The 57,671-nt window shown below is 35.1% G+C and carries 44 protein-coding genes and 2 tRNA genes (2 of these 46 only partly in view); 21 read left to right on the plus strand and 25 right to left on the minus strand.

The features are described 5' to 3' along the window. The 5 genes from AC07UM_RS08245 to AC07UM_RS08265 all read right to left on the minus strand — a co-directional run. A protein-coding gene (locus tag AC07UM_RS08245) for a chloride channel protein (protein ID WP_494682021.1) crosses the window boundary here: on the minus strand, window positions 1–539 show its 5' end (the start). Its footprint begins 739 nt before the window's first position; 539 of the gene's 1,278 nt are visible here — the first part of the coding sequence; its start codon is at window positions 537–539; the stop codon falls past the left edge of the window. Window positions 540–618: 79 nt separating this feature from the next. Then, window positions 619–1,239: a hypothetical protein gene (locus AC07UM_RS08250; RefSeq protein WP_494682022.1), complete on the minus strand. Its 621-nt coding sequence runs from the start codon at window positions 1,237–1,239 to the stop codon at window positions 619–621. 131 nt (window positions 1,240–1,370) lie between these two features. Beyond that, window positions 1,371–1,757: a DUF423 domain-containing protein gene (locus tag AC07UM_RS08255; RefSeq protein ID WP_494682023.1), complete on the minus strand. Its 387-nt coding sequence runs from the start codon at window positions 1,755–1,757 to the stop codon at window positions 1,371–1,373. 1 nt (window position 1,758) lies between these two features. After that, complete coding sequence (locus AC07UM_RS08260) at window positions 1,759–2,829, minus strand: hypothetical protein (protein WP_494682024.1); 1,071 nt, start codon at window positions 2,827–2,829, stop codon at window positions 1,759–1,761. A 166-nt stretch (window positions 2,830–2,995) separates the two neighbouring features. After that, on the minus strand, window positions 2,996–4,324 hold the full coding sequence (locus tag AC07UM_RS08265; protein WP_103233114.1) for a hydroxymethylglutaryl-CoA reductase, degradative: 1,329 nt from the start codon (window positions 4,322–4,324) through the stop codon (window positions 2,996–2,998). A gap of 156 nt (window positions 4,325–4,480) precedes the next feature. Between AC07UM_RS08265 and AC07UM_RS08270 the strand changes: the two genes are divergently transcribed. Continuing rightward, on the plus strand, window positions 4,481–5,740 hold the full coding sequence (locus AC07UM_RS08270; RefSeq protein ID WP_494682025.1) for a putative DNA modification/repair radical SAM protein: 1,260 nt from the start codon (window positions 4,481–4,483) through the stop codon (window positions 5,738–5,740). 172 nt (window positions 5,741–5,912) lie between these two features. Continuing rightward, window positions 5,913–6,671, plus strand: a complete 759-nt coding sequence (locus AC07UM_RS08275; RefSeq protein ID WP_494682026.1) for a TIGR03915 family putative DNA repair protein — start codon at window positions 5,913–5,915, stop codon at window positions 6,669–6,671. A 432-nt stretch (window positions 6,672–7,103) separates the two neighbouring features. Here AC07UM_RS08275 and AC07UM_RS08280 read toward each other — a convergent pair whose 3' ends face one another. Then, window positions 7,104–7,904, minus strand: coding sequence for a DNA alkylation repair protein (locus AC07UM_RS08280; RefSeq protein ID WP_494682027.1), 801 nt, complete (start codon window positions 7,902–7,904; stop codon window positions 7,104–7,106). A 95-nt stretch (window positions 7,905–7,999) separates the two neighbouring features. Here AC07UM_RS08280 and AC07UM_RS08285 point away from each other — a divergent pair, with 95 nt between their 5' ends. Continuing rightward, window positions 8,000–8,341, plus strand: a complete 342-nt coding sequence (locus AC07UM_RS08285) for a winged helix-turn-helix transcriptional regulator (RefSeq protein WP_494682028.1) — start codon at window positions 8,000–8,002, stop codon at window positions 8,339–8,341. Window positions 8,342–8,480: 139 nt separating this feature from the next. On the opposite strand, the gene AC07UM_RS08290 is transcribed toward AC07UM_RS08285, so the two are convergent. Beyond that, window positions 8,481–9,716, minus strand: a complete 1,236-nt coding sequence (locus tag AC07UM_RS08290) for a T9SS type A sorting domain-containing protein (RefSeq protein ID WP_494682029.1) — start codon at window positions 9,714–9,716, stop codon at window positions 8,481–8,483. A 175-nt stretch (window positions 9,717–9,891) separates the two neighbouring features. Between AC07UM_RS08290 and AC07UM_RS08295 the strand changes: the two genes are divergently transcribed. The 3 genes from AC07UM_RS08295 (at window position 9,892) to gap (ending at window position 12,877) form a co-directional block, all read left to right on the plus strand. After that, on the plus strand, window positions 9,892–10,770 hold the full coding sequence (locus AC07UM_RS08295) for a DUF4846 domain-containing protein (RefSeq protein WP_494682030.1): 879 nt from the start codon (window positions 9,892–9,894) through the stop codon (window positions 10,768–10,770). An 83-nt stretch (window positions 10,771–10,853) separates the two neighbouring features. Next, window positions 10,854–11,840, plus strand: a complete 987-nt coding sequence (gene pfkA, locus AC07UM_RS08300) for a 6-phosphofructokinase (protein ID WP_124535025.1) — start codon at window positions 10,854–10,856, stop codon at window positions 11,838–11,840. A 32-nt stretch (window positions 11,841–11,872) separates the two neighbouring features. Continuing rightward, complete coding sequence (gene gap / locus AC07UM_RS08305; protein WP_103233591.1) at window positions 11,873–12,877, plus strand: type I glyceraldehyde-3-phosphate dehydrogenase; 1,005 nt, start codon at window positions 11,873–11,875, stop codon at window positions 12,875–12,877. A gap of 54 nt (window positions 12,878–12,931) precedes the next feature. Here the strand turns inward: gap and AC07UM_RS08310 are convergent, their stop codons facing one another. Then, window positions 12,932–14,683 carry a hypothetical protein gene (locus AC07UM_RS08310; protein WP_494682031.1) on the minus strand — a complete coding sequence of 584 codons (1,752 nt, stop codon included), beginning with the start codon at window positions 14,681–14,683 and terminating at the stop codon, window positions 12,932–12,934. Between the two features lie 202 nt (window positions 14,684–14,885). Here AC07UM_RS08310 and AC07UM_RS08315 point away from each other — a divergent pair, with 202 nt between their 5' ends. Both AC07UM_RS08315 and AC07UM_RS08320 read left to right on the plus strand, forming a co-directional pair. Further along, window positions 14,886–15,686: a response regulator transcription factor gene (locus AC07UM_RS08315; RefSeq protein ID WP_494682032.1), complete on the plus strand. Its 801-nt coding sequence runs from the start codon at window positions 14,886–14,888 to the stop codon at window positions 15,684–15,686. Between the two features lie 73 nt (window positions 15,687–15,759). Next, a complete protein-coding gene (locus AC07UM_RS08320) occupies window positions 15,760–16,950 on the plus strand; it encodes an oxygenase MpaB family protein (RefSeq protein ID WP_494682033.1) in 1,191 nt (396 codons plus the stop codon). Window positions 16,951–17,045: 95 nt separating this feature from the next. Here the strand turns inward: AC07UM_RS08320 and AC07UM_RS08325 are convergent, their stop codons facing one another. Then, the gene (locus AC07UM_RS08325; RefSeq protein WP_494682034.1) at window positions 17,046–18,254 is read right to left on the minus strand and encodes a hypothetical protein; all 1,209 of its coding nucleotides are present in this window, start codon (window positions 18,252–18,254) and stop codon (window positions 17,046–17,048) included. A 334-nt stretch (window positions 18,255–18,588) separates the two neighbouring features. Here AC07UM_RS08325 and recA point away from each other — a divergent pair, with 334 nt between their 5' ends. Then, on the plus strand, window positions 18,589–19,590 hold the full coding sequence (gene recA, locus AC07UM_RS08330) for a recombinase RecA (RefSeq protein WP_103233584.1): 1,002 nt from the start codon (window positions 18,589–18,591) through the stop codon (window positions 19,588–19,590). 332 nt (window positions 19,591–19,922) lie between these two features. Here recA and AC07UM_RS08335 read toward each other — a convergent pair whose 3' ends face one another. Continuing rightward, window positions 19,923–21,356, minus strand: coding sequence for a hypothetical protein (locus tag AC07UM_RS08335; RefSeq protein WP_494682035.1), 1,434 nt, complete (start codon window positions 21,354–21,356; stop codon window positions 19,923–19,925). A gap of 152 nt (window positions 21,357–21,508) precedes the next feature. Then, a complete protein-coding gene (locus AC07UM_RS08340; RefSeq protein WP_494682036.1) occupies window positions 21,509–24,409 on the minus strand; it encodes an alpha/beta hydrolase family protein in 2,901 nt (966 codons plus the stop codon). A gap of 155 nt (window positions 24,410–24,564) precedes the next feature. Between AC07UM_RS08340 and htpG the strand changes: the two genes are divergently transcribed. After that, window positions 24,565–26,457 carry a molecular chaperone HtpG gene (htpG, locus tag AC07UM_RS08345; RefSeq protein ID WP_494682291.1) on the plus strand — a complete coding sequence of 631 codons (1,893 nt, stop codon included), beginning with the start codon at window positions 24,565–24,567 and terminating at the stop codon, window positions 26,455–26,457. A 572-nt stretch (window positions 26,458–27,029) separates the two neighbouring features. Continuing rightward, window positions 27,030–27,422 (plus strand): helix-turn-helix transcriptional regulator, encoded by a 393-nt coding sequence (locus AC07UM_RS08350; RefSeq protein ID WP_494682037.1) that lies wholly within the window; start codon window positions 27,030–27,032, stop codon window positions 27,420–27,422. Between the two features lie 268 nt (window positions 27,423–27,690). Here the strand turns inward: AC07UM_RS08350 and AC07UM_RS08355 are convergent, their stop codons facing one another. Then, on the minus strand, window positions 27,691–27,987 hold the full coding sequence (locus AC07UM_RS08355; RefSeq protein WP_124535005.1) for an MGMT family protein: 297 nt from the start codon (window positions 27,985–27,987) through the stop codon (window positions 27,691–27,693). 88 nt (window positions 27,988–28,075) lie between these two features. Between AC07UM_RS08355 and AC07UM_RS08360 the strand changes: the two genes are divergently transcribed. Beyond that, entirely contained in the window at window positions 28,076–28,222 is a 147-nt protein-coding gene (locus AC07UM_RS08360; protein WP_185097866.1) for a hypothetical protein, read from the plus strand. Window positions 28,223–28,671: 449 nt separating this feature from the next. Here the strand turns inward: AC07UM_RS08360 and AC07UM_RS08365 are convergent, their stop codons facing one another. The 5 genes from AC07UM_RS08365 to AC07UM_RS08385 all read right to left on the minus strand — a co-directional run bounded on the left by AC07UM_RS08365 (window position 28,672) and on the right by AC07UM_RS08385 (window position 32,919). After that, window positions 28,672–29,643 (minus strand): deoxyhypusine synthase family protein, encoded by a 972-nt coding sequence (locus AC07UM_RS08365; protein WP_103234154.1) that lies wholly within the window; start codon window positions 29,641–29,643, stop codon window positions 28,672–28,674. A gap of 416 nt (window positions 29,644–30,059) precedes the next feature. Continuing rightward, the gene (locus AC07UM_RS08370; RefSeq protein WP_494682038.1) at window positions 30,060–30,440 is read right to left on the minus strand and encodes a GreA/GreB family elongation factor; all 381 of its coding nucleotides are present in this window, start codon (window positions 30,438–30,440) and stop codon (window positions 30,060–30,062) included. Between the two features lie 301 nt (window positions 30,441–30,741). Beyond that, window positions 30,742–31,383, minus strand: coding sequence for a hypothetical protein (locus AC07UM_RS08375; protein ID WP_494682039.1), 642 nt, complete (start codon window positions 31,381–31,383; stop codon window positions 30,742–30,744). 49 nt (window positions 31,384–31,432) lie between these two features. After that, window positions 31,433–31,825 carry an alternative ribosome rescue aminoacyl-tRNA hydrolase ArfB gene (arfB, locus tag AC07UM_RS08380; protein WP_494682040.1) on the minus strand — a complete coding sequence of 131 codons (393 nt, stop codon included), beginning with the start codon at window positions 31,823–31,825 and terminating at the stop codon, window positions 31,433–31,435. A gap of 65 nt (window positions 31,826–31,890) precedes the next feature. Continuing rightward, window positions 31,891–32,919 carry an AMP-binding protein gene (locus AC07UM_RS08385; protein ID WP_494682041.1) on the minus strand — a complete coding sequence of 343 codons (1,029 nt, stop codon included), beginning with the start codon at window positions 32,917–32,919 and terminating at the stop codon, window positions 31,891–31,893. Window positions 32,920–33,017: 98 nt separating this feature from the next. On the opposite strand from AC07UM_RS08385, the gene AC07UM_RS08390 reads away from it, so the two are divergent. From AC07UM_RS08390 to AC07UM_RS08415, 6 genes are all read left to right on the plus strand, one after another. Beyond that, a tRNA-Gln gene (locus AC07UM_RS08390) sits at window positions 33,018–33,088 on the plus strand. A gap of 1,205 nt (window positions 33,089–34,293) precedes the next feature. Then, window positions 34,294–35,034 (plus strand): hypothetical protein, encoded by a 741-nt coding sequence (locus AC07UM_RS08395; RefSeq protein WP_494682042.1) that lies wholly within the window; start codon window positions 34,294–34,296, stop codon window positions 35,032–35,034. A gap of 1 nt (window position 35,035) precedes the next feature. After that, window positions 35,036–39,874, plus strand: a complete 4,839-nt coding sequence (locus tag AC07UM_RS08400; RefSeq protein WP_494682043.1) for a CotH kinase family protein — start codon at window positions 35,036–35,038, stop codon at window positions 39,872–39,874. Between the two features lie 2 nt (window positions 39,875–39,876). Further along, window positions 39,877–40,077 carry a hypothetical protein gene (locus tag AC07UM_RS08405; RefSeq protein WP_494682044.1) on the plus strand — a complete coding sequence of 67 codons (201 nt, stop codon included), beginning with the start codon at window positions 39,877–39,879 and terminating at the stop codon, window positions 40,075–40,077. Window positions 40,078–40,428: 351 nt separating this feature from the next. Next, window positions 40,429–40,499: transfer RNA gene (locus AC07UM_RS08410), tRNA-Gln, on the plus strand. Window positions 40,500–40,638: 139 nt separating this feature from the next. Then, window positions 40,639–42,045 carry a hypothetical protein gene (locus AC07UM_RS08415; protein WP_494682045.1) on the plus strand — a complete coding sequence of 469 codons (1,407 nt, stop codon included), beginning with the start codon at window positions 40,639–40,641 and terminating at the stop codon, window positions 42,043–42,045. A gap of 50 nt (window positions 42,046–42,095) precedes the next feature. On the opposite strand, the gene AC07UM_RS08420 is transcribed toward AC07UM_RS08415, so the two are convergent. The 8 genes from AC07UM_RS08420 to AC07UM_RS08455 form a co-directional block, all read right to left on the minus strand. Next, window positions 42,096–42,728 (minus strand): HdeD family acid-resistance protein, encoded by a 633-nt coding sequence (locus tag AC07UM_RS08420; protein ID WP_494682046.1) that lies wholly within the window; start codon window positions 42,726–42,728, stop codon window positions 42,096–42,098. A gap of 237 nt (window positions 42,729–42,965) precedes the next feature. Beyond that, entirely contained in the window at window positions 42,966–44,072 is a 1,107-nt protein-coding gene (locus AC07UM_RS08425; RefSeq protein ID WP_494682047.1) for an agmatine deiminase family protein, read from the minus strand. 4 nt (window positions 44,073–44,076) lie between these two features. After that, on the minus strand, window positions 44,077–44,688 hold the full coding sequence (locus tag AC07UM_RS08430; protein ID WP_494682048.1) for a hypothetical protein: 612 nt from the start codon (window positions 44,686–44,688) through the stop codon (window positions 44,077–44,079). A 343-nt stretch (window positions 44,689–45,031) separates the two neighbouring features. Continuing rightward, window positions 45,032–46,450 (minus strand): amino acid permease, encoded by a 1,419-nt coding sequence (locus tag AC07UM_RS08435; RefSeq protein WP_494682049.1) that lies wholly within the window; start codon window positions 46,448–46,450, stop codon window positions 45,032–45,034. A gap of 204 nt (window positions 46,451–46,654) precedes the next feature. Then, window positions 46,655–47,596, minus strand: coding sequence for a hypothetical protein (locus AC07UM_RS08440; protein ID WP_494682050.1), 942 nt, complete (start codon window positions 47,594–47,596; stop codon window positions 46,655–46,657). A gap of 176 nt (window positions 47,597–47,772) precedes the next feature. After that, complete coding sequence (locus AC07UM_RS08445; RefSeq protein WP_494682051.1) at window positions 47,773–48,387, minus strand: response regulator; 615 nt, start codon at window positions 48,385–48,387, stop codon at window positions 47,773–47,775. Further along, window positions 48,384–51,356, minus strand: coding sequence for a sensor histidine kinase (locus tag AC07UM_RS08450; RefSeq protein WP_494682052.1), 2,973 nt, complete (start codon window positions 51,354–51,356; stop codon window positions 48,384–48,386). The genes AC07UM_RS08445 and AC07UM_RS08450 overlap by 4 nt, the downstream gene beginning before the upstream one ends. Window positions 51,357–51,645: 289 nt before the next feature. Further along, window positions 51,646–51,942: a helix-turn-helix domain-containing protein gene (locus tag AC07UM_RS08455; protein WP_494682053.1), complete on the minus strand. Its 297-nt coding sequence runs from the start codon at window positions 51,940–51,942 to the stop codon at window positions 51,646–51,648. 181 nt (window positions 51,943–52,123) lie between these two features. On the opposite strand from AC07UM_RS08455, the gene ccoN reads away from it, so the two are divergent. The 3 genes from ccoN to AC07UM_RS08470 all read left to right on the plus strand — a co-directional run. Continuing rightward, window positions 52,124–54,403 (plus strand): cytochrome-c oxidase, cbb3-type subunit I, encoded by a 2,280-nt coding sequence (ccoN, locus tag AC07UM_RS08460; RefSeq protein ID WP_494682054.1) that lies wholly within the window; start codon window positions 52,124–52,126, stop codon window positions 54,401–54,403. 19 nt (window positions 54,404–54,422) lie between these two features. Then, the gene (locus AC07UM_RS08465) at window positions 54,423–55,310 is read left to right on the plus strand and encodes a cbb3-type cytochrome c oxidase N-terminal domain-containing protein (protein WP_494682055.1); all 888 of its coding nucleotides are present in this window, start codon (window positions 54,423–54,425) and stop codon (window positions 55,308–55,310) included. Window positions 55,311–55,604: 294 nt separating this feature from the next. Continuing rightward, window positions 55,605–57,671: the start of a translocation/assembly module TamB domain-containing protein gene (locus AC07UM_RS08470; RefSeq protein WP_494682056.1), read on the plus strand. Its footprint extends 2,964 nt past the window's final position; the window shows 2,067 of its 5,031 coding nt (coding positions 1–2,067); it begins with the start codon at window positions 55,605–55,607; its stop codon lies beyond the right edge, outside the window.

A 57,671-nucleotide genomic window follows, 5' to 3' on the forward strand; every position in this document is an offset into this window, starting at 1 on the left:
AAAAGACTTCCTCCCAGCGGAGCTCCAAACAACGCTGTAAAGCCTGAAGCCATCCCGGCAATACTCAAAGACCTCAGCTCTTCCCCTTTCAATCTGAAAATTTTCCCCAGCCAGGTTCCGGTGCTTCCAGTGACCTGTACCAACGGAGCTTCCGGCCCTAAGCTTCCTCCTGATGCTACACAAAAAAGAGAAGAAAGAATCATTGAAGGATTATTCTTTGGTTCCAGTTTTCCTTTATTGAATCGGATGTTATTAACAATCAAATGAATTTCTCCGGGATCACCAATAAAATGAATGACCAGCCCAGCCAGCAATCCACAGATTGCCATCGTTGGAATCACCTGCCAGCCTTGGAACTCAGTCAAAAATTCGGTAAAATGCTCCAACACGATCCAATATCCGCCGGCAATAATACCACCTACAAGACCTGTAATCGCCCACATAAAAAAAGTACGGCTGAACACAAACGGGTTAAATCTGATGGGCTGATCCAAAAGATCAAATGTTTTGATTAAGCGTCTTCTTCTATTGATTTTCATTTTAATTTATTTTAAATAGTAAAAGAATATCATTATGTGTCTTTACTGATTATTACCGTTTTGATAATACGTATTTTATTTATTCGAATCTTAATATAATGGGCTGCGCAAAGGTTTGTACGATCGGTTTTTTGTTATAAAGCAAAGGTTTTTCCAAGCCTCCGATTGCATATAGAAACAATGCACTAATAATGCTGAATTCTGTATCAGATGATTCGCTATATTTTACTTTTTTGAACCTGCCATCCACATCAATTGTAAAATTCAGTTTACAACGATAGTTTTCTCCGTAAAAATCTTCTATTAAATAAATGGGAAAATCAAGCGTCAACCGTTTTTTCAACTCTTCAAGCTGTTGGTAGTTTTCAACCTCAGCAATATCAACGGATTTATTTTTCACTTCCTGCGGAGGAGTAATTCCTGCTTGGGATACATTGTTTTCGACCTGTAATCCGCTCGTTGTTTTAAAAGAAATACTTGGATCTGCTTTTCCGATGATCACTTCTTTGTCATAGATGCTTTGATACAGATTTTTTAGATTCTTTAATTTTTCACCGTAAAAGTCTCCATACTTTTGACGATATAAAGCCGCATCTTTTTTGTAATCATAGCGTGTAACACTATCGGAAAAACGCTTTTGTATATTTTTTACTTCTGTTATAATAGTACTATTCTGTAATTTCTTTCCTTGGGCATTCATTTGTTGAACACTTAAAAAAGAAATCATAAACACAACAAAAAGCAGTAAAAAACGATGAGCCATGGCGGAATTCTTCAATAAAGAATCTACATAACATATTGCAGATCTCCTTTTTTGCCTGAATTCCAAGATTAAATTCTATTTTTAATAAAATAAAAAATAAGCATTCCCCAGCTTAAAATCATCATCAATCCTCCAAGCGGTGTAATAGGTCCCAGGAATTTAAGGTTCATTCCTAAATAATCCTGCATGCTCAGGAAATAGATGCTCACTGAGAATAAAAGTGTTCCTGCAATCATTAAAATGGAAGTCCATTTTTCAGCAGAAGTTTCAAATTTTAAGATATATCCGATAATCAGCAAGAAAAAAGCTGCATACATCTGATATCGTACTCCTGTTTCAAAACTTTCCAGTCTTTCCACAGCTAATATTTTCTTTAAAGCATGCGCTCCGAATGCCCCCAGGATCACAGACACCATTCCGTAAACCGCTCCAAAAACTAAAGTAATTGTTTTCATTTTATAACTCTTCTAATTCTAAGGTTAAATATTTTTTTGTTTTATGATCTTGCCAGGTTCCAATGATTTTATTTCCCTTCAAGTCGGCTTCCACCAAAGCTCTTGGGATCCATTCTTTCAGTTCCTCACTATGATAATCATCTTCTGTGATAGAAAAATGGTCATGAACAAATTCTCCTCTCCAATTGATTGGCTTCTTATTCTTATCATACCAATAGGTAGCTGAGAAGGAATCATCCTCATTGATTTCGTTAAATAAAACTGTAACAGGATATTTTCTATCAATTTTTCCTTTGAACAATTTGTTCCCAGGACCTGTTCTATCCACTTTTTCAGAACCGGAAATCAGGTTTTTCGCATAAGGATTCCAATACTTTTCCAGTTCTTTATAAGTAAATTCAAGTTCGTGGCTTCCCAGCTCATCCAATGCCCGCATCGCATGGTTGGAGCATCTGCCTGCCACAAAAGTAATTTTATCCTTTCCAAAAAAATATTTGATGCCATTCAGTGTATAATCCATGAAACAACCTTCATAGATGGCAATCTGATCCTGATTCTCTTCTGAAGGTTTTTTTTCAGATTTCAATGTAACAAGAAAGTCACTCACTCTTTTTTTGATTTTCTTTTGGATCAAACCATTGACTGTTTTAGTGCTTCCTGTTTGAAATAAATCTTCAGCATTGATATAGTTCCCTGTTCTCAGATCGAAATTTTTCCAGTCTGCAAATTCTTCAGGATAGGCTCCCGAAGCTTCTCCATTGATACCTATACTTAAAATATTTTTAGGCGTTTCCAATTTCTTCCAATCATAAAAATAAACATAATTGGAGTATGAATTCGTTGCTGTAGAAGCCAGTTTAAAAGGATTACCACCTGAATTCGGAATATATTCCAGTTCTTTTACCTGCAGAAATGTATTGATCTTACTGGCAACCTCCGGATTTCCTGCATACGTAACAACAGGAAATACAAAGTTTTCAGATTTCGGCTGCAAATCATTTATTTTCACATTTTTCTGCTGCGAAAAACTTAAACCGGAAATCAACAGGAAGAATACAATACTTTTTTTCACTATTTTGATTTTAGGTACATTAAAATGAACTTTGCGACCAAAGTAGAAATTCCCAGAATGATAAACATATTGGCAAATTTCTTGGAGCTTCTGAAACCTACATTATTCGTTTTCTTTAAAAAAAATCCAAAGAGAAGGAACACGATTGGCAAAATGATCTGTAACATTAGTTTCCTCTCATTCTGTTAAACTCATTGATCACCTCATGATGGCTTACCGTTTTATCTTTGAAATAGGTCACAAAGTGCTGTTTTTCTTCTTCGGTAGCTCCCAATTGGTTTAGAATATTCAATAGGTGCATTTTCATATGTCCTTTCTGGATTCCTGTGGTTACCAAAGAACGCAATGCCCCAAAGTTTTGGGCTAGACCTGAAACTGCCAGAATACTCATCAATTCTTGTGCAGAAGGTTTTCCAAGAAGTGCTAAAGAGAATTTTACCAAAGGGTGAAGATTGGTAAGCCCTCCTACTACCCCAACAGAAATAGGAAGATCAATCCAGAATCTGAAAACTCCGTTGTCTGTAGTACAGTGTGTCAGAGATCTGTATTGTCCGTCTCTCGCTGCATAAGCATGCGCACAGGCTTCTGTAGCCCTGAAGTCATTTCCGGTAGCAATCACAACGGCATCTACTCCGTTCATTACTCCTTTATTGTGTGTCGTAGCACGGTAAGGTTCAATTTCTGCAATGGTAACTGCCTGTTTGAATTTAGAAGCAAATTCTTCAGGAGAAATTCCACTGTCATCTTTTAAATCTTCCATTTTACAGGAAACCTCAGCTCTCACGATACAGTCAGGAGTAAAGTTGGAAAGGATATTCATTACGATCTGCAATGAATTCTTTTCGTCCTGAGTAAAATCTTCGCTGGTAGCAACTTCCTGTCTCAATGTTTTCCCAAACTGCTCCAGACAAGAATTGATAAAGTTTGCTCCCATTGAGTCTACGGTATCAAAGCTTGCTTTCAACTGGTAATAATTGGGCATTTCTGCAGTTTTATCAACCAGAGCGATATTAAGAATACCTCCACCACGTTTTCTCATGTTGGCGGTAATATCTTCTGTAATTTCAAATAACTTTTTCTTTAAATTAAAATTAAAGAAATGTAATAGTTTGTGAGGCTCCACATTAAAGATAAAGTGGGTATGTCCCAACTTCTCAGTATTGATAATGGTTGTTTTAAAACCTCCTTTGTCGATCCAGAATTTTGCAGCTTTGGAAGCCGCTGCTACTACAGAACTTTCTTCAACAGCCATTGGAAGTGCCAATAGTTTTCCGTCGATCAAAAAGTTCGGAGCAATTCCGTAGGGCATATAAAAATTGGAGATGGTATTTTCAGAAAATTCTTCGTGAAGTTTCTGAAGATCTGCATCATCGTTCCAATACTGCTTTAATATATTTTGATATTCCTGGTTTCCTTCAAGGTATTCGTTTACGAGCCATTCAATTTTTCCCTGCTTTGGAAGCTTGGAAAAACCTTCGATTGGTTTATGATTCATGATATAAACTTTAATGAGCCGTAAATATAATGATTTTGAGGTTCTTTTTTGTTGATAACTTCTATGAAAAAAGGTTGACATTTATCAATTTTGGAACTAAATTTGAACAAAAATTGAATCACATTTAGATACAATTAATATCAAACATTTAAAAGTATGAATTTTGACCGCCTTAAAGAAAAGCTTGAAATCCTTGCAGATGCAGCGAAATATGATGTTTCCTGTTCATCAAGCGGAGGTACGAGGAAGAATAAAAAAGGAGCTTTAGGGGACAGTTCCGCAAGCGGGATTTGTCATACTTATACAGAAGACGGGAGATGTGTTTCTTTGCTTAAAATTCTATTGACCAATCATTGTATCTACGATTGTGCCTACTGTGTTTCCAGAAGTTCAAATGATATTAAAAGAGCTGCTTTTACAGTAGAAGAAGTCGTAGATCTTACTATCAGCTTTTACCGCAGAAATTATATTGAAGGGTTATTTCTCAGCTCGGGAATTTTCAAAAACGCAGATACAACGATGGAAAGGCTTGTAAGAGTTGCCAAAAAACTTCGCCTGGAAGAAAACTTTAACGGTTATATTCATCTAAAATCTATTCCGGGAGCAAGTGATGAGCTGATGCAGGAAGCAGCTTTGTATGCAGACAGATTATCGGTAAATATTGAAATCCCCACAGAAAGCGGACTAAAGCTGCTGGCACCGGAGAAAAACAGGCAGGATATGATCAGCCCGATGCGCTATATTCAGAAAGGAATCATTCAGTATCAGGATGAAAAAAAGATATTGAGGAAAGTTCCCAAATTTGCTCCGGCAGGACAATCTACACAGATGATTGTGGGAGCAACCAATGAAAATGACCTGCAGATCATCAAAGTTGCCGATCATTTTTATAAAAATTTCAATCTGAAAAGGGTTTATTATTCAGGGTATGTTCCGGTTTTGGAAGATAAAAGGCTGCCATCTTTAACAACGGAGGTTCCCATGCTTCGCGAAAACCGGCTGTATCAATCTGACTGGCTGATGAGATTTTATGGTTTTAAAGCCGAGGAGATTTTAGATCCGAATGTTCCTTTCCTTGATCTGGAGGTAGATCCTAAATTAAGCTGGGCATTACGAAATCTGGATCAGTTCCCGGTAAATCTACAGACCGCAGAGTACCAAACGATTCTAAGAATTCCGGGAATTGGGGTAAAAACAGCTCAGAAAATTGTCAGTGCAAGACGTTTTCAGATCTTAACAATGGATCATTTGAAAAAACTGGGAGCTGCTGTCAACCGGGCAAAATATTTTATTGATTTCAATGCCGGTAATGCATACCTCAGATATTTAACCGATAAAAACTTCAGAAAGATGCTGGTAGGTGGAAGTTCATCTAAGTTTCATAATCAGTTTTCCCAACAGTTGAGTTTGTTTTGATCTTCAACACAAATGACACAAACATTTTCAAGAATGATCACTAATTTATTGCTTCGATACAACAGCACATTTGTCATTCTGACGAAGGAAGAATCTTTTCAATTGACCAGATTCTTCATTTTATTTCATTCAGAATGACAAACCAACTCAATTTTAAATTTTAATTAAATACATGACAACCCTACTCTACGACGGAAGTTTTGACGGTCTTTTCACAGCGATATTTGAAGTTTTCGAATATCGTTACAAAGACGTTGAAATTACAAACAGGGAAAGATTTCATCAGGAAAATATTTTCGCAGAGATTCATGAAGTCATTACCCAGCCAGAAAAATCTGAGAGAGTTGTCAATAAATTGGAACAAAATATCGGAAAATCCGGAATTCATCAGCTTTTAAAAGTTTTTTTATCTGAAGATCCAGCTCTTGAAAACCTCATTTTATCTGCTGTCAGACAATCCATCAAACATCCGGCAATAAATGTTCTTGAAAATTTTGCAGACCCTGATATTTTAAAAATTTCTAAAATCTGTAAATCTGTGGATAGAGAAAGACACCGAATGACTGCTTTTGTCCGTTTTGAAAAAATGAAAGATGATGTTTTTTTCGCTAAAATAGATCCCGACTTCAATGTTCTGCCATTGATCAGAAAACATTTTAATGATCGCTATCAGGATCAGAAATGGATGATTTACGATTTACGGAGAAATTACGGCATCCTTTATGACCTGGAAAGCTGTGATTTCTTCTCTCCTGATGAAAAGCTGGATTTCAATCAGTATCAGCAGAAATTCCATGATGAGGAAAAAAATTACCAGACTCTTTGGCAGCGATATTTTACAAAAACCAACATTGTTGAACGGAAAAATATGAAGCTTCATATTCAGCATGTCCCCAAAAGATACTGGAAGTATCTGACTGAGAAATGGTAAAAAGATCCTCAAAAAATTTAATTGTGTTCTCGTCGATTAAGCTGATCACATAAATTTTCGTAATCAATTTCCTCCTGTATTCTTATTATATCAGTCTAAAATCTGAATCAATAATTCCATATTGTGGATAACTTTATATTTCGACGAAAAAATAAAGCATTTCTAGCTCTTTTATGAAGCATATTATTTAATTGACTCATTTTATGACAGATATAATTCACATTAATCGAAAACTCATATTGTGGATAACTTTTTCCAGTTAACAAATAGTTAACATTGAAACTATTTCAATAATATTCTACATTTAAAAACTGAGCAAATAAAGTCATTCCTTAAGAGAATAAGGAGTACAGAAAGGTTATATAAACGTATGTAAATCTGTAATATATATGATAAAAAGTGAAATCAGCATTTGCTTTTTGTGGATAACTTTTACTTTTTGATGGTTCGCAGGGCTTTCTTGATGATATATTGTGTTTCTTTTGTCGGACTTTCCCGAAGCCATTCATCACAGATTTCTACGACAAACTCGGGTTGTGATTTACTGGCATCATTCAGCCAATTGCCGACACTGTCCTGCACATATCTGGAAGAATCGGATCGTAAGGGTTCTAAAATCTCCTGTCCTAATCCCGGATTTTGTTTTAAAGCATTGATATGCTCACACCAAACTCCTCTTGGTCTGGTAGATTCACTGGCAAAGCGTCTGACGTTTTCATTGTCATGCCGAGTCCATTCTAATAAAATGGATAAACTTTCGTCAAGATTTTTTGAGATATCAGGCCGTACCGTCATCCAGCAGATTTCCCTCACTCCAAAATGAGTATCACAAGCGAATGCCTGGATTCTGTTTAATTTTTCATTAAGTTTCAATGCATCATTTCTTCCAACGGTATAAGCAGCCCAGCAACGTACCAGATCTGCCGGATGGGTTGAGAGTTTCTGTAGAAATTCATCATCGTTATTTTTTGTTGCCAAAGTAAGCAGTCCAACCCCGATAGCTTCATTAAGGGTATTAACAGTTTGCTTTTTCAGTTGGTCAACATTTTCTAAAACCGGCATCAAATATTCTGTACGATTATTCTGTTGAAGTAAATTTTCTAACAATAGCTTCTGATCTACTGCAAGCCACTCTGTAAGATTTGCCGTTTCAATGTCTCCCCGATTCAATTGTTCTAAAATATCCGGAGGGATCTCTTTGATAGAGCGGGCGCCTTTTCGTTTTTCTGTCATAGTACTTTTATGATTAATTTTACAAAAATCTGAAACTAAGTGAATATAAGCAATACCGCATATTTTTCACCCATAGGGATAAAAAAGTCAATTTTATGGAAACTAAGGAAAGAGCTGAAGGAAATAAAATTTGTCCATTAGAAGTAGCCGTGAATACAATTAGTGGAAAATGGAAAATTCCTATTGTATGGCAGATCAATGAAGGAAAAAAACGTCCGAGTGAGTTTCTTCGGGGAATCGCTAAAGTTGATCGAAGAGTTCTGAATCAGCAACTCAACGAAATGGTAGAAGACGGTATTCTGGAAAAGCAATCATTTAATGAGCTGCCGCCACGCGTGGAATATACCCTTACAGAACTTGGACAAAAATTGGTTGGGATTCTTTGGCAGTTAAACGATTGGGGAAAACTTTTAATTCCTATTAATGAAAACAGGTAAATGCGGCCAGTCAATTTATCTCTCTCAAATGTAATATAGGTGTGGTTTTCCACTGACTTCTATAAAATCGGTTACATTTGAGAGAAATAAAAATAGTATCGCGTGAGATTTTCAAACTGACAGCTCTCTTTCCTATCAATTACTCCTTGATGAGCTTATAATGTACCCAGCCTGAATTCTCCAAAAGGATTTTAATAAAATAAATTCCAGAACTGTATGAGGAAACTTCTTCCTGATACACTTTTGATCTGATATTTTTCTTTTTCATTACCATATTTCCTGAAGCTGTGTAAATTTCTATAGCTGAAATAAGTTCTGCACTCTCAATTTTAAAAAATTCTGTTGCAGGATTTGGATATATTTTCAGCTTTTTACTATTCACCTCACTAACAGATAATTGAGATATTGAAATTTGTTTAATTTTAGTTATCTGACAGTTCCCACTAAAAGCAGATAGGCTTACATTATAAGTACCAGGGACTGCAAACTGGTGAACCGGATTCTGTTGTACAGAAGTGGCACCATCTCCAAAATTCCATAAAACATTCGTGAAGTTTACAGATTGGTTCTGAAAATTCACATTCAGACCATTCATATTATAATTAAAATTTGAAAAAAGATTAAAACTTGAAAGATTCCAGTCGTTGATATGGTTAAGAACAACATCATCTGCAATTCCCTGAAAATATCCGGCATCAGCCTGTGAAACTCCGGCAAGATAAGAGCTTTGAGATATATTTTCCTGATAAATTGAAGCATATATAGCAGAAGCGATTAAGTAGCTGCCATTCAAATTTGGATGTACATCTCCATAACTGGAATGTAAACGAAGATCCTGAGTACTCTGATAATGCTTCTTGGCAGCTTCCCCGGCAGGAATCATCGGAATCTGCATCAATCCGGACATCTTGTGTATAGAATCTCTGATCTTCTGCTGGGTGATATAATAGTTCGGATAAGCATTGGCAGAAGCTATTCCATTGCTGATTTCATATAAAAAGATCTGGGCGCATGGACTGTATTTTTTGATAGAATCTTTTATACGGTTTCCTCTTTGCGCTGTAACACTGACAGGAAAACTAGCTCCCCCGGATTCACCTGTACCCGGCTGCATGACCACTTTGTCAAAAACATTGCTTCTGATAATATCATATAATGTGCTGTTGCTTACATGATCTACAAAACCTGTCCCCCCTGGAGTATGCTGAACAGTCTGGATGGTCCTTCCTTTTGACTGGGCAATACCGGAAAATATATCCGGCATATTATTAAAATAGGTCATACTATTTCCAATAAACAATACTTTCTCTGTGGTATTTTGTGAAAAGATATTAACCCAGAAACCCAATAAAAAAACAAATAGATATTTTACCATATTTACATTATTAAAAATAAACGCTTGAAATTACATATTCCTTTCCAATCTATCAGAAAATGAATGATTTATTTTCATTTTCATTAATATTATTATACAATTGATAAACAATGATTTGAATACTTAATTTTAAAGCTGCTTAATGTTAAAAATTTCAACACAAACATTCTTAATAATGAAAAAAATTATATTGAATCTTCTCATTGCTTCGTTAGCTTTGAGCTGTAATAAAGAAAAACCGAATGGCAGACTCTTAAAAAAGTCTGATAAAAACGAAATTTCGACAGCAGAAAATGCTTTATATATCCATAAAGGTAAAAATACCATCCGCGAAAGATTTTCTCCTCCAAAAGGATATACATGGGTGGAAGAAAAACAAGATTCTTTCGGATATTTTATTGAAAATTTCAAACTGAAACCTTATGGAACTCAGATTTTGAAATATGATGGCACTCCTATTTCTACCCAACATCTTCATGAAGCTGTTTTTGATCTTGACACTGGAAATAAGGATCTCCAGCAATGCGCTGATGCTGCCATTCGCATGAGAGCTGAATATCTTTATAAAGCAAAAAAATTTGATGAAATAAAATTTCATTTTACAAGCGGAGACCTGTTTTCCTGGAATGATTATAAAAACGGACTCAGAGCTTTTGTCAGCGGAAATTCCGTAAGTTTCAGAAAAACGGCAGCTTTTGACGATTCTTATCATAGTTTCAGAGACTATCTGGATCTGATTTTCAATTATGCCGGAACGATTTCATTACATAAAGAAACGAAGCCGGTAACGAGATATTCTGATCTGAAAACCGGAGATATTCTGATCACACCAGGCAGTCCGGGGCATATTGTTTTTATTTCCGGTGTCTGCAGAAATCAGGAAGGAAAAAAGTTGTTCTTGCTAAGTGAAGGATTTACGCCGGCTCAGTCTGTTCATGTGCTCTCAAATCCATTTAATCCTTATTTTACACCCTGGTATGACCTTGACATCGATGCTGCAGAAACGAAAACGGCGCGATATATTTTTAAACCTACAAACTTCAGAAGCTTTTAATAATTTATATTCAAAACTATTGGAAAGTTACTACGATAATCTGAACTTGTTTTTGTAAATTTGTGTTCGAAATTTTTTACTTGATGAAAGAGAGTGCTGTAAAAAAGATTGCAGTTCTTACTTCAGGAGGTGACTCTCCGGGTATGAATGCGGCATTAAGAGCCGTGGTAAGAACCGCCAATTACTATAATATCGAATGTTACGGAGTGAGAGAAGGCTACAATGGCCTTATCAATGATGATTTCCTGAAAATGGGAGCACGTTCCGTAAAAAATATAATCAACCAGGGTGGAACAATTCTAAAGTCTGCCAGATCCGCTGAATTCAGAACGAAAGAAGGCCGTCAGAAAGCTTACGACAACTGCGTAAAGCTTGGAATAGACGGATTGGTATGTATTGGGGGAGACGGAACGTTTACCGGTGCCAAAATCTTTAATGAAGAATTCGGGATCAGAGTAATCGGTATTCCGGGAACGATCGACAATGATATTTTCGGAACAGATAACACCATCGGTTACGACACTGCATTGAATACTGCAATGGATGCCATTGATAAAATCCGTGATACGGCAACTTCCCATAACAGAGTTTTCTTTGTGGAAGTAATGGGTCGTGATGCCGGTTTCATTGCTTTAAACAGTGGATTGGCAACAGGTGCTTTAGATATCCTAATTCCTGAGAAAAAGGATAGTATTGATGAGCTTTTTGCGAAATTCAGAAATGCTGAAAAAACAGGAAAGGCATCAAGCATCGTCGTGGTAGCGGAAGGTGAAAAATTAGCCAACGTTTATGAACTTGCAGAAAAAACAAAGCTTACATTCCCTGATTATGACATTCGTGTAGCAATTTTGGGACATATGCAGAGAGGAGGTTCTCCAAGCTGTGCAGACAGAGTTTTAGCAAGCAGACTTGGATATGGTGCCGTAGTAGGATTAATGGATGGACAAAGCAATGTGATGGCAGGAATGCGTTCCAATGATTTGACGTATACGCCTATTGAAGAAGCCATTAAAAAACATAACGAAATCAATAGCGATCTTTTGCTGATTTCAGAAATTTTAGCAATCTAATTATTTTTATAATCTAATAAAAACAAACTATTATGTCAACAATTAAAGTAGGTATCAACGGTTTTGGTAGAATTGGACGTCTTGTTTTCAGAGCAATGACTGAAAGAGACAACATTGAAGTTGTAGGAATCAATGACCTAATCAATGCAGAATACATGGCTTACATGTTAAAATATGACTCTGTACACGGTATTTTCCCAGGTGAAGTTTCTGTAGAAGGAAATGATCTTGTAGTAAACGGGAAAAGAATCAGAGTAACTGCTGAAAGAGATCCTAACAACCTAAAGTGGAACGAAATCGGTGCTGACTATATCGTAGAATCTACAGGTCTTTTCTTATCTAAAGATACTGCTCAGGCTCACATCAATGCAGGTGCAAAGAAAGTGATCCTTTCTGCTCCTTCTAAAGATGATACTCCAATGTTCGTAATGGGTGTAAACCACAAGGAACTTACTGATGATATCAAAATTTTATCAAACGCTTCTTGTACGACAAACTGTTTAGCTCCTTTAGCTAAAGTAATCCACGATAACTTCGGAATCGTAGAAGGTTTAATGACAACTGTACACGCTACAACAGCTACTCAAAAAACTGTTGACGGTCCTTCAGTAAAAGACTGGAGAGGTGGTAGAGCTGCTCTAAACAACATCATCCCTTCTTCTACAGGTGCTGCTAAAGCGGTAGGAAAAGTAATCCCTTCATTAAACGGAAAATTAACAGGTATGTCTTTCAGAGTACCAACTGTTGACGTTTCTGTAGTAGATTTAACAGTGAGAATTGAAAAATCTGCTTCTTATGAAGAAATTTGTTCAGTAATCAAAGCTGCTTCTGAAGGTGAATTGAAAGGGATCCTAGGATATACTGAAGATGCAGTAGTATCTCAGGACTTCGTAGGAGATAAGAGAACTTCTATCTTCGACAAAGATGCTGGTATTATGCTTTCTCCTAACTTCGTGAAACTTGTTTCTTGGTATGACAACGAAATGGGTTACTCTAATAAATTAGTGGATATGCTTGTACACGCTGCTTCTTTATAATACGTAATAAGCGATAAATAATATAAAACCTTCCCGATGGGAAGGTTTTTTGTTTTATTTTTCTTTTTTGCTTTTGATAAATAGCCCGAAAGGAATACCTATACTTACTTTAACCATAAAACTATTTTTCAAAGCTCTTGTATGATATGGCTCATTATCTACACCTGCCATCACCCTAAAAGTTGCTTTGTTCACATCTTCTTCATCGTTTATTCTAAAGATTAGACCTCCTTGGAGAGCGTATTTATTTCTATAATCCATATAATCCATGTTTTGTAAAGCAAACGTATGGTAACCATAAACTGTAAAACCAAAGTAATTCGTAACAAAAGCTGATGCCTGTAAACCAGATTGTAAAGTCCAAAAAGCTTTACTTAAATAAGAATACTTTCCTAACATTCTTTCATTTTTATCTACTATAAATGTTTCAGAATCTATTGTTTTCAGAATCGGCGTATCACTACCAATATTAGCATCTAAAAGATTTCCTAATATAATATTTGAAAAAAGTTGAAGATTTATCCATTTAAACTTTAGCCCTTTAAATATGCGACTATTTTGTTGATTAAGATTATATGATATACTAATATTAGATCGAAGATAATTTTTAATTTGATTCTCAGATGAAACAATTTTTTTAACCTTTGCAGTATCAAATCCTACATTCTGATTATAAACATCAAGAGTTACTTTAATCCAATGTAATCTACCTCCTCTAAGAATATTAATATTCTTCTTATCAAATGCAATAATACTATCGTTAATGTATTTAGCGGGGTCAGCTACTATTTTTTCATAATGCTTCATTTCTCCTTCTAAGGTCTTAATATTTCCTTCAATTTCCTTAATTTTTTTTCTATCTTCTATTGTATAACTAGGCTGATTTTCAATCTTTGTTTTCTCTCCTTTCCAGCGATCTAATTCTTTTTTAAAATCAGCTTTGTATAATTTTTTATACTCATTAATAAGAATATCATTATAATAATTATTTCTTTTTTTATATAAAACATTACAAGAATCTTGATTAAAACTTTTTGATTCCTTAAGAATTACTTTATTAATGGTAAAGGTTCCACCTACGTCTGTCTTCCAAGATTTATCCGAATAGAAGAAGCCACTATTTACGTTTGAAGTATATGCACTAACATTAAAAAACCACCGTTTTCCATTATTGAAATTAGCTCCAATACTTAATTTCGTATCGTTTCCACTTGTAAAAGCAATAGCATTATTATTTGTTACATTATCTGCTGAATTCAATATAATTGCATTTTTAAGTGTTTTCATATCACCTGCAAAGACACTATCATGAATTGTTTTGGCATTAATTCCTTCACATTTATATGCTATATTTTCATATGCTATATTCAATCTATCCTTAATAATGTTCTTATATGCTTTTTTGTTTGTTTCTATTAAAAAGATCCCACCTTTAGAATAAAAGAACAATTTTTTATTATTTTTACCATTTATTACAAATGCCTTAGCGTTTTTTAGATTTATAAATATTGAATCTTGTTCATTTCCTCCTGTTATATATATATTCTCATTTCTTAGTTCCTCCTCCTCTCCAGAGATGGTATTTTGATTTATCTCTATTAAAGTTAAACCCGTGTGTGTTTTTATTAAACTTTCTAATTCTTTTTTATTAGAATTATCTTTTAATTTTTTCAAAAAATCATCTGCTGTATTTGATTTTTGCAGATATGGAAAATCTTTTGAAGTACGCTCAGATAATAATTTGACCTGCCCACAAACCATCCCCACCCATCCGAGCAGAAACAGCAATACAATTTTTGTTTTCATGGTTATTTATTTTTCAGATTAAAATTTTTTGAATGATCATGAGAAAAGGGTTGAATTATCACCCTAAACCGGAATGTTCTATAAATTAAGTTTCCATGGTCATTAGTTTTATTTAAAACTACAATACTTTCCTACCACATGAAATACCACAAAAGGGTGATTTTTTAACATAATTTTATTATTTTTAAGAAAACATTAACCAATGGAGAAAAAACATCTGACTCATGCAAAAAAACCGCATCCCCTCATTAAAGTATGGAATGACTATCCAGAAATTTTACAGAATGACAACAGAATATTGCCCGTCCCAACGATTGAAAACATTATCGGAGAAGTTTTTGCTCCGGGGCGATTCTATTATTATGTCATTAATTTCGCAGACAGCACCATCATCTGTGATCATCACGAAGATATTTTAACAGTACATGGTCTTAATAAATATCCCATACATCTGAAAGAAATTATAGACCTCATCCATCCTGACGATGTGGAATTTGTGATGGAAGCAGAGAGAATGTCCATAGAAAAAATAAAGGAAATAGATGGTTTTGATTACCAACAGGAACTGAAAACCAGCTACTGTTTCAGGATGAGAACTTCAAAAGGAAATTATGAACTCTTTCATCATCAGGCTTTACACACCTACAAAGATGAAAATGGCAGGCTTTTGCAGGCAGTTAATATCCATACCAATATTGAACACATCACCCACCAAAATTCTTATATTGTACTTGTATCCGGAATTAACGGACGGGAAGATTTCCATCAGATGCAGTGGATGGAACACAATAAATCTCCTGCATCTACCTTCGTCATTTTTACCAAAAGAGAAGTTGAGATCATTAATTGTATTGCGAAAGGATACCCAACAGGAAAAATATCCAATCTGTTACATATCTCGGAAGAAACCGTACGCACCCACAGAAAAAATATTTTAAGAAAATCTGACTGCAAAAACAGCTCTGAACTTATCAAAAAGACCTTTGAATGGGGATACCTATAAACAGCTCATCACAATCCTGATAAATCTCACCAAAGAACTTCAGCATAAAACTTGTACTTTTATAGGTAAAGGAATGAACATGATACAACCAAGGTTTAAAGATTCTCCACATTTCAAGGATTTCTGGGAAAAAGGTAACGGAAAACTGCTTATTGAATTTTCCGGAGCAGAAGTGAGTTTTGAAAATTTTGAAAAATTCGCGTCCTTTTTTTATCATGTAGATGAAATTGGCGACGAGGTTGTAAAGGAGGTTTATTTCACTAAGAAATTTAATGAAGCTTCCAAAGAAATTGAACATTACATAAGGAATGGGGTTTCCGAAACAGATTCAGTTCCTGAAAGTGTAAAAAAAATGTTCAGCCAGACGCAGAAAGTTCCCAATTGGCTTGATTACAATCTGCTCAAAAGTGGCGCTGAACTTTGCATGAGAAGTAACCTTGACTCTTTAATTTCCCTAAGGGATTACTGTCTCATTGGCGGTTACGATTACGCGTACCTCAATAAACCACTCATTGTAACAGAAGCCTTGAAAAAAGGAGCGGTAAAACGTCTTTCAGAAACACTGGATTTCTGGGTGAATGCAACCCGTTACAATGCATTGGAACTTCACGCAAAAGGGTATGAGTTTGCCATAAAAACCCGCTTGATTCACTCCTATGCAAGACTTTCCATAAAAAAACATTACAAAGACTGGGACACTGAGAATTGGGGTGAGCCCATCAATTCCTGGGACATGATGGCAACCTATATCGGGTTCAGCCTGGTATTCCTTCACAGTCTCCAAAAACTGGGAAATAGTTTTTCCATTGAAGAAGAACAAGGAATGTTCCACCTTTGGAAATATGTAGGTTATCTTTTGGGAATTCCGGAACAGCTTCTTCCAGACGACAAGAAACAGGCTGCTGAGTATTTTTATTTATGGACTTCTGTTCAGCCGCCTTCAGATAAAGATTCTATTCTTCTTGCCCATTCTTTACTGAATGAGTCCCTGGAAAATCCTATTTTAAAATTTAAGTTTCAAAGAAAAAACTTAAGATACCTGCACATTTGCTGTACCTGGTTTTTGCTGGATGACGAGGTCTGCAAAAGATTAGAGATCCCGGAAGTTTCCTACAAAAACCTGTTTCCAAAATCGAAAATACTTTTCAACAAAATTTACGACAGTTTGGTAAGCCGGAAAGCAAGAATACAAAGGGGGAATAAGGATCAAATGAAAGTATTGGAAGACTATTTGAACATCACCAAAAATTCTAATTTTCATTAAAAACTCAGTTTTTGAAGGAAACCAGAGACTGCTAGTGATGTCAATCTGAAAATTGACATCACTCAATTTGATTAAAAAAAGATACAATCTTACATTTATTCACTTCCCTTAAAGTCACCCGAAGAAAGTTTCCTTCTCGTTAAATTCCAGATCAGATACAATAAAAATAAGATAAACCAGACACTAATAACAACACCGATGAAAATTCCCATGATGGAAGGATGAAGATAATTCGGTTTGTAGAACAATCGGTCAAGGGTGGCAAATTTCTCTTTTAAGTTATTTCTTTCGTAAGTATTTCTTATCTCATTCAAAGGCTCTTGCTGGCGATCCCTGTAATAAAAAACATCTTTAGTCAGCTCTTTCGGAACGATATGCGTTTCTATATTATATTTTTTTAAAAGGACATTCAGCCTCTGAAATGAATAAAGGAGTGAATCCTGTTTATATTTGTAAAGCAAATTGTACCTTTTGACTGCATTTTGATATTGCTGCTGATGTTCAGGGATTGTATGCAATGGAGAAAACAAACTTTTGTTTTCAAGAAAAATACACATCTTCTCATCGTATTGAGGATGCACCTCTGCTCCTTTAAATATAATTTCGGTACTATCCCCTATCTCCTTTTTGGAAATAATTCTTTTTTCCAGCTCCTTGGCATCAAGCCCAAGAAAATCAAGCACCAGTTTCGTTTTATTATTTAATTTTTCATGATTGGTACTCAGCATTCTTAGTGTGTCAATACTGTAATAGCTGGATTGTGTTGAATAGTAATCCTTATTGTCCGGATCGTAGTAGATCGTATCTCTCACCTCAATCACAGGATAAGGTTTGGGATATAAAATATTTTCGGGATTAAACAGTTTCTCTGAACTGTAGGAAGTGTAGTTGTATAAAAAAGGCTGTAAGACATTCAGTAACGTCTTGTCTTTATTAAGATCCTTTTCAGGCAATTCAGTTCGTAGTTTTGCATTTAGTCCAAAACTATAACTGATGAAAAAAGTCAGTGAGAAAAAAGATACCAACAGAAGTATAATCCCGATTCTCACAATTTTTGAAAGTTTATCTCTTTTTTTGGAATGATTTCTAAGAAGTATAATCACAAAGAAAAACAAAAAAAGACCCGATATGAAAAAATGAGAAATGGAGACATCATCATAAAACTTGAATCGATAAAATTCTGTATAAATATCAATTTTTTGAACACCTTCAAACTTTATATATCCGTAAATAAAATAAGCCAGGTGTATGACTGCTAATACAGCAAAAGATTTAATCAGAAATAGTTTTAATTTTCTGTCCATAGTATGATCTTTAAAACAAGGTTTTAAGATAAGCATTTTTTATATTGGATAGGGATAAAACGATGGTTGTACTCATTAATAAGTTATGAAAACGAGAAATAATTCATTCAATACTAGCTTCCAGCCTCCTGTTTATTGCTTCCAACGATAACTTTCTTATCTTAAATTTATTTTTTTAATATTCCTTGATACCACATTCTGCATCTCATTCGTTATGAATAACATCACTCATAAAACTTTATCATTTTTTAACTCTAAAAACAGATTCCAGATACAAATAATATTAGCTTTTGATATTTAAATTATGTATTTTTGAGAAATTATTTTAATAGCGATGAGTAACATTGATGATAAGAAAAAAGCACTTGCACTAGTGCTTGACAAGTTAGATAAAACATACGGGAAAGGGACTGTAATGACTTTGGGAGATGATGCCGTAGACAATACAATAGAAGTAATTCCTTCCGGTTCTTTAGGAGTAGATATTGCCTTAGGAATAGGTGGATATCCAAAAGGAAGAATCATTGAAATATATGGTCCTGAATCTTCAGGTAAAACAACTTTGACCCTTCATGCTATTGCTGAAGCTCAAAAAGCAGGCGGTATTGCAGCATTCATTGATGCAGAGCACGCTTTCGACAGAACATATGCTGCAAAATTAGGAATTGATCTTGAAAACCTTATCATTTCTCAGCCGGATAACGGAGAGCAGGCTTTAGAAATTGCAGATAACCTGATCCGTTCAGGAGCGATTGATATCGTTGTGATTGACTCTGTTGCTGCGCTTACACCAAAAGCAGAGATCGAAGGTGAAATGGGAGATTCTAAAATGGGACTTCACGCAAGATTGATGTCTCAGGCATTAAGAAAATTGACTGCTACCATTTCAAGAACAAAATGTACTGTAATTTTCATCAACCAGTTGAGAGAAAAAATCGGTGTGATGTTCGGAAACCCTGAAACCACTACCGGAGGTAACGCTCTTAAGTTCTACGCTTCTGTAAGAATTGATATCAGAAAAGCGAGTGCACCAATCAAACAAGGAGACGAAGCTATTGGTAGCCGTGTGAAAGTGAAGATTGTGAAAAACAAAGTAGCACCTCCTTTCAAACAGGCAGAATTCGATATCATGTATGGTGAAGGAGTTTCTAAAGTAGGTGAAATTCTTGATACTGCAGTAGACATGGGAATCGTGAAGAAAAGCGGTTCTTGGTTCAGCTATGAAGAGACTAAACTTGGTCAGGGACGTGATGCTGTAAAAGATGTTTTAAAAGACAACCCAGATCTTTCTGAGGAATTGGAAAACAAAATCAAGGAAGAAATGAAAAAGAAATAATTTTTCAAAAAAAATAACAGAAAAGGCAGTCTTATGATTGCCTTTTTTGTTTTTAATATGGATAGGGCTGTTTTTTTAAACGCAAAGGTTTCATCTGTATATCGTAAGATTTTAAGAGAGCAAAGACGGGGAATCAATTTCATTGATTCTTTCTGAGCTAATGTATATCTCAGTGCTTCATCAGTGATAAAGTTGCAATTCTTTGCATCCTTAAGATCAACTTTCGAATCTCTTATTCCTTTGCGTTAAAATAATCTTTCAGGTTTTATTTACAATAAAAAAAAGAGGTCATTCCTTAGAACAACCTCTTTAAGCTTTTATATTTTTAAAAATTATTCAGCAATTTTACCTTGCAGCTGCAGTGCTCCGGTTACCTTCATTCCTTTTGTAAGGGTTTCTAATCTCACATTCTCTTTATTGACAAAAGCATCGATGGTGAAGAAGTCTTCATTTTCTTCATTGGTAATCAATTTCAATTTCAGAATATATCCTTTAACGCTGCCATCTTCAAGCAATTCTGTTTCCTTAAAGTCTACCAGCTGAGCAATAAAATCAAAACATGCATAATTAGGAAGATCCTGGCTTGGTACATAGGTCGTGAAGTCTTCACTCATTTTGGTACCGTCTGGTAGATCATTATTCGTATGAACATCAAGAATGAAAACAATTCCGCTCACATTCACCTTCAGATGAGGCTGTGTCATATATCTGTTTCTGTTTTCAGCATAATCGGTAGCAAAGAACCAAACTCCGAAAGTATCTCTGGCCGGACCAGCGACAATCGCCTGTAAATTCAGTGCGTTTTCCCACTCTCTGATTGACCTTGTTTCAAAATCCAAAGTATAATCAGTTTTTACTTCCGGAATGATTGTGCTAAGCTCATCTGTAACAATGGTTTTGAATCTTACATCTTCAAATTCTGTTTTACTTCTATCCTCACCAGCCGGATCAGCAACCGTAGATTGCATTAAAACATTTGTCAGATACTGACCGTAATCTTTAGTCTGGAAATTTTCGTGCCCAAAAATCCCGCTCCATGTATTCACAAGATTATGAATGTTAGATTTTCTTATGATAATTCCTGCTTCGTTAGTCGTTTCAGGAGCTGCAATTCCTTCTGTATTCGGGAAATAATCTCTACCATCAACCAACTGATGATTCATGATTGCATTATTTTCTTCATGAGAAAACTCTGCAAAACCTTTATATGTAACATTCTGATTTTCGAAAACATAAGGCAGACCTGTTTTCGCCTTATCATGATCTGCAAAATGATACGCAAGAGAAATTCCCTTAAACTCTCCTTCCTGGATTGCCGGAGTGTGATTACCATTATGATCAAACTGAGAGTGATACAAAATCATATAAGACTTGATCTTACCTTCCTGAAGTTCGTTTTCAAACCTTTCTTCCATTTGCCCAATCGCCTGTTGTGGAGAAAGCGCATAGGCATCTTCAGTTACCATATAAGCAAAGCCTTCCACCTCGCCATTTTCTTTTTCAAAGGCAGAAATAGGAGTATATTCTCCTCTTAGCTGAAGTGCTATAGAATACACTATATAATCATTATAAGTCTTGATTTTTTCGTACTCACTATTTATTTTAGGCTCTTCTATTGGTTGTGATGGGGTTTCCGGTATTGTTTCTACAACTTCTTCCACCACTTCCTCTACTACTTTTTCCTCTGGCATTTCCATTTCCTGAACCGGAGTACTTACATTTTCCTGACTGTTACTTTTCTTCTTAAAAAAATCAAAGATTCCCATACTGTTATTTATAATTGGCGGTAAATATAATAAAAAGCGACCAACAGATCCATCATAAAAAAATGCCATTGTGTCAGTTTATCCTTCTTCGTATTTTTTTAATATTTTCTAAAAAATAATCGGCGGAGCCTTGGGCTCCGCCGATTATTTTATTAATTAGGCTTATCATCTGTCAATTCAAATCCCCAATCTTTTCCTTTTTGGGTGGCCGGAACCCCTTTTGTCATCCAAGCCGGAGCTTTAGCACCTTTGAGATAATAATCAAAAAACTGCTGTTCACGGATTTGGATATCTTTTCTGTTCTGGCGCTTTACAAGATTATGATCATCACCATTATAATTCAGAAGCCAAACAGGCTTTCCGAGACGGCGCAATGCGGTAAACATTTCAATTCCCTGGTACCAAGGCACTGCTCCATCTTTATCATTACTCATAATGACTACCGGAGTTTTCACTTTATCAATCATAAAAAGCGGTGAATTTTTAATATAAAGATCCGGTGCTTCCCATAGGTTTTTTCCTAATCTGCTTTGCGATTTTTCATACTGAAATTGTCTGTTCATCCCTGAAGTCCATCGGATCCCCCCATATGCGGAAGTCATGTTTACAACCGGAGCTCCACTCCAGGCCGCTGCATACATATTGGTATGAGCAATAAGATAGGCTACCTGATAACCTCCCCAGCTTTGTCCCTGAATTCCGATTTTAGCACCATCTACCCATGAATTTTGCTTTAATTTTTCAACTCCGGAATTAATGTATTCCATTGCAGATTCTCCGGGAAAACCGTCAGTGTAAGAAATATCAGGGGTAAAAACCAGATATCCGTTGCTCACAAAATAAGAAATATTTAATCTTGAAGGCGTTGGAGCCGGTGCTACATAACGGTTCAGGTTATCCGAAAGTTTTTCATAGAAATAGACAATCATAGGATATTTTTTATTCGGATCAAAGTTTTCCGGTTTGTATAAAACTCCTGTAGATGAATTTCCTTTTGGCGTTGTCCAGTTTACCAATTCGTCTGTACCCCAATTATACTGGGTTTGCTGTGGGTTTGTATCACTCAGCTTCTGCTGTTTTGAGAAATCTGATGTGGCAAAAATATTGGGAGAATCAGTATAGGACTCTTTTACTAAAATATATTCTTCCGTATTTTTCGCTTTTTGAAGACTGCGATATCCCCATACATTTTCCATCTGAATCTTTACAGGATCAGAATTCGACTGAATAGAGGTTTTGAAAATTCCGTTCGCCTTAGATGTATTATCAAATGCTGACAAATAAATAGAAGATTTACGGTTCAAACTTTTAATATCTTTATCTAAGTCGTAGGTATCAAATGTGATTTTATTTTTACGCCCAAATCCATTCGTGATATTTCTTGGTTTTTTCGAACCGTTTAGGAAGAATTCCCAAAGATCAAAACGGTCTCTGATAATCACCGACTCATCATTATCCGTCCAGGAGGCAATTCCATAAGAACTTGGAAAATCAGGCATATCAAACTCCTCATCCACAAAGGAAACCGGCAATCCGCTACTTAATGGAAGTGTTTTCTTTGTTTTAATATTATAGCTCAACCATTTTCCTTTTTCTCTGTCAAAAATCACGACGAATTTTCCAAGTGGAGATACAGCTACCGCGCCGTTCAGATTTTGGATAACTTGCGTTCTTTCCCCTGTCTTATTATCAATGAGGAAATAGGTTTTCTTTGTTGAGCCTTCCCATTGTGAAGAAATACGGTTATTCAAACTTGTAATACCTAGCGCAAATTCGGCATTTCCTTCGTTGACCAATCGTAGAGTATCCAAATCCTCACTGTCAATATTTCTAAAGAAATCCGGTTTTTCGGTTTGCATTACAGCAGCGTAAGATTTTTTCAAGTCATTTTTCAATTCCTTTAACTGTACCGTTTGCAGGTAATCATCTTTATAGTTCCAGATGTCTACGACAGCATGGTCGTTTGCAATCATCGCAGTATCTTTTGCAATGGGCTTTGGAGCAACCCCAAAATACAGCTGCTTTCCATTTTTGCTGAATAGAGGTAACCGGTTTTCAGAAATCACCCAATTCTTTTTCATTTGTGAATGATCATTGGTGACAATTCCTTTTTTATTTCCTTTAAAATTAAAATAATACAACTGATACAATTTCACCAGATCATTCTGTGCAGAAGAAGTTCCCACAAATGCCAATTGATTTCCTTCCTCATCAAAAGACAACTGCGAAAAATCACCTTCCATTTCTGAAATTTTCGTTACCACTCCTTTTTGCAGATCTACTACCTGTACGGTTTGAAATGCATATTTCTTCGGCTTTGATTTGTCATTATCTTTTTTATCCTCAGATTTTTCATCTGCTGATTCCTTTTCCTCTTTTTTATCCTTCTTGGCTTTCTCCTCAGGCTTCTTAGTGACAAAAGCAAGTTGCTTTCCATTTTCACTAAACTCATAGCGGACTACATTATCATACGTTGTAGTCTTCCCATCCAAAAGGTTTCGCACAACCAACTGCAGAGGCTTTACATTTTTATCTTCATCTTTATTTTCGTCTCCATCTTCTTTATCAGATGCATCATCCGAAGATTTATCTTTTGTATTTTCCAGAAGATAAGCAACGTAAGAACCAGCTTTTTCAGGAATTTTAAATGATTTTACATTAGGAATTTTCTCCGTTTTATCACTCAAAAAATCAACGATGGCAAGGCTATCTTTTGTTAATTTATTTTTTTTAAGCTTTTTATCCTTTACCGCTTTTATATCTTTATACAGCGGACGGATTTGAAAAACAGCAAACCTGGAATCATTTGTAAAGTCTACTTTTGTTCCTCTTGCAAACTTCTTTGAAGTTTTATTTTTCACTGAATATAAAGAAAGGTTAGGATTTCCTTCCTGAACGTCTACAGAATAGGCGATCCATTTTCCGTCATTTGAGATTTTTCTCGCACCAATATTTTGCCAGCTATCGTAGACAGAATGGTTGAGAGGTTTTTTCTGTCCATACACCCAACAGGTCATTATGAGCAGAATAAAGACTGTACATTTCAACTTCATTTTCAAAAATTTTTAAGAATTAAAAGTAAGATATTTCTTTGACAAATGCACATAAACCTATTTCTTATCGATCGAAAAAATGTCATTCTGTCACCATTCCTCTTCGTGGTATTTTTTTTGAGAAATATTATGCAAATTAAAAAATCTAAAATATGATGACTAAAGGAAATATTAATGTATCTGTGGAAAATATTTTTCCACTTATTAAAAAATTTCTTTACAGTGACCACGAAATATTCTTAAGAGAGTTGATCTCCAACGCTACTGATGCAACATTGAAGTTGAAACATTTAACCGGCATTGGGGAAGCAAAAGTGGAATACGGAAACCCGAAACTTGAAGTTAAAATTGATAAAGACCAGAAAACTTTACGCATCATCGACCAAGGTATTGGTATGACTGGTGAAGAAGTTGAGAAATACATCAACCAGGTGGCTTTCTCAGGAGCTGAAGAGTTTCTGGAAAAATATAAAGATTCTGCAAAAGATTCGGGGATTATCGGGCATTTTGGTCTTGGGTTCTACTCTGCGTTCATGGTGGCGGAAAAAGTAGAGATTATTACAAAGTCTTACAAAGATGAACCTGCGGTACGTTGGATCTGCGATGGAAGCCCGGAATTTACTCTTGAGGAAACGACTGACAAAACTGACAGAGGTACAGAAATCATTCTTCATATTGCTGAAGATTCTATAGAATTTTTAGAAGAAACAAAAATCCGTGAGCTGTTATTAAAATATAACAAATTCATGCCTGTTCCGATCAAATTCGGGACTAAAACACATACTCTTCCATTACCGGAAGATGCTCCTGAAGATGCAGTAGCTGAAACAGAAGAAGTAGACAATATCATCAACAATCCGGTACCGGCATGGACAATTGCTCCAAGCGAACTGACCAATGAGGATTATATGAAGTTCTACCATGAGCTGTATCCAATGCAGTTTGAGGAACCTCTATTCAATATCCACCTGAATGTTGATTATCCTTTCAATCTTACCGGAGTTCTATTCTTCCCTAAGCTGAGCAATAATCTAAATATTGATAAGGATAAAATCCAATTATACCAAAACCAGGTATTCGTAACGGATGAAGTAAAAGGTATCGTTCCAGATTTCCTGATGCTTCTTAGAGGAGTCATTGATTCTCCGGACATCCCATTAAACGTTTCCCGTTCTTATCTTCAGGCAGATGGTGCCGTAAAGAAAATTTCATCGTACATCACGAAAAAAGTAGCCGACAAAATGGCTTCTTTAATCAACGAAAACCGTGAAGACTACGAGCAAAAATGGAACGATATCAAGATCGTAATTGAGTACGGAATCATTACAGAAGAGAAATTTGCTGACAAAGCAGACAAGTTCACGCTATATCCTACTACAGATGGTCAATATTTCCTTTGGGATGAATTGATTGAAAAAATCAAACCTACACAAACAGATAAGGACAACAAACTGGTTGTATTATACGCTACAAACGCCGATGAACAGCACAGTTACATCCAGTCTGCAAAGGATAAAGGATATGAAGTTCTTTTATTGGACTCTCCTATCACTCCACATGTTATTCAGAAACTGGAAACGTCAAAAGACAATATTTCTTTTGCAAGAGTAGATGCAGATCACGTGAACAACCTGATCAAAAAGGATGAGCCGGTTATTTCAAAACTGAATGAAACGGAAAAAGAATCTTTAAAAAAGAACGTAGAAGAAGCTATTCAGGATACTAAATTCACGGTACAGCTTGAAGATCTTGACAGCAATGATGCTCCATTTACGATTACCCAGCCAGAATTCATGAGAAGAATGAAGGAAATGCAGGCCACTGGCGGCGGCGGTATGTTCGGTATGGGAGGTTTCCCGGAGATGTACAATCTTGTGGTGAACTCAAACAGTGAATTTTCTAATCAGATTCTAAAGACTGAGAATGCTGAAGAGAAAGACAATCTAATTAAATATGCTTTGGATCTCGCCAAACTTTCACAAAATTTATTGAAAGGAAAAGACCTGACAGATTTTATACAGAGAAGCTATAAGCAACTTGAAAAATAATATACAAGAGACTGTTTCATTTTGAAGCAGTCTTTTTTTTGTATGAAAAGTTTGGAAAAACGTAAAGACGCAAGTTTTTTGATATAATTTATGCTTTAAAGCACAAAGATTTTATCTCCGATAAAATTGTGCATTGTATAGTTTATTTTTTATCTCACGCAGATTGTGCTCATTTACATAAACATCTGCACAATCTGTATAATCTGAGATTAAATGTTTTCCTTTGCTGAAAATCTTAGATTTTCTTGCACCTTAAAATTTTCATAACGCATGAAACTCTTTGCGCCTTTACGTTTCCAACACCAAAAAAAAATGTCTAAAAATCACCAATAGTTAATCTAAACCTATAAGGTTTAAGTCTTGTCTCTTACCAAATAATCTTTGCTCAATCGGAAGTTATTATGAAATGAACAACTGGTTCAAAGAAAATTTTTAACAATTAATATACACAGCATGCATATTATAAACCTTTTTCATTTTTTACCTTAGCCCTCATTCCTCTATTCTATATTTTTTCTACTTTTTATTGTATAGCTTATGCTTTTTTGCCATTTTTGTATAAAATGTCGGTCATGCAAAAAGAAAAATTACGCGTCATCAGAAAGCAAAAAGGCTACACACAACAACAGGTAGCTGATTTTATTGCCACAGATGTATCTAATTACAGCAGAAAAGAAAGCGGTGATGTGAGGATCGTAAAGGATGAATGGGACAAACTTGCCCGTTTTCTGGACGTGCCGATTGAAGATATTTATGAAGAAGAGGAAGCTACAGTAATTGTAAATAATGATCATCCTGTATTTAATGATAGATCTTCTTCTGCGGGAGTAATTACCAATCAGAATAACTATGATAATATTCCGGGAGCTATCATTGAAAACCTACAAAACTACATTGCTTTATTAAAAGAGGAAAACGAAAGACTGAAAGATGAACTAAAAGGTCTCCCAAAAGGAAGAAAATAATACGGTTTGAAACTGTAAAAAATATAGATGTCACTCATATTAAATTATGGAGTGACATTTTTTTTATACTAAGATTAAATTTCAACGCAAAGGGGTAGTAATTCGAGTGCTTTATTTCAGGAGACAAAGAGTAGCGATTTTTTCGCTGATGAAGCTTTGGGATAATACTTTCGCTTAGAAAGAATCCATTCTATTGATTCTAAATTTGCTTCCTTAAAATAGTAAAGAAAACAAATGAAAATTTTGCGTTAAAAAAATTCTTTGAAATTTACAATTCCTCCAACGGATTCCAGAACAGTTTTTTGAAATTTTTTATTCTAAAGTTTTCAATAGTAATCCCTTCAGCTTCAAGTTTTGGCTGAAATTCCGGGACAGATAATACTCCTGAACTGGAAATAACACGGTGCGCGGGAACATCTTTCGGACATCCTCCCATTGCTTTTCCGACATGTCTGGAATGATTAGGATAGCCCACTGCTTTTGCTATGGCACCATAAGTAGATACTCTTCCTTTGGGAATAAGCCTTGCCACTTCGTATACCTGTTGTTTGAAAATTTCGTCCATATTCCTTTATTGTTTTTAGCTGGCTATCTTTTTTGCATCATTTTTGAACTATTACAGTCTCGATGATGTTTCATTAAAAGATAAAGATATGAAAAAATCATTTTTCAGGCTGTTGAATGCAGTCAATAAAAAAGTTCTCCCGAAGCTGAGCAAGAAAGATCCCAATCATCTGACTAAGGTTGAAAAGGGAATTCTGGCGTATCGTTATTTTGTACTGGTGAATTCGTTGGATTGATTTTTTTCTTTTCCACGGATTACATAGATTTTCACAAATGCCTATGTGTGTTTTTGGAGAACGCAAAGGCGCAAAATTATTTTGAATACTAAATGTTGTAAGGCGCAAGGATTTTATCTCCGATAAAATTGTATCCTACATAGTTTATTTAATCTCACGCAAATTTTACAGATTACTCACATGATCTGGCTGATCTGTGAGAAACTACATACCACTTATTTGAACCGTTAAGGTCATTTAAGTTGTAAAGAATATTAAGGGAAATAGCTAAAGTTATTTTATGTAGCTGCATGCTTTATTTTTTCATCAAAGATGAAACTTAATTATTCTTATTATTTTCACTTTCTTAATGGTTTAAATAGTTTTACATTATTTTTTCCAAAGAAATAAAAAAGCGCTTCAAATGAATTGAAGCGCTGATATTGTAATCTCTTTTGAGAATTGTATCCTTAATTTTCTAAGATATAAGAGAACATCAATGGTGCACAGATTGTCGCATCACTTTCAACGATGAATTTCGGTGTAGTAATATCCAGTTTACCCCAAGTGATTTTCTCATTAGGCACTGCTCCTGAATAAGAACCGTAAGATGTTGTAGAATCAGAAATCTGGCAGAAATAAGACCAGAAAGGAATGTCGTGCATTTCCATATCCTGATACAACATTGGTACTACACAGATCGGGAAATCTCCTGCGATACCTCCACCAATCTGGAAGAATCCAACTCCTTTTCCTCCTGAATTTTTAGTATACCAATCAGCAAGATAAGTCATATATTCGATTCCTGATTTCATTGTAGTAGCTGTAAGTTCTCCTTTGATACAGTAAGAAGCGAAGATATTACCCATTGTAGAATCTTCCCATCCTGGTACTACAATTGGTAAGTTTGCTTCTGCAGCAGCAATCATCCAAGAGTTTTCTCTAGGAATTTCATAATATTGCTCCAATACTCCTGAAAGGATCATTTTGTACATGAATTCGTGCGGGAAATATCTTTCTCCTTTAGCTTCTGCATCTTTCCAGATCTCCACGATATGTTTTTGTAATCTTCTGAAAGCTTCTTCTTCAGGAATACATGTATCTGTAACTCTATTTAAACCTCTTTCTAAAAGATCCCACTCATCCTGAGCAGTTAAATCTCTGTAATGAGGAACTCTTTCATAGTGAGAGTGTGCCACAAGGTTCATTAAATCTTCTTCAAGATTCGCCCCTGTACAAGAAATAAAATCTACTTTTCCCTGACGGATCATTTCTGCAAGAATCTTCCCCAATTCAGCAGTAGACATTGCTCCTGCTAAAGTAATCATCATTTTCCCGCCATCTTTAAGATGTGCAACATATCCTTTAGAAGCATCCACCAATGCAGCTGCGTTGAAGTGCAGGTAATACTTTTCTATGAATTCAGTTATCGGTTTGCTCATTTTTTTAATTTTTGCAAAGATAAAACTTAAAAACGGAATGCAGTCAAAGCACTTCAAGAAAGTACCATAGAGGGATCTTTTTTTATCATTTGTTAAATTGCATTTGTTGGAAACGCGAAGGCGCAAAGAGTTTCATGCGTTGTGAAAATTTTAAGGCACAAGAAAATCCAAGATTTTCAGCAAGGGAAAGTATCATTTTCTCACAGCTCACACAGGTTTTTATATTATCTGCAAAATCAGCGTGAGAAAAATTATACAGTATAAAATTTTATCTTCGATAAAATCCTTGCGCCTTACAACTATTTAGTATTTAAAAAAATTGCGCCCTTGCGTTTCCCAACACATTACAATAAAAAAGCGCAGCTCAAATGAGCCACGCTTTCCTATTGTAATTTAACTCAATAATATTCAAAAGGTTATCCTTCCCAGGTTTCCACTTTCATAATCTCGATTTTCCTTTCTCCGTCTCTGAAAGGCCAGTGAATAACATCTCCTACTTTATATCCTACGACTGCAAGGGCAATATCCGACAGTATGGAGTGCTTATTCTTTTTGAGCTTTTCTTTGGTGGAAGGCACAAAAATATATTCGTGTTCAAAATTTAATGTATGATCTTTTAAGGTTACTTTCCTGTCAACCGTTACAATGTCAGTTGGAAGATCTCTTCTCAAAACTTGTTTTGCTTTTCTAAGTTCTTCAGTAAGTCTTTTTTCTTCTCCGATGCTCACTTTTTTTCTTCTGAGTGTATCTTTTATAGCATCGTAAATTCCCGTAGTTACAATAATATGATTGGACATTTTCTTCAATTTTTTTTAATTAAAATGCAGTTATTCCCTAACGATCCAATGTAGAATCCAGGCATATGACAACAGCCTCCTTCTATAGAAAACTGCAAAAAACAATAATAAAAATCCGGAGTGATTCCCTGTCTTGAATCCTGACAGGGCTTAATTGATAAAGTCCTTAGAACTTTTCAGAAAAGAATCTGTGTGAAGATAAAGTAATGACAGCAACAATCCTGATTGTCGGCTTCCTGCTGATAAAGAGATTGTTGCTGCCATTATTATGAGTATTTTGTAATCCTTACAAATATAGCACTTAAAAACGGAATGTAGCGGCTGCACTTAAAGTAACTCTATGCAAACCTTCTTTTTGATCATCATCAAATTTGTATGTTACCCCGTTGAACTTCATTTTATTCAGTGTACCACCACTTAATCCTACTTTTGGTCCTATCAGGAAATTCTTGCTGACCTGATATTGATAACCAAGATCTATTTCGGCCCCTAAAGTACTTCCTGTACCTTTCACATTTCCTGTTTTTGTAGTATAAGACATTACTCCCAGCGCCACATCTGCAAATATTTTATGTCTTGTAGGTAAATGATTATTTGAAATGAGTCCGGAGAATCCGAAAAATGTAATATTATCTTTTGTGGTCACAGGAACAGAAACTGGCATTCCATTTACATATCCAAGCATAAACCCGTCACTGGATGCACCGTAGTGAGAATATTTCAAACCAAACGCAAGCCCTCTACTCACCTCATAATGGGCTGCAATATCAAAGTTCAACCCACTTTTCAGATCTTTTACATATTCTTTTTCTTCCTTGCTAAGCCCTGAAATTGTTTTTGCTGTTCTCCATGCATAGCCGACGGAAGGTCTGATAGAAAATTTTTGAGCAAAAGATATGATGGAGATTGAGAATACCCCAAGTGTTATTAATTTTTTTATCATGGTTTTAAAAGTTTTCGCAAAAATAAAGTTTTCTGCGGGAGAAACAAGTTTAAAACCTGAAACGTCTGTTTTCTTTTTTATCCGAAATCTTTTTCTTGCTATCCAATCTTTTCTGTTTCTGACCTTTTGAAGGTTTTGTTGGAGTTCTTTTTTTAGGAACGATGAGCGCTTTGTTGACGATTTCAATTATTTTTTCAATCGCTTTATTTTTGTTCATCAACTGGGTTCTGCTTTCGGAAACCGTCAGAAATAAAAAACCTTCTGCATTGATTCTATTTTTCACTTTATTCTGAATCAGTATTTTTTCGTCATCGTTGAAAAAATCCGAGGCATCTACTTTCCAAAGTACAGTAACAGCAGTCTCCACTTTGTTGACATTCTGCCCTCCTGCTCCGCTGCTGCGGGAAGTTTTGAAACTGAGTTCTTTTGAAAAGTCTTTCATTGTTTTATTTTTTTAGAATCAAAAGTCAAGATTCAAGAGCCAAAAGCTAAGAATCATGATACATGCTAGAGATCTATGTTTATATTTTTATGCAGTTCTATTCTGTTTACTTTTCCGTTTGGTGTTCGGGGAATTTCATTAATGAAAATAATTTCTTTTGGTTTATGGAAATTTTTCTCAAATGGTATTTCCGAAATTTTCCTGATCACCTCATCTGACTCCCCTCCTTCTATTACCAATATCAGTTTTTGCCCCAGGCTTTCATCCGGTAAGCCGAGAAATACAGCTTCGTTCGGGAGTTCTTTTTTCACCAATACTTCAAGGGTTTCCGGAAAAATTTTTGCTCCTCCAGAATTGATAACGTTATCAATTCTTCCGAGGAACTTAAACTGTTTACCGTTTCTAATTTCAACTAAATCATTAGTTTGCAATTCAGAAACATTCACATTTGGGGCAAAGATCTTCAGGCATCCCCTATCATCCAACGAGATGGATACATTTTCAAAAGCTGTGAAATAATCTTCCTGCTGCGGAACTAATTGTTTTAAAGCAATATGAGAAAGCGTTTCCGACATTCCATAGGTTTCAAAAATATGGTTTGAAGTACTGAGGTTCATTTGTTGAATTTTATTTTTCAGACTTTCTGAAACCGCTGCCCCACCAATGATTAAATTTTTAATCAGATGAAGTTTTTCCAATGAGTTTTCTACCTGAAGTGGAGTCATAGCACAAAAATCTATTTCTTCCTCTAAGTTCTCAATAGGTTTCAGAGAAGGTTCTGTAATTCTTAATTTCAATCTTCTTTCTATAGAACGGACAATCATCATTTTCCCTGAAATATATTCTACAGGCAGACAGAGTAATGCAGTATCACCTTCTTCCAATCCCAAAAAATTGCATGTCATCACTGCCGAATTGATCATTTTCTTTTTCTCAATTTCGAAAATTTTAGGAATGCCCGTAGAGCCTGAAGTCTGTACATTCACCCCTGTTTTTTCTGAAAACCATTCTTCGAGAAAAATTTTCACTTTTTTTTCAAATTCAGTATTAAATGATAAATTATTAATATTGAGATTATTGAAGTCTATCAGCATATTTTCCATAAATAAAATCCACAGTAAATTTAAAAAAAAAATCAAAAATCCTTGTATATAAATAAAAAAGATGTAAATTTGCACCACCAAAATAAAACAGACCTATAGTGTAACGGTAACACTCCGGTTTTTGGTACCGTCATTCGGGGTTCGAATCCCTGTGGGTCTACAAACCATCCTTTTTAAGGATGGTTTTTGTTTTTTGTTCTCTTTTGAAAAATAAAAAAGGGAGATACTGAATCCGTCACAAAAGTTGTGGACCCAGCAAAAAGTTGAGTTCATCTGAATAGAAAAAATGTTCTGTTCTTTACAGATTAGAATTAAGGGTCGCTTAAATGGGTTTTCAATGCAAAGTTTTTATTTTGATTCTGCAATATCTCTCGTCAATTTTGACAATGTTTTCTTTGAAAAATCAGATTCCTTCAGATAATTCACTGAAATTATTCTTCTCACACCATTTTCGCTACTAAAAAGTGTTCCTTACTATTTTTTAAAGAGACCTTTTAATATAATCTTCATTATAAATTGGGGACTTTTGAATAATTTCGTTGATGTAATCTTTGTGCATATTATATAAACCTGATAGGTTGAAGATTGTAATATTTCTAATTGCTGCTTTTATTTTTTTATCATCAAGTACTCAATTGATTTTTCTTACATTTAACCCTATAAGCACTATTTTTACCATTCACGAAATCAATATTTTTTGGAGCTATAGAAAAAAGTATATCTTCTGAAATCCTTCTATAAATGGACGAATGTTCATCCCAGTTAAATAGATTTGATCCTTTTAGATTTGAATTACATATATCGCAACTAGGTACTAAATTATAAAAACTTAGAGCCAGATAAAGATAGGTGGCTTTATCAAAAAAATGATCAAACTCAAATCTGGTTCCTTATTTCAAATCACTTCCCAATAAAAATATATAGCTACGATTACAATATTCACGAGTCCATTTATCGTGAATTGATTATTAATTCACACTATCTTATCTCTGTTAAAAATACTTGTTACTGCAATGACAGAACAGCGAGGTCAAAAAACTTTTATAAGGACTAAAAAACAATGAAATTTGCACTCTAAAGAATGTGAATGATCATTGGAATCAAAAAAATACACCAAGAAAACAGCATAGAAAAAATGTAAAAGAATGTAGTTGATTTAAAATAAATTACAAAAAAAACATTGCGAAAATATATGTTTTCTAAGTTGTAACTCTATTACTAATTCACTAATTGACAGTACGATAAAAGAGGGCAAAAATCAATAATTACTCAAAAGAAATAGAATTCTATTTAACTACAATAAGTCTATCAGGAACAAACTTTCCCTCAAATCATCAATTTTATAAAAACTAATTTCCAATAATAATGAAAGTACCATTAAAAACAATATTTAGCTGGTTTGAAAAGGGAGATATACCCACAGAAAATCAGTTTCAGCAGACCTTTTCTTCATTCCGTCATTTAGATGAAAATATTAAGATGGATGAGGTAACGGGTTTAAATGAAACTTTTCAAAAAACGGTATCCAGCACAACTTTTACAAATCATCTGCAAGATGAAAGCGCACATAATTTAGTGCTCGCAAGACTTGATGCATCCAATCTTACTGCTAGAAATGTAGAAGAATGGAAAGAAAAATTAAAAATCAAACTAGCAGCCACTATAGACGATGGTAAAGAGACCGGAAATGTCTATACAAAGGAGCAAATTGAAGAAATTGTAAATATACTTCAGGCAAAAGATCATGAAATGCTTGAGCTGACTGCAAAAATCAACGAAATACTAACCTCGAATGATGATAATCTTGATAAGCTTCAGAAAATCGTAGACTATATCAAAGAAAACAGGGAGCAGATAGAATTGCTTAAAGGTTCAGGAGTAAATTCTTCATTTGGAGGAATTTTAAGGCCTACTGATCATATTATTGTTAAGCCTGGATCAGCAAAATGGTTTTGGGCAGGGAGTGGAGTTTACGAAAATGCTTCAGGAGTTAAGATTGAAAATTTCGGGATAATTTCCTTTGACGGTTTAGTTTGGTCTGTTCTGGAGGTTAATATGCCTGGAGGTGGAACAGATGGTTTTATTGATTTAACACAAGAAGATTAAAATGAGATATACAGGAAGAATTTATTTTACAAATTATGAAAGATCAGATAAAGAAGTTGCAGATAACTTCATTTATCCTGTGATGTTCTTCATTAAAAATGAAGATGGAAAAATCATTAAACAGATTGCATATTCAGCGTTAGGAGAAAAGTCAGAAAGTGAATATGGAACTGGTGGAGGAAACGGAGGAGGCAATGGAATTGTTTTCCGCGCAAAATCTGAAATACCTGCATCATTCGTAAAATCATTTGGAAGTGAAGTTAAAATAGTTTTTTCGTGGTCATCCATCGACAGCGTTGATGGTAGTGAGACTGGCGGAGGAACTGCGAGTATTTTAAAAGGAAACACAATCCTATTCAATAAAAATATTAAGCAGGGAGCCAATGATATAGATATCACGCCATATATTTTGGCGGGAGACAATACAATAACGCTTAGTATCACCGATAGTTATGGAAATAATAGGAAATTAAAATATGATATTCAAACAATAGCACTTGCTTTAAGTACTACCTACGACAAGACCACTATTAATTCGGGACCAATCATTTTTCGATATATTCCAACCGGGAATGTCGAGAAGACGATTCATTTCAAATTAAATGGATCAGATCTTCCGCCAGTAGTTACTTCCATAAATAACAAAGAGCTTCTTTATGAAATTCCTGCACAGTCTCACGGAGTTCATATTTTAGAGGTGTATATGACCGCTGATCTGTCAGGAGAGATCATTGAAAGCAATCACTTATTTACAGATATTATCAGTGTTGTTGCTGGTAATTTAACACCTCTGGTTTCTTCAGCAAATAATGTTGTTGCTAATCAATATGCTCCAGCTTCGATTGAATATCTGGTGTATTCACCATCATCAAATTATAGCGATGTTGAGATTTTGGTCGACGGAGTGAAGGTTTCAGAATTGGTAGTAAATAGAAGTTTGCAGAAGTTCACCTATACATTTACGGACTCAGGTGCGCACACTGTAACTTTTAAATGTGGCAGTGTCACGAAAAATACTTCAGTAGTTGTAACTGCTTTCGATATTCAAGTTGAAGCCGAAACGTTAGGCCTGGAATTATTTTTAAGCAGTCGAAACAGAAGCAATTCAGAGATTAACAAAAACGAGTGGAAATACAAAAACCTGTCATGTACTCTTACTGATTTTGATTTCAGCACCAATGGTTGGATTCAAGATTCAAAGGGTTCTGTGGCTTTAAAAGTCAGCGGAAATGCAAAGGTTGAGATTCCTTTTAAAATATTTGATAACGATTTTAAAACAGGTGGTAAAACATTAGAATTTGAATTTTCAACTTCAGATATAAAAAACAGTGACAGTATTATTTTTTCTTGCAAAAATGGAAATGTTGGATTTGTTGCTACCTCAAATTCGTTTGCGTTTAGTTCTGAGCAGGACGGTACATCCATATTTTTTAAAGAAGAGGAAAGGATCCGTGTAAGTGTAGTCGTTACAAAGGTTGCAGATCAAAGATTGGTATTTGTGTATATCAATGGAATTATATCTTCATTATATCAGTATAATTCATTAGACAGCTTTTTACAACAAGCTCCTCAAAACATTACCATTGGAAGCAGTGATTGTACTATTAATCTATATAATATTCGGGTTTATAATAATAATCTGAACGCCGATCAGATGTTGTCAAATTACATCGCTGACATGGATAACCTGGTTGAAAAAGTCAATATTTACGAGAGAAATAAACTGTACGATGCGTTCGGAAATTTGTCCTACGATAAATGTTTACAATCAATTCCATGTTTAACTATCGTTGGAGATCTGCCAACTTATAAAGGCGATAAAAAAACAATTGTTGGAGCATATGAAAATGCTCAAGATCCTACAAAATCGTTTTCTTATGTAAATGCGAGTGTTGACGTTCAGGGTACATCCTCACAATATTATCCCCGAAAAAACTTTAAAATCAAATTTAATGGAGGCTTTAAAAATGGCGAATTAGTTTCTTCCAAGTATAAGCTTCGTGATAGTTCATTAGCTGAAAAGACATTTACTTTTAAAGCCGATTTCATGGAATCTTCAGGTTCTCACAACATTGGTTTGGCGAGGCTTGCACAAGATTCTTTGAATCAATTGGGTTATTTAGTTCCACCACAATTAATTGATCCTAACATCCGTACTACGATGGACGGGTTTCCAATGCTTATATTTCACAGAGCGACACCAGACTCGGAGCGTATTTTCTTAGGGAAATATAATTTTAACAATGATAAGTCGAATGAAGCAACGACAGGTTTTACAGGTGGCCAGGAATGCTGGGAATTTTTAAACAATACGTCAGATAATACATTATTTATTGCTACAGATTTTCAAAGTGTAGACGGAAATGGTAAGCATTTATGGAAGAATGATTTTGAGGGAAGATATCCGGAAGATAATGAAGATACTTCGAATCTTGAAGCTTTGCATACATGGATTGTGAGTTGCAAAAATAATCCTGCAAAATTCAAAACCGAGGCTCCAGATCATTTTAATATTCAGTTTTTACTGTTTTATTATGTATTCACTGAGTTTTTTGCAATGGTTGATCAGCGCGCTAAAAATCAGATGTTTGCGATGTATCCGGATGCGCAAGGAAACAACCGTTGGTATCTTATATTTTATGATAATGACACGGTTTTAGGTCTTAATAACGAGGGCCACAATGTGTATGATTATTGGGTGGAAGCTCACGACGAAGTAGGAAGTGGTTTTGTCTGGAATGGCGCGCTTTCAGAGCTTTGGAAACTGGTTGAAGTTGCTTTTGATACTGAAATTACCACATTATACCAGCAAATGAGAACTTCAGGAATTCTGACTTATGATAAGTGCAACACTTATTTTAACACATTAGAATCTGACCAATGGGCGGAAAGTATTTTTAATGAAGATGCGAAATATAAATATATAGATCCTTTGGTGGTAGCCGGGAACGGAAGTTACTTATATCCAGCACAAGGTTCAAGAAAATCGCACAGGAATTATTGGTTATTAAATAGATTCAGATATATGGACGGAAAGTATGACACCTCTACTTTCTCATCTGATTATATCACGATGAGACTTTATACACCTTCGGGCACGCCTGCAATTCCTCCCAATGCTAATTTTTTATTAACGGCTCAGAAAGATGGGTATACGAAAATTAAGTTTGGTTCTTACATCAATAGGGCACGATTGCGAAAAAATATTTCATCCTTAGTTCAAGCTCCGGCGATTACTTTTAACGACACAGAAACCATTATCTATGGTGCATCTGCAATTAAAGATCTTGGAGATTTGTCAGGAAAGTATCTTGGTACTTTAGATGTTTCAAAAGCGATGAATCTAACAAGATTAAGAATAGGAAGCCAAGTGGTGGGGTATTCTAATCAAAATTTGAGAAACCTTTTTGTGGGAAATAATACGTTGTTGGAAGAGTTGGATATTTCAAATTGTCCTAATCTTAAGCAGGCTGTTGATTTATCAGGCTGTACATCAATAAAGAACGTGTATGCGGCAGGAACTGGTGTTTCAGCTATTTTACTGCCAAAAGGTGGTTTACTAAATTTATTAGTACTTCCTACAGTGGCAAACACGCTTATTTTAGACAATCAAAATTTTATTTCCAATCAAAATTTATTTTTTACACCCACCAGTATTACAACGCTTTATATTAAAAACTGTTCAAAAATAAATGTAACTGCTATTGTCAATAATTTAACAAAAATAAGTAGAATTAGTGTCAATAATCTTATAGGAAGCAGTGATAATAGTGATTCTTTTTATAAGCTTATCACTGCCAAAGGAATAGATGATAGTGGAAATACGCTCTCTCATTCAGTGGTAGAGGGTACATGGAATTTCAAAACGATTTATGCTGATGATAAAGTTTTTATGGAGAACAATTGGCCTGATTTTCATTTTACATTCCAAAATGTTACTGAATTTATCCAATTTTCTAGTGCAACAAGAAAAACTTTAATTTTAGAGAAGTATGATAAAAATGGTGATAATGAACTCAGCTTTTCCGAAGCTCGACTTGTGACTAAGATTGATGATAATGCTTTTAATGCTTCCGTTAATCCAAGTTATAATACTGCTTTTTCTAATGCTTTTCCTGAGTTTAGATTTTTTACCAGCCTCGAAGAAATAGGCTTTAGAGCATTTTATGGCATTAACTTTGGGCCGAATGTTATTTTCCCGCCTAACATAAAAAAAATAGGAGCTAATGCCTTTCCATTATATTTTGTAGCACCAAGTATTGCTAATACAACCAATCCATTTGAAAATCTTGAAGAAATTGGAGATGGAGGCTTGGGGAATATTAAAGTGGATATTAGTTGGTTCAAAAATGTTAAAATATTAGGTGTTTATGTTCTTACAAGATGTTATGTAAAATCAGGAGATGATAATAAGATCTCTTTTAAATATTTAAAAGAGATAAAAGCTAATTTATTGTTTGAATCTGCTTATAGTCCGATGAAGGATGAAAATGATGTACAATTGACTTCTTATGATCTTTCAGAATGGACTGCACTTACAATAATAAGAGCTGATTCTATTCCTCCTCCTGCCAATATCGTTACACCATTTTTTGAAGTAAAACTCCCTGCATCAATTGAATATATTGAAACAAGACCATTTGTTATGGGTGCTTTAAATGGGAAGTATTTGAAATTAACAATTTTGGCCGTAATTCCGCCAACCCTTATTTCTAAAACATTGTGTAATGATCCTAGTAATGATTTAATAAAAATATATGTACCGGCAGGTAGTGTAAATGCTTACAAGACAGCAACCAGCTGGAGCTATCATGCCGCACGAATTTTCCCAATCGAATAAAAATGAATATAGAAGGTAACATAATTACCGCTGAAGCAGGTAAAGTATTTAGAAGAAAAATAGATGGAATGTTCTTTAGTGAAGAGATATATCTTGGTTTAACCTATTATTTAAATGGCGTTAAGCTCGAAACTCCCATTCAGGAAACTCCTGATGATTTTGAAGAAATTGATATTGAGGTGAAAACAGAAGAAATGAATTAAAAGATGATAAATTTATTACTTATTTCCCGAACGGAAATTTATAACGAGTCCTGATAATATGCTCAAAATACGACCGAATATAATGGCAAATCAGTTAGAATAATACTATAATTACGAATATGTTTTTATGATGTTAGCTTTGATAGAACTATAAGGTCTTCAACTATTTGGTTCGACATTTGTTCGCTTTTGACTACAAACCATCCTTTTTAAGGATGGTTTTTGTTTTTATCTATACATCAATTGTTATGGGAGTAAAAATCTATTTTTTTAAGGTAAACAGCAGAAAATTGAAAGAAGATATTTGTAAATAAGAAAAAAATATATAAATTTGCAACACCAAAATAAAGCAGACCTATAGTGTAACGGTAGCACTCCGGTTTTTGGTACCGTCAGTCGGGGTTCGAATCCCTGTGGGTCTACAAACCATCCTTTTTAAGGGTGGTTTTTGTTTTTCATTTCACTTTCTAAAATTTTAAAATGGGTAATCCGCTTCTTTTATTATAAAAAAATAATAACAAGGTTGTTAAGCATTTATCAAAAAAAATTATCTTTAAAGTGATGAAAACCAAAATAATATATATCTGCCTTTTGGTAGTAAGCACTTTCATTCCAATAAATGCCTGTACTATTTTTTTAGCCAATGACGGTAAAAATGTATGGATAGGCAATAATGAGGATGAGAGCCCAGATATGAAATACAGATTCTGGTATATTCCCAAGGAAGAAAAATCATGGGGATATATGCTGTGGTCTGAAAAACATGACGGATATAATGATATCATGTGGCAATATCCTCAGGGAGGAATGAATGAACACGGTCTTTTTTTAGATTATACTGCAATTGATGATATTCCTGTAATTGTTAATTCATCCAAAATAAATAGAGAACAGGAGATAGTAAATGATATTCTGAAAAAATGTAAAAGTGTAAAAGAAGCTCTTCAGCTTATAGCTCCCTATAATTTATTAAAACTATCTGCAGCTCAATTATTCATTGCTGATTCTTCCGGAGATTACGCTACCATCCACGGCAATTATATTGTTACGAAAACTACCCCAAATTTTTCACTCACTAATTACTGCATTGCTAATGGACACCGGGAAGCCTGCTGGAGAAGAGAAACATCCACAGATCTTCTGGCTCAGTCTCATTCTTTTACTGAAAAGAATATTACCCACATACTGACAGAAACTGCACAAAGAGAACCGGGCGACATTATAACCAACTACTCAATGACTATTAATCTGAAAAAGCAGGAAATGATGGTTTACTTAAAGGGAGATTTTACCACACCTGTCAGATTCAAATTGGCTAAAGAGCTGAAAAAAGGAAAACACTCTTCAGACATTACGGAATATTTTCCAAAAAATATCAGACCCGTTTTAAGTTCCATTTATCAGCGTAAAGGGATTGACGAAACCATCCGTCTTTACACTTCTTTATTTAAAAATTCACAGCAGATCTATAATTTTAAAAATAATGATGCTATTTATTTTGGAGCAGATCTTATCCGAACACATAAAACCGATGATGCCATCACATTTGTTAAAAATCTGAAAAAGAAAACGGATAAAAGCATGCTGATTAATGACTGGCTCGCCATCGCCTATCAATATAAAGGAGATTCTATACAATCGCAGAAATACTTTCGTTCTGTACTTCAGGATTTTCCGGATGATTACCTGGCGAATTTGTATGGAAAAAGAAATTCCCGAAAGGTTATTTTTAAAGTCAGCGCCTGGCCGGGTGCTCAAAATGTAAAGCTTATCGGAAGTTTCACCCAATGGCTAGAAAAACCAATTGTTCTTGAGAAGCAAAAAGGATACTGGTATGCAGAGGTTGAAATCCCGAAAGGTAGACATGAGTATAAATTTCTTGTTGATGATGTATTTTATCTGGCTGATCCTTTTAATCTTATTTATATCTGGAACGGGAATAATGTGAATTCAGTTTTGTCATTTTAAATAAAAAAAAGACCCTTCTCAAGGCCTTTTATATCAGAAAATACGGTTTATTATTTTTTAAGCTCATCAATCTCCTCCTGGATAGATTGGATTCTGTCTCTTAATTCCTGACTTACTTTTCCAGGAATTTTTTTAATTTTCCTTAAATCCAGGGCCAGCATAATGGAAGCTATTCCCATAAAAATAAAGGAAACACCTGTGAAGGTAACTAATGAAATTCCTGTAAACACGGGATTGAATATCAGCAACAGAGAAAATATAATTCCTCCAACACTGGCAAGGGCTACATTTCCCCAACTCATTATTTTCATACTTTTCAGGTCGAAAGCAAAACCCAGCAATTGAAAGGAACGAAACAGTAAAGTAAATCCAATCACAAATGGAAGTACGGTCATCGAAATCTGAGGATTTGCAATAAGATAAACCCCAATTGCGGTAGTCAATAATCCGCTTACCAAAAACCAGCCCCATCCCTGCAGGGATTTGCTATTCTGTAAGGAAAAGAATATTTCCGTAATTCCGGAGAATAGGAATGAAACACTGAAAAAAATTGAAAGGGTTACATACGTTGCAAGCGGCACACTGAATACATAAAATCCACAGATCAGAAAAATGATTCCAAAAATTAACGGAATGTACCAATGCTTTACTGTGTTAGTAAGCGTTTGAAACAAATTTGCCATAGGTGTGTTTTTTTATTTTGCCTACTCTTGATAGCGGTTTTCGGCATACCCGCAGGAGATTTCAAACAGATTATAATTTTTCACCTTAATTTGAAATATAATCTCTTACTAAGATACAAAAAAACAAAGAAGTGAGCCAGATTCTGAGAGTTGTTTTCATAAAAAAAGCATCAGATGAAGCCAATCTAATTAATTGAGTTCACCTGATGCATAAAAAAATCGCTTAATTCTATGAATTTATTTTGTCAGATTTCCGGCAGGCTGCTGCTGCGTAACGCAATGCACCATTCCTCCATTTTCATATAGATTTCTTACATCTATTCCTATTACTTTTCTATCCGGATACTGCTCCTGAATAATCTTATTGGCAACTCTATCATTAGGGTCTCCATAATTAGGAACAAGTACTACGGTATTAGCTACATAATAATTAACATAAGAGCCTTTTTCTTCCAGTTGTTTTCCGTACGCTGTTCTCACTTTGTTTTTGGTAGCAGGCACATAAACTTTTTTGTATTCTTTTCCGTCTACATTGGTTGCGGTATAGAGTGTATTGACATCCTTCTCAGAAAGTCCCAGCTCAAGAAGATCTTCTTCTTTCATGGTAAGCATGGTATTATGATTAATAAATTTCATAAAACCGTCAATGTGCATATCTGTAACGTCTAAACCTGTTACTCCGTCCAGCCAAATCACTTTGGATACTCCATAATACGTTTCAAACATTTCATCAGCTTCTTTCTGAGTAATATCTTTGTTTCTGGTAGCTCCTTTTTTCTGACTGATTACTGAACTTTTACAAGCCATTAAAACACCATTCCCATCCGTTTCCACAGAACCTCCTTCGTTGACCATTTCCTTATTCAGATCAATTACTTTTATTCCAAGATCACTGCCAAGCTTTTGTGGAATTGCATCACAGTTTTCAAAATCAAATTTCTCGCCCCAGCCGTTAAAACCCCAATCTTCAATGAGAACACTTCCTTTATTATCTTTTACGAAAATAGGTCCATTATCTCTGATCCATACATCATCGGTAGGATAAATTTTGAAATCAACATTCTTCATAGGAACTTTATTTTCCTCCAGAAGACGGATAATTCTATTTTTTTCCTCTGCATTATAAGCAATAATGTGAACTTTCTCCCCTGACTGAAGGGCTTTTGTCATATCTACCCATGTCTGCTCTACCCTCTTGCGGTACGTCATCCCATGTTGATAGTGATGCGGCCATTGCAGCCACGTTCCTTCATGCCGCGAAGATTCTTCGGGAAAATGATAATTTGTTTGTGCCATACTTAATATAAAACTCAATACAAAAGTGAGTGTGAATAATTTTTTCATATCATTAAAATTTCTTTCCAATAAATACACCGAAATTGACATCGGTTTCAAAACTACTTCCTGTCTGGGAAATATTACTTCCGATTCCCCACTGCATTTTTTTCTTATTTTCTATTCCTAAACGGATAACCTGACTGCTGGACTGATGTTCTTTATAACTGAAATCGGATTCTACGATCAACATGCTGTAAAGATTAAAGTTATCATTGATTTTTGGAGTATATTCCAATAAAGTATAGAGCCCAAATCCGAATTCTTTCGCATCAGTAGAATAGGTAAATGCAGGAAATACATTGATGGCGAAAACATCATTTTCTTTTCCATACGCCAATCCTACAGACGGCATGATATCTTTCTCTGAAATATGAACGCCTGCAGAAACACCAAGGTTCTTTATAATTCCATAATTAAGATTCTGATAAAGCTCAGGACTTACTTTCCCTGAATCATAGTTGTAGCTAATGGTTCCTGAAGCAAAATAATTCCACTTACCACTGAAATCTTTATTATATATTCCCAAAAGTTCAGTCTCTTTATTTCCACCATAAGCCTGAATAGAAATTTGTGACTTGACACAAAAAGGGAGTAATAAGATGAGGAGAAGTATATTTTTCATTCTATTTGTTTTTTGAAGTTTCACATCATAAATTCATCATTGTAATGATTTATGATGCAAAATTACGCGTATCAAAAAAGCAAATCTTGTCCTAAATTGACATTCTATTCATACAAAGGAAAATAAATACAAGTGATAATATCTCCTGTTTCCGATTTCAAATTATTCTTCAACAACATATGAAGATCCGGTAAAAGTCGTTGTTTAGCAAACCAAAACGATAGAAAGATGATATAATTTGAAAATATATCTTACTCCCAAGTTACAGAAAATAAAAACAAAAAAGGTGAAAATCATTTAATTTTCACCTTTCCAAAACATATCTAGATTTGTTTTTATATTGTTATTTCGGTTTGTACAATTTGTACATTACGAATAAAAAGCTAATCCATACAGGAATCAGAATCACCTGAATTTCCATTCCTGTAATACTCATCAATCCTAAAATCAGAACCAAAAACGCAATACAGATGTAATTGGATACAGGATAAAATATAGATGGGAATTTTGAATGAATTCCTGATGCATTGATTGATTTTTTAAACTTCAAATGGGTGTAGCATATCATCAGCCAGTTAATGATCAAGGTAGATACCACCAAAGCCATTAAATATTCAAAAGCTTTTTCCGGTACCAGCTTATTGATGATAATACAGATCCCGGCAAAACAAGAAGAAATAATGATTGCGTTGGTAGGAACAGAGTTTTTATTCAGTTTTTTCAGGAATTTTGGAGCATTACCCTGTTGAGCCAATCCAAAAAGCATTCTGCTGTTACTGTAAACACTACTGTTATACACCGATAAAGCCGCTGTTAAAACAATCAGGTTAAGAACATTCGCAATTAATGTATTGAACTGAATGACTTTACCAAAAAGACTGAATTCAAGACCGTTCAGGTTTTGGAAAACCATTACAAACGGGCTTGATCCTTCTGTAATATCTCTCCAAGGGCTTAATGCAAATAAAATAACCAAAGCACCTACATAGAAAATAAGGATTCTATAGATCACCTGATTGGTCGCCTGGGGAATTGTTTTTTCCGGATTTTTTGCTTCTGCAGCTGTAATCCCAATCAATTCCAATCCACCAAAAGAGAACATGATCATTGCCATCGCTGAAAATAATCCCGAATATCCGTTTTCTGTTTTATTAAATAATCCTTTAGGGAAGAATCCACCATCATTCCATAAATTGGTAATTGTCGCTTTTTCTCCTCCTGTACCACTTATTAACAGATATATCCCGAAAATAATCATTGCAATAATTGCCACTACTTTAATGATAGAAAACCAGAATTCTGTTTCTCCGTATACCTTTACGGAAGCCAAGTTAAGCGCATTGATCACTACAAAGAAGAATAAACTGGAAACCCAAAGCGGAATTTCGGGCCACCAAAAGTGAATATAATGCCCTATTGCGGTAAGTTCTGCCATACTTACCAGGATATAGAGAATCCAGTAGTTCCACCCGGAAGCAAACCCCGGAAAATTTCCCCAATATTTGTAGGCAAAGTGGCTAAAACTTCCCGATACGGGTTCCTGAACAACCATCTCACCAAGCTGACGCATAATAAAAAAGGCGATAATCCCAGCTAACGCATAGCCTAAAATTACTGATGGCCCAGCCAATACTGCAGCCGGCCCGATTCCCAGGAATAACCCGGTTCCAATGGCACCTCCAAGGGCAATTAATTGAATGTGTCGATTTGTTAATCCTCTAACTAAAGTCTCGTTTTGTCCTGTTTTATTTTCGTTGCTCATTGAATGAATTATTCGGTCGCTAAATATATAAAAACTTTTGAGAGAAATTCACATTCCATGGGGTAAATTGACAATTCACTCTTCTTCAAATCGGAAAGCCCCCTTTCTATTTATACCTTTACTAGCAAAATGTAAAATATAATTACAAAAACCGGCTTTAACCCGATAGATTAAAGCCGGTTTTTTTACCATATCAATAGTCTGTTAATTTGCAATTTTGTACCCATAAATGGAAGTTGAGGTCACCTGATATTGAGGTCCTCCCCCATTTAACTGAGCAGCTGAAGCCATACTTACAGTTTCATCTTTATTCAAATAAACCACTGCAGAAACAATACCCGGTGCAAAAATTCCCGGATTGGTATGAAGGTTCTGTACAAGTTGATTGTTTGGTGTAGTTGCAAAATTCTTTACCAGATACAACACACACCATGCAAATCCCGGCTGGCCTGAAATCTCTGAATTATCAAATTGAGCAGAACCATAGATCATATAATAACCTTCTGTAGGAGCTTTGAATCTTCCTGATGACAAATCCAATACATTTCCTGTATTGATGCCCATTCCCTGGTTATACTTTATTTCTGTTTTTTGCCATGTCGGACCTGTAGTCGCTGTACAAGTTTGTTTAAACGCATTCTGTTGTGCGGAAGAAAAAAGATAGGTCTGATTCACAGAAGGCATACTGTTTGAGCTTGAAACTAAAACAAGTTCCCATGTTGTACCGGTAACTGCCCCTTTATTTACCAAAAATGCATAATATCCTGAAGGAACTGTAATTGAAGGGACTCCAGTGCCAGCTCCGTTCTGATCATCAATCAATTCGGTACCATTGGCTGAAATGGTAAGTGTTGCTCCGCCTGTATTTTTAAAGTGATAAGTACGTCCGGCAAAATTGCCTGTACCATTAATTGCGGCAGGTAAAGTTAATGTCCCGTTAGTAGTTCCATTATAAGCAATATAATAATCATTGGCTCCTATAGTACCACTTGCCGTCACTATCCTATATGTTGCAGCAAATGAGCCGTTAACCGTAAGACTACTGCCTGGATTTGCGGTATTAATACCGACACTTCCCACCTGGGCGCTTACCGAAACACAATTTAAACCGGCTAATAAAGCCATGAAAAACATCTTTTTTTTCATAAACAAATACGTATTTTAGAATCTAAAGGGTGCGAAACACCATTCAATATCATGAATTATTTAATGGAGGTTTCCACAATACGAACCTACTGCGAAAAACAGATAAGTAAAGAACAGATTCTGTACGCATTTTTCCACAAAACTGTAGTGGTTTTATGACAATACCTGCTGAGGTATTAATGTATTTCTTTGTAAATCTCAAGCAATTCGACCAGATTGGTAATCTTCAGTTTCTGGTATACTCTTCTTTTGTAAGTACCTACAGTGGATTCTTCAATATTGAGAGCATTCGCAATTTCAAGATTTCCATTTCCTTTTGCAAGAAGGTTAAAAATCTGCAGTTCCCGCTCTGATAAATTTTCAACTGCAGCTCTCTTTTTATTTCCTTTCAGCACTTCATTCATGATTTCCTGAGTATAATACTGTCCATCTTTAAAAAGAGCTTCAATAGCTTTTACAAAATGATCCGGATCACTTTGTTTGTTCAAAAAACCGTTCGCCCCTTCTTTAATATATTGCAGAGCAATATTTTCTTTATAGGATGTAAATATTAAGATAAGAGTATCTTCAGAGATATTTTTGATCTCTTTGACCATAGATTTGAGAATGCTTCCCGGAAGTTCAATATCCAGAATAACAAGGTCATATTTTTCAGTTTCAATTTTCTTTTTTGCTTCTCCATAGGTCTCTGCAAAATCGACTTCAAAATGATTAAAATTTTTCTCCAGGATCATAGCTGTCCCAATTCTTACCACATGATGGTCATCTGCAATGAGTATTTTTTTTGTCATATTTTAATAAGGATTTTAATAAGGGTTCCTTTCGGAGTATTTTTATGAAAAGTCATTTCGGAGTTAATTTTCATAAGGAGCTGAATAACCATATGAAGACCTAAACCGTAATTTTTGAAAATCATTTGTTTGTTTTCTTTTTCCTTAAAAAGTCCGGAATAATAGATTCTCTGTTCATCAGACATCCCATTTCCTGTATCACTAATACTGATTTCTATATATGATTCAGTGAAAGCTGATGTGATGGTAATTTCTCCGTCTGAGGTATTTTTCACAGCATTATCTATGATATTATGGAAAACTGCAAGGAGAATATTTTTATTGATTAGTATTTTCAGTTGATGATCACAAAAGTTGTAGATAAATGTATTTTTTTGCCCTGCAATTTCTTCAAATAATAATCTTTTGGTTTCAATGAGGTCATAAACAGAATATTCTTCTTCCGTTTTATTTTCCTGCTTGTACAGTTCCGTATATTCCTTAAGGCTTAATGTAAATTTATACAGCTGTTCTGAAGTTTTGTAAATGCTGTCAAAATATTTTTTCTGTGTCTTCAGATCCGAAGACTGATTGAGTTCCTGTGAAAGAAGGGCAATAAATTTCACAGGGGTGGTGATATCATGACTTATACTTTCTACTAGTTTTTTTTGATAATCGGATTCACTTTTAAGTTTGTTATTGGTTTCAAGCAGCTCTTTATCTTTATGCACAATTGTATTTTTCAGCACCTTATTTTTCAATCTTAAAAAATTGGTCCTCACCTGTACAATTCCTAAAACGATGAAAATAACAATACCGGCCATTAGGATTTTAAAAAGAAGAGTCTGATAAAAATAGGCTTCAACTTCTACAGGAATTTTTTTATAAAAGAATTTCCCAGTTTCTGAAGATAAAAACCGAACCAAAAGAGTATAATTTCCGGGTTCCATATTGGTCAGCCGAAATATTTTATCATTTTTAATATTAACCCATGGGCCCCCTTCACTATCTGAAAATTTTGCCTGCAGGTAGATATTTTCCAAATCGGAGTAATAAGGAATATCAATATAGAGTTCTGCATTTTTATATCCACATTCCAGGAAGAGTTTATCTTTCAGCTGAATCATCTTCCCCTTTATTTTTGCTCTTTCTATATATATATCTTCCGTTGCCGGATAATAAGTTCTGACATTTTCAGGATTAAAAAATACAAAGCCCACCATGGAAGGAAATACAAATTGTCCATCTTTCAGTACATGAGCACAGGGATTGGCACTTCCGTTGAATTCATTATTTAAAAGACCCTGCTTTTTGGTATAACGATAATAAGTGATCACTCCCTTCATAGTTTTTAGGTACTGCAGAAGAGTATTTTTATTGACTTTAAACAGTCCGTTATCTGAAGACATCCATAAATTGGAATGTTGATCTTCCAACAAATAATGAGCATTGGCCAGAAAATTATTTTTATCGGAAGGAACTCTTACAGCTTCCTGAGCTTTTATTAAATAAATTCCCCTGTTGTAAGTAGTAAACCAGATATTTCCGTCTTTTGTTCGGATAATTTGTTTTACAGGAAGACCTTTTCCAATCTGCTTTATCATCCTTTTCCGAGTAAGAGAGTACACATAAATTCCGCCACTGCTTCCAAGATAAAGAAGATCTTTATCATATCTGAAAACAGTATATATATTATCTTCACATGGAATAATTCTTTCAACTCTCTTAAAATTATTGTGACTAAACAGATACAGATAAAATTGATTTCTATCTATGATGGATGCAATATAAAGATCCCCGTTTTTATAAAGCCCATCAATACCTTTATCTTTAAAAGAAATGGAATCATACTTTGTAAATCCAGTATTTCTATACCTTACGTGGATAGAGTTATTTTCCCGATATATCAGATTTCCTGCATTATCTTCAATTATATATCTCTTATCATAAGACTGAGGGGCAAAAAATAATCTTTCTGAAGTATGGCGGGAATATTTTATTCCTTCCTGTGTCAAAACAGAATTATCCCCGTAAGAAACTGCTGCATAACAGACCTCATCCTGATAAGACAAATTTTTCCTGGAAACCGAAAAATCTGATAAGCTCAGAATCTTCAGTCCATTAATAGAACTTCCAATATATAATTTTCTGGCAGTCTCATCATAAAATATAGCTCCTGAGATATCTTTATCAATATCCTTGTATTCTAATAAAAAAGTGAGTTTTAGTTTACCTCCTGAGAATTCACTTCTGTATATTTTACCATGGTGGATCATAAAAACCTGTCCGGAAATTTGCTGCCAGTACATTCTGGTTTCAGGATCTGTATAGATAGAAGGGGCTTCTATCTCAGACAATGTTCCTCTATATAATTGGATTATTTTCTTTCTGACTGGATCACTGATTAGTACATATTCACCATGAACAAACATTTTTTTTAACCGGTCATAAGAGAACCCACCAGCAACAGTAGTTCTTTTCTTACTTTTTTTATCAACATAAAAAATAGTATTATCTTCAAAGTAATATGATCCTTCATCCAACTGAACGTAATAAGAATTTATATAATAAGAAATATACCTTGCAGTGATATTATTCCTTACAATTCTTTTATAAATCTTATTTTTCAAAGCACCTCCATACTCAAATGTATTGTTAATGGCTATAACATCTGGCCGCCGGCGGGAAATCAGAAGAACTTTTTGTTCAGAAATATTAAAAACAGAAATACTGTCTTTCTTTATACTCCCATAGAAATCTCCAAAACTTAAATTTTTAAGTTTAAAATTATTATACTGTACAAAGTTACTCCCATCATATCTCAGAATCCTCCCTTCCATAGACATCCAGATGAATCCATATTTATCTTTTACGATGTCTTTGATACTATTTTGAGGCAGACCATTATCCATGTTATACCATTGGGTAGTATAGTTTTGCCCGTTGACATTTAGAACAAACAAAAATGAAATAAAGTAAAGAAGCTTCATTCAGTAGGGCAGCATTATATTTAAGACAAATATATTATAGAAAATTAAATCTATTGTAAATATTTATCCACAATCATGTGAATTTTTATCTACATAATTATTTATTAATAGTATCTTGATTATAATAAATTTGACAAACCATTGCTTGTTCCCCATCAATGACATTATCATCAGGCATAGACTAGAAACACACACTTTTTGAACACAAAAAAATGATCTCCTTCAATGGCTGAAGGAGATCACTGTTTTATAATTATTAAAATTGAATGTAAAAGAGTACAACTAAAGTCTACAAAAACTCTTTCGGAATCGCAATATTATTATTTTTTATATACTCTAAAAGGCTCTGGTATTTGTCATCATTTCCATCTGTTCCACATTTGTGCGAAATGCTGCAGATATCGGATGGCTTAATGTCTAAAATATTGGATATTTTAGTCAGTATCTCCAGGTTGATCTTCACCTTGGAATTTTCAATATCGGAATAGGCCTTCTGGGAAATTCCCATTTCAAAAGCCATATATTCTTGCGTAAGATCTCTGCTCCTACGTATTTTCCTGATATTTTGTCCACATACTTTCATCATTTTTGTTTTAGTAGTTTTCGGTATATTTTAGAAGATTATCTATTAGCCTCTAACAAAGGTAATAAATACCTTTGGCAAAACATTATACACGTTACATGATATTTATTTTCAATATAGAAAAGGCTTAAAAACACCCCTTTTTTCAGAGAAAATATCACTTTGGTAAACACTATTGGAATTTATGGAGACGCAAAAATTTAATTATGACAATAATATTGTCAGAGCATTCCTCTATGCGACTATCGCATTCGGACTTGTAGGATTTCTGCTGGGGCTTACAGCTGCACTGATGCTTTTTTATCCTGAATTACCTGAATTTTTATTCGGTACGGATGATACAACTATTAAAAGCTTAGCTTCGGGTAATATTCAGGGGCTGATCAATACTCAGGGAGCAATGGGCTTTGGAAGAATCAGAATGCTCCATACAAGTGCTGTAATTTTTGCTTTCGTGTGTAATTCCTTTTTCTGCGGTGCTTACTACAGTATGCAAAGACTTCTTAAAACCAGAATGTATAGTGATACATTATCATGGATTCATTTCTGGTCATGGCAGTTTATGATCGTCAGCGTAGTGATTACTTTCCTTATGGGGATCAATACTTCAAAAGAATATGCTGAACATGAATGGCCTATTGACATCTTAATTGCATTCTCATGGATCGTTTTCGGAATCAATATGTTCGGAACTATTTCCAAAAGAAGAGTAAGACATTTGTATGTAGCGATCTGGTTCTATCTGGCAACCTGGATCGCTGTAGCAATGCTTCACATCTTCAATAATCTTGAAGTTCCGTTATCTTTCACAAGCTGGAAATCTTATTCTGTATATGCAGGTGTAAAAGATGCATTAGTACAATGGTGGTATGGGCACAATGCGGTAGCATTTGTATTAACCACTCCTGTATTAGGTCTGATGTATTACTTTATGCCAAAAGCAGCACAGCGACCGGTATTCTCATACAAACTATCCATTATTCACTTCTGGTCGCTGATCTTTGTATACCTTTGGGCTGGGCCTCACCACCTGCAATATACAGCATTACCGGCATGGGCTCAGGCAGTAGGAACGGGATTCTCCATTATGCTTATTGCACCATCATGGGGAGGAATGCTGAATGGTCTTCTTACCTTAAGAGGAGCCTGGGATAAAGTAAGAGAAAATCCCATTTTAAAATTCTTTGTAGTTGCTATTACCTGTTATGGTATGGCCACTTTCGAAGGACCTTTATTAGCAACAAAATCACTAAATAAAATTGGTCACTATACCGACTGGGTGATTGGCCACGTACACTTAGGAGCTCTTGGATGGAATGGTTTCATGGCATTCGGAGTGGTATATTATCTGGTTCCGATCATGTGGAGAACACCCCTTTGGTCTAAAAAATTGGCTAACTGGCACTTTTGGCTGGGAACATTAGGAATTATCTTCTACGCTGTACCCATGTATATCGCAGGATTCACCCAGGGATTGATGTGGAAACAGTTCAACCCGGACGGAACTTTATTATGGAAAAACTGGCTGGATACCGTGACAGCAATCATTCCTTACTTTAAAATGAGATTCTTAGGAGGTGTATTTTATCTTTTAGGGGCAATTTTAATGGTAATCAATGTTATCAAAACCGTTAAAGCCGGATCATTCCAGAAAGAAGTTCCAGCAGAGGCTCCTGCATTAGCCAATATCGGATCTTCAAGAAAAGAAGGTGAAGGGGTGCACTTATGGTTGGAAAGAACACCTACTCTTCTATCTATACTAGCTTTCATCACAATAGCAATTGGTGGACTGGTGGAAATTGTTCCGACGCTTTCACTGAAGCAAAGTGTTCCGACAATTACAGCCGTAAAACCCTATACTCCACTGGAGCTTGAAGGGAGAGATTTATATATCCGTGAAGGATGTAACTCCTGCCACTCTCAGATGATCAGACCTTTCCGTGATGAAGTAATGAGATTTGAAGGAAAAAACGGACAATATTCCAAAGCGGGAGAATTTGTATATGACAGACCCTTCTTATGGGGATCTAAAAGAACAGGGCCGGATCTTCACAGAGAAGGAGGCCGAAACCCGGATTCATGGCACTTCAAACATATGTACAACCCAAGAATTACTTCTGCAGGTTCCATCATGCCGCGTTTCCCATGGCTAATCACCAATAAGCTGGACAGAAATGAAATGGTAGATAAAATGAAACTGATGAAAAATGTCTTCGATGTACCTTATACCAAAGCTCAGATCGATTCTGCCAACCAATGGGCAGACAACCAATCCAAAGCTATTGTACAAAGAATCTATTCTGAAGCTGTTGATGTAAAAGACCAGATGGTCAAAGAAAAAACAGCAAAAGGATCTGCCTATGTCCCCCTTGAACAAAGAGAAATCATAGCAATGATCGCTTACCTGCAGAGATTAGGTACGGATATTAAAACAACACAGGTACAAACCGCAAGCGTAGAGTAACATTTAAAATTGTATTGCAATGAAAACGAGAACCCCAATTTCAATATATATCGCAACAACGATAGGTTTAACGATCATGGCCTTTGAAATGTTCGCCGGCGATTCAGGATATTTTTCTTCTCCATTTTTCTGGGCACTAATATTAATTGCCACGATTCTTCTGCTGATCATGAATTCGATTGGAGATCTGGTAGAAAATGAAAGCTTCAGCAGATTATCAGAGGAAGAGAGACAACAATATCTGGCAGAAAAAAAGATTCCTTATTATCAGAAATTATGGAATTCCGCCTTCAAAAAGCAATCTGTGACCGAAGAAAAGGACATCCTTATCGACCACGGTTTTGACGGAATTACAGAGCTTGACAATTCTCTTCCAAAATGGTGGATAGGTCTATTCTGGTTTGGCTGTATTTTCTGTGCAGTGTATCTATTAGCCTTCTCTTTTACAGACTACGCCCATCCGGAAGTAGAGTATACAAAAGAAGCAAAAACCATGTTAGCTTCCATTGAAGAGTATGAGAAAAGTGCCCCTCAGATCAATCTGGAATCCGCAAAATACAGTGCCGATAATATTGCAGATGGCCAGGAACTTTTCAAAACAAATTGTGTTACCTGCCATGGAGACGGTGGAAAAGGAGGCATAGGTCCCAACCTTACCGACACCCACTGGATCAATATGAAAGAAAAAAGCTTATTTAAAAATGTTTTCTGGATGCTTGAGAACGGCTCTCCAAACAATCCTACCATGAGACCTTTCATCAAGGAAGGAACTATTACAGGAAGAGATGCTGAAAAAATTGCCGCTTATATTTATCATATCAACCAGGAAACGGCTCCCATTACAACTGCTCAAGGCGGCGCCGCCCCGCAAGGAGAAGAAGTAAAATGGGAGAACGGAAACAACTAAAAAATTTATTATCTATCATATAAACCATGCCACGCCCCCTTTACAACTACACTAACTTTTGAATTTTCATTTTTGCTAACTAACCTTTTCAACATCAAAAAATGATAAAAAGGGGGCGTTTTTTACCATAACAATCCTTGCCTTGGCCTATCTTACTCAACTATTCACTTGACAACTACAAACTAAAAATTCCATAATAAGACAGCCAAGGCAGGATTTTTGCATTCGTAAAGGGTACCACAACAAAGTCAAAATAATTTAGTATTATTATCTTTGTTAGAAACCACACCGAATTTGAAACTGAAAATCAACACCACAAAACTCTTAAGGCGTATTGTTATAACCTTTATTTCAATATTGGTTCTTCTTACCCTGTTGATACTAAGCTTAAGACTTCCAGCCGTTCAGAACTTTATTAAGGACAAGCTCATTGTTTATCTTGAGAAAAAAATCAAAACCAAGGTAAGCCTTGAAAGAGTCTATATAGGATTTCCCAACAGTCTTGTCATGGAAAACCTATATCTGAAAGGACAAGATGTAGATACTCTTCTTGCAGTCAAAAAACTGGATGTAGGACTACACATGCTAAAGCTTATCAATTCTACGGCAGATATTACTTCGGTGGGTATGGAAGGAGCCCGCGCCCATGTTGTGCGGAAGCAGGATGGTAAATTCAATTTTGATTATATTATTGATGCTTTTGCTACCACTGATAAAGAAGAAAGCTCTTCTAAGCCATTTATTATTTCCCTGGATAAAATTAATTTAAAAGATATTGGTGTTACCTTCAATGATCAGCAGTCAAAGAATGATATTAAACTCTATTTTAAGTCGTTTGATACCAGAGTAAAAACGTTTGATCTTACCAAAAATAATTATGCAGTCAATGATATTAATCTTGACGGATTAAAATTAAAGCTAAAGCAGGGTCTTATAGAAGAAGTGGCAAATAAGGTTGAGAAAAAAGTAGATTCCCTCAACAAAAAGACACCAATGAACATTGGACTGAGAGGCATTAAGCTTACTCATTTCGATATTGATTACGGAGATGAAAATACCAAAACATTTGCAAAAGTTATATTCAAAGAGCTGAGCACAAAGGTTAATAAACTTGACCTTGAAAACAACGCTTACAACGTAGCCAATGTATTTCTTTCCGGAGCTGATATTAATGCCAATCTTTATCTACCCGCTCAGAATGCCAACCCGAAAACGACAAAAGAGCCAGAAGTTTCCAAAGCTTCTGATCAGGATAAGGCGATGAAGCTTCTTTTAGGAAAGCTTGTTTTAAATGATGTAAAAGTAAACTATAACAATACTGCTATTGCTCCAACCAAACAGGGAATGGATTTCAACCACCTTAATTTTTCAAAAATGAATGTTGAGGTGAGAAGTTTCAAAATGGAGAATAATACTTTTGCAGGAACCGTAAATTCTGCAGAAATTCAGGAGGCAAGAGGTTTGGATATTCAGAAATTCAATACGGATTTTGTATATGCAGAAAAGGAGGCTTATCTCAAAGATCTTTATCTGCAAACTCCGAAAACAATATTGCGTGATGAGGTTATTTTAAACTACAATTCTATTGATCAGCTAACCTCAAATCTTGGTGCTGTAAAGATTTCAGCCAATATAAAAGATTCAAAAATAGGATTCTCTGATATTTTAAATATTGTTCCGACTTTAAAAAATACAGTGCCATTCAACAAATACCCGAATGCTGTTTTAAATGTCAACGCCAACGTAAAAGGAAGTGTAAATGACCTTTTCATCAAGGACCTTAAAGTTTCAGGGTTGGACGAATTGAGGGTAATGGCATCCGGGAAAATCAAAAATGCAATGAACCCTGATCAGTTGTATTATGATCTGAGAATTGGAGAATTTTCTTCCAATGCCAAAACGATTTTCAATCTTGTCCCGAAAAATACGATTCCTTCCAATATTTCGCTTCCTTCTCATTTCAGTATCAAAGGAAATGCAAAGGGAACGACCAAAGTGGTGAATGCAGACCTTAATCTCTACTCTACTCTCGGAAATGCCGCTGTAGTCGCACAAGTAGATATGCGAAGAAAAAATCATGAGCTATATGATGTAAAAGCTAATCTCCAAGGGATACAGGTAGGAAAAATCATTCAGAATAAAGACATTGGTCCCGTCACCGCACAAATTGCAGCGAAAGGGGAAAGTTTTGATTTTAAAAATGCCAAAGCAGATCTGAAAGGACATGTTGCATCAGCTGTTTACAAAGGATATCGATATCAAAACATGAATCTTACCGGAAAGATCAACAAAGGTGCTTATCATGTAATTTTAGACTCAAAAGATCCGAATGCCAGTTTACAATTGACGGCCTCAGGAGTG

It is taken from the genome of Chryseobacterium sp. GW821-FHT04C04 (assembly GCF_059420365.1).

Excerpts from the sequence above, each read along its gene's own strand:
- AC07UM_RS08295 (WP_494682030.1), top strand. The coding sequence starts at position 9,892 with ATGAAAAAAATTATATTGAATCTTCTCATTGCTTCGTTAGCTTTGAGC.
- AC07UM_RS08415 (WP_494682045.1), top strand. The coding sequence starts at position 40,639 with ATGAAAACCAAAATAATATATATCTGCCTTTTGGTAGTAAGCACTTTC.
- AC07UM_RS08360 (WP_185097866.1), top strand. The coding sequence starts at position 28,076 with ATGAAAAAATCATTTTTCAGGCTGTTGAATGCAGTCAATAAAAAAGTT.
- AC07UM_RS08455 (WP_494682053.1), bottom strand. The coding sequence starts at position 51,942 with ATGATGAAAGTATGTGGACAAAATATCAGGAAAATACGTAGGAGCAGA.
- AC07UM_RS08285 (WP_494682028.1), top strand. The coding sequence starts at position 8,000 with ATGGAAACTAAGGAAAGAGCTGAAGGAAATAAAATTTGTCCATTAGAA.
- AC07UM_RS08335 (WP_494682035.1), bottom strand. The coding sequence starts at position 21,356 with ATGGGAATCTTTGATTTTTTTAAGAAGAAAAGTAACAGTCAGGAAAAT.
- pfkA (WP_124535025.1), top strand. The coding sequence starts at position 10,854 with ATGAAAGAGAGTGCTGTAAAAAAGATTGCAGTTCTTACTTCAGGAGGT.
- AC07UM_RS08255 (WP_494682023.1), bottom strand. The coding sequence starts at position 1,757 with ATGAAAACAATTACTTTAGTTTTTGGAGCGGTTTACGGAATGGTGTCT.
- AC07UM_RS08370 (WP_494682038.1), bottom strand. The coding sequence starts at position 30,440 with ATGTCCAATCATATTATTGTAACTACGGGAATTTACGATGCTATAAAA.
- ccoN (WP_494682054.1), top strand. The coding sequence starts at position 52,124 with ATGGAGACGCAAAAATTTAATTATGACAATAATATTGTCAGAGCATTC.
- AC07UM_RS08395 (WP_494682042.1), top strand. The coding sequence starts at position 34,294 with ATGAAAGTACCATTAAAAACAATATTTAGCTGGTTTGAAAAGGGAGAT.
- AC07UM_RS08310 (WP_494682031.1), bottom strand. The coding sequence starts at position 14,683 with ATGAAAACAAAAATTGTATTGCTGTTTCTGCTCGGATGGGTGGGGATG.
- AC07UM_RS08350 (WP_494682037.1), top strand. The coding sequence starts at position 27,030 with ATGCAAAAAGAAAAATTACGCGTCATCAGAAAGCAAAAAGGCTACACA.
- AC07UM_RS08450 (WP_494682052.1), bottom strand. The coding sequence starts at position 51,356 with ATGAAGCTTCTTTACTTTATTTCATTTTTGTTTGTTCTAAATGTCAAC.
- AC07UM_RS08265 (WP_103233114.1), bottom strand. The coding sequence starts at position 4,324 with ATGAATCATAAACCAATCGAAGGTTTTTCCAAGCTTCCAAAGCAGGGA.
- AC07UM_RS08340 (WP_494682036.1), bottom strand. The coding sequence starts at position 24,409 with ATGAAGTTGAAATGTACAGTCTTTATTCTGCTCATAATGACCTGTTGG.
- AC07UM_RS08420 (WP_494682046.1), bottom strand. The coding sequence starts at position 42,728 with ATGGCAAATTTGTTTCAAACGCTTACTAACACAGTAAAGCATTGGTAC.
- AC07UM_RS08315 (WP_494682032.1), top strand. The coding sequence starts at position 14,886 with ATGGAGAAAAAACATCTGACTCATGCAAAAAAACCGCATCCCCTCATT.
- AC07UM_RS08270 (WP_494682025.1), top strand. The coding sequence starts at position 4,481 with ATGAATTTTGACCGCCTTAAAGAAAAGCTTGAAATCCTTGCAGATGCA.
- AC07UM_RS08275 (WP_494682026.1), top strand. The coding sequence starts at position 5,913 with ATGACAACCCTACTCTACGACGGAAGTTTTGACGGTCTTTTCACAGCG.
- arfB (WP_494682040.1), bottom strand. The coding sequence starts at position 31,825 with ATGAAAGACTTTTCAAAAGAACTCAGTTTCAAAACTTCCCGCAGCAGC.
- AC07UM_RS08430 (WP_494682048.1), bottom strand. The coding sequence starts at position 44,688 with ATGAAAAATATACTTCTCCTCATCTTATTACTCCCTTTTTGTGTCAAG.
- AC07UM_RS08435 (WP_494682049.1), bottom strand. The coding sequence starts at position 46,450 with ATGAGCAACGAAAATAAAACAGGACAAAACGAGACTTTAGTTAGAGGA.
- AC07UM_RS08355 (WP_124535005.1), bottom strand. The coding sequence starts at position 27,987 with ATGGACGAAATTTTCAAACAACAGGTATACGAAGTGGCAAGGCTTATT.
- AC07UM_RS08320 (WP_494682033.1), top strand. The coding sequence starts at position 15,760 with ATGAACATGATACAACCAAGGTTTAAAGATTCTCCACATTTCAAGGAT.
- AC07UM_RS08425 (WP_494682047.1), bottom strand. The coding sequence starts at position 44,072 with ATGAAAAAATTATTCACACTCACTTTTGTATTGAGTTTTATATTAAGT.
- AC07UM_RS08290 (WP_494682029.1), bottom strand. The coding sequence starts at position 9,716 with ATGGTAAAATATCTATTTGTTTTTTTATTGGGTTTCTGGGTTAATATC.
- AC07UM_RS08365 (WP_103234154.1), bottom strand. The coding sequence starts at position 29,643 with ATGAGCAAACCGATAACTGAATTCATAGAAAAGTATTACCTGCACTTC.
- recA (WP_103233584.1), top strand. The coding sequence starts at position 18,589 with ATGAGTAACATTGATGATAAGAAAAAAGCACTTGCACTAGTGCTTGAC.
- AC07UM_RS08385 (WP_494682041.1), bottom strand. The coding sequence starts at position 32,919 with ATGCTGATAGACTTCAATAATCTCAATATTAATAATTTATCATTTAAT.
- AC07UM_RS08445 (WP_494682051.1), bottom strand. The coding sequence starts at position 48,387 with ATGACAAAAAAAATACTCATTGCAGATGACCATCATGTGGTAAGAATT.
- gap (WP_103233591.1), top strand. The coding sequence starts at position 11,873 with ATGTCAACAATTAAAGTAGGTATCAACGGTTTTGGTAGAATTGGACGT.
- htpG (WP_494682291.1), top strand. The coding sequence starts at position 24,565 with ATGACTAAAGGAAATATTAATGTATCTGTGGAAAATATTTTTCCACTT.
- AC07UM_RS08405 (WP_494682044.1), top strand. The coding sequence starts at position 39,877 with ATGAATATAGAAGGTAACATAATTACCGCTGAAGCAGGTAAAGTATTT.
- AC07UM_RS08250 (WP_494682022.1), bottom strand. The coding sequence starts at position 1,239 with ATGAATGCCCAAGGAAAGAAATTACAGAATAGTACTATTATAACAGAA.
- AC07UM_RS08375 (WP_494682039.1), bottom strand. The coding sequence starts at position 31,383 with ATGATAAAAAAATTAATAACACTTGGGGTATTCTCAATCTCCATCATA.
- AC07UM_RS08465 (WP_494682055.1), top strand. The coding sequence starts at position 54,423 with ATGAAAACGAGAACCCCAATTTCAATATATATCGCAACAACGATAGGT.
- AC07UM_RS08440 (WP_494682050.1), bottom strand. The coding sequence starts at position 47,596 with ATGAAAAAAAAGATGTTTTTCATGGCTTTATTAGCCGGTTTAAATTGT.
- AC07UM_RS08280 (WP_494682027.1), bottom strand. The coding sequence starts at position 7,904 with ATGACAGAAAAACGAAAAGGCGCCCGCTCTATCAAAGAGATCCCTCCG.
- AC07UM_RS08400 (WP_494682043.1), top strand. The coding sequence starts at position 35,036 with ATGAGATATACAGGAAGAATTTATTTTACAAATTATGAAAGATCAGAT.
- AC07UM_RS08325 (WP_494682034.1), bottom strand. The coding sequence starts at position 18,254 with ATGGACAGAAAATTAAAACTATTTCTGATTAAATCTTTTGCTGTATTA.